This window comes from Pseudoalteromonas luteoviolacea DSM 6061 (genome assembly GCF_001625655.1).
In the GTDB taxonomy this organism is placed as follows: Bacteria; Pseudomonadota; Gammaproteobacteria; order Enterobacterales; family Alteromonadaceae; genus Pseudoalteromonas; species Pseudoalteromonas luteoviolacea.
In genome coordinates, this window is sequence record NZ_AUYB01000082.1 from 57,672 (window position 1) to 115,342 (window position 57,671).

Below are 57,671 nucleotides of genomic sequence, written 5' to 3' on the forward strand. Positions count from 1 at the left end.
GATATCAAAGGTCAAAAGACTGCACTACTTTCGTACGCACTTAAGTCACCTTGTGGTACTTTCTCAATTCCAATCAACGAAGGTAAAGACGACAACAACAACCAGATCGATGAGTACCTAGATGAGTACAATGGTCCGGGCGTACAGCACCTAGCATTTTTAACTAACGACCTTGTTGGTTCTCTAGATAAGCTAGACAAAACGAACATTGCGACACTAGATATCGTAGATCACTACTACGACACTATTTTTGACCGTGTTCCTTGGGTTGCTGAAGATAAGCAAAAGATCAAAGAGCATCAGATCCTAGTAGATAGCCAAAGCGAAAACTGTTACCTACTACAGATCTTCACTAAGAACCTATTCGGTCCAATCTTTATTGAAATGATCCAACGTGTTGACGATGGTGGCTTCGGTGAAGGTAACTTCCAAGCTCTATTCGAGTCAATTGAACGTGACCAAGAGCGTCGTGGTGTGATTTAATCACTTACCAGTAAAGACGAAATAAAAAGCAGCTTTCCTAAGCTGCTTTTGCTATTTAAACTTGGCAATATTCTGGCGAAAGCACAAATAAAAATGCATAGTCATATGCAGTTTGTATAAAAAAGGAAAGACCATGTCTTTTATCAATGAAACACACGATATAAATTTAAAAAGCTGGGTAGCAAGTGCAAACCAAGCTGGTACTGATTTCCCTATTCAAAACTTACCTTTCGCGTCTTTCCGCCGTAAAGGTAGCAACGAAGAGTTCCGTGGTGGTGTTGCAATTGGTGATCAAGTGCTAGACCTTGGCGCTGTTGCTGCAGCAAACATTTTTGACGGCGTTGCTCAAGAAGCTGCTGAAGCTGCAAATGCACAAGCACTTAATGAATTTATGGGCCTTGGTAAAGCACATTGGTCAGGTCTGCGCCTAGCTCTATCTCGTGCACTGCGCGAAGGTTCTGAGCACCAAGGTACGCTTGAAGGTGCACTAGTTGCGCAAGGCGATGTTGAATATGCATTACCATGTCACATCGGCGACTACACTGATTTCTATACATCAATCTATCACGCGACAGCAGTTGGTAGTTTGTTCCGTCCAGATAACCCACTTCTTCCTAACTACAAGTGGGTGCCAATCGGTTACCACGGTCGCGCTTCATCCATTGATGTCTCTGGTCAAACGTTCCCTCGTCCAAAAGGCCAAACTAAAGCACCAGACGCGGAAGCACCGTCATTTGGTCCTTGTAAGCGCCTTGACTATGAATTAGAGCTAGGTATCTATTTAGGTAAAGGTAATGAGTTGGGTGATGCAATTAGCATCGAAGATGCGGAAGATCACGTATTTGGTTTCTGTCTATTCAATGACTGGTCAGCGCGAGACCTACAAGCTTGGGAATACCAGCCTCTAGGCCCATTCCTTGCGAAGAACTTTGCATCAACAGTTTCACCTTGGATTGTTACAACAGAAGCGTTAGCACCATACCGTACTGCGTGGCACCGTGACGAAAACGACCCACAGCCTATGAGCTACCTTGAGTCTGCACAAAACCGTGAATCGGGTTCATTTGACATTCAAATGGATGTGCTTATCGAAACAGACAAGATGCGCAGCGAAAATGTAGCACCTAGCAAGGTGTCTGAGTCAAGCTTCAAGCACAGCTACTGGACAGTGGCGCAGATGGTCACGCACCACACGGTAAATGGTTGTAACTTCCTTCCAGGAGACATGTTAGGCTCTGGTACACAATCTGGTCCTGAACATGAAGAAGCAGGTTCATTGCTTGAGCTTTCTCGCGGCGGAAAAGAGTCTATCACTTTGAGTAATGGCGAAGAGCGCAAGTTCCTAGAAGATGGTGACAAAGTTATTATGCGCGGTTGGTGTGAAGCTGACGGCTTCAACCGTATTGGTTTTGGCTCTGTAGAAGGCACCGTGCTTCCTGCAAAATAACCAAATAATATAATTCTATTTAAATCAAAGGCGTGCATAAACACGCCTTTTTTTTGTATTTTTATACTGGATTTTTGTATAAAAATTGTTAGAGTTAGGCGTTATCTTAATTTTTGAGTGTTATGTTAAGCGTTATCAAAAACCTAATAGGTCAGCTATTTCAACCTAAACAGCTTATGTTGCGTCAAAACGGCAGAGTGTCATTGTTGACTGTGCCGACTTGGCTACAAATCACTTTGACAATCAGTGTTTTTGCAACTTTGGTTTGGCTCGGTTTTGCAACTGCTCAATATTTCAAACAAAAACATGGCATGTCACAATTAAACCAGTCAGTTGCCTTAAAAGAGCAAGCTTGGCAGACGCAAAAATTAGCCCTCGAAGCTAAACTTGAACAACAAAATACCCGTATTGCACAATTAGATGCTCAGCACTCTGTTTTAAATGAGCTTATGTCTTCGTTACCAAGCACAATAACGGAAAATGATGCTGAACAATCAGGTGTTCAGCCAGAACAGGTGGAGCATGAGCGCCACACTGGGTCTGAACATGCACATGAAGAAAACTTTCATCACCATGCCATCGAGCTCGATGATGCTCAAACTAAATTACTTGACCAGCTGCATGGGCTTATCTCAAAACGCAATCAAATACTAATTGCCAGTATGAATGAAGCTGGAATTCAGGCACAAACGTCAACACTAGCTCAGGGTGGTCCTTATCACCAAGTTCAAAGCCGTTTACTCCCTGACGCTTATTTACAAGCAATTGACAGCTCGGTAAAGCTAAATCAGCTAGAAAACTTGGTTCAAACATTGCCAAAGAGCATGCCTGTAAAAGAAGACAAATATTATATCTCTAGTGCCTTTGGATACAGAAAAGACCCAATCACAGGCAGGCGTGCCTATCACAAAGGTGTAGATTTAGCCGGTTGGCACAAAACTGAGATCATCGCACCAGCGGATGGCACTGTTACAAGAGCCGGAAAGAATGGCGGTTATGGGAAGTTTATTGAAATCCAACATGCCAATGGCGTTACCACACGATATGGACATTTACACACGATAAAAGTTAAAAAAGGGCAGCAAATTAAGCAGTCTGACGTTATCGCTTTAATGGGTAGCACAGGAAGAAGTACCAGTACACACTTGCACTATGAGGTATTACAGGATAAAAAGCATATTAACCCTGTTAAACTTGCAAGAGTACTGGAACGTGTTCAATAAACTTAAAAACAATAAATCCACTGCGCTTTACGTGGCAATGATCTCCCCTAACACTCAAGTCACTGGTGATATCAAATGTGACGGTGAAATCCAAGTCGATGGCATCATTACCGGCAACTTAGAAGTCGAACACTTAGTGATCGGTGAGCACGGCACCATAGAAGGCAACATTACCGCAACGCAAGTAGAAGTGAAAGGCACTGTGAATGGCTGTATTACCGCTCAGAAAGTACGTTTGGAGCCATCCGCCAAAGTCCATGGGGATATCATCCACGATACTCTGAGTATTGAAGCAGGAGCACATATTGAAGGTCAGCTCAAACATAAAACCGACCTGTCAAATGTCACCCCTTTAGAAAAGCAAGAACAGGCTTAACTTTTTTCAGTAATATACATGGTGATGTCGGCGTGAAACACTTTTACGCCGTCACTATTAAATACTTCGACAGGCACAATAAGGTCTTCTTTGTCTTTCCATTCTCGTGGCAATGGAATTTGAGCTTGTGCTTTTAAATCCGAATCGGCTTTCTTCAGATACTGAACTGTCATTCCTTTTGGGATCCATCTGTGTGTGTGGTTTGGCACCGTTGCATCCGTCACAACACCAGCGCATAGCTCAGCGAGATTACACTGTGCAATAGCATGTACTGTCCCGATATGATTGTGAACTGCACGTCGGTTTGGCATTTCAGCGCATATTCGACCACTGCTTAAGTGCGTCACCTTTGGCTTTATGGTGGCAAAATATGGGGCGCGTTTACATATTGCTTTGCTGAATAGCCAGTTGCCAAAAGGGAGCCATTTGAATTTCTTATATGTTTTTAATAGTGAGCTAGCCATACACTATCCTGAAGATTGTTTTAAGACAACCTAACACATCAGACCAGTTAAAACTAGTACGATAGTTTAGGTTTTGCTGTGCGCGTATTTTTATCCTCGCACTCACTGGCTGGAACTCCCATTTGAGCCATGCAGCTTCTCAGGTTTTCTTCTACTTGAATAATTTATTTTCTAATTTCGGCGTTTTGTCCTGTCTTTTTGATTGATGCGAAATACAATAGCGTCGAAAAGGAGAAACCATGCAACACCGTACCAGCAAATCTTTAATTTTTATTCTTGCCCTGCTCGTCATTTTTTGCCCGCTCGGCATTGATCTATATCTACCCGCTTTCGTTGATATGCAAAATGCACTGTCGGTCAGTGAAGCAAAAATCCAGCAAACAGTCAGTGTGTACATGCTAGCAGTTGGCATTGGGCAACTTATCGCAGGACCACTTGCAGATAAATATGGCCGAAAACCAATCGCTCTTGCTGGTATCTCTTTATTTGTGATTGGCGCATTAGTAGCAACGCTTGCACAAACTTGGGAGTGGGTCATGGCAGCTAGAGTTCTGCAAGGCCTGGGCGCCTGTGCCACATTCGTAAGTGCGTTTGCCATAGTCAGAGATAGCTTTGGACACAAAGGCAGCGGCCAAATGATCACTTATCTAAACGGTATAGTATGTTTTATTCCGGCATTGGCGCCAATTTTAGGCGCATGGTTGACCGTTGAATTTGGCTGGAGAAGTAACTTTGTATTTTTATGTGCATTTGCAGTGCTGGGATTGGTGGTTATTTTCTTAACGTTCAAAGAAACTAAACCTGACGACTCTATTTATCAAGGGCACATATTAGATTTTCGCCGTTTTACACCTATGTTAAGCAGCTCAAAATTTATGTTCAATGCATCCATTACAATGGTTTGCATGTCCGCAATGCTGGTTTTTGTTGTTGGTGCTCCAGGTTGGATCATGAGTCACCTAAATATGCCAATGTCCGATTTTACCCTGTGGTTTGCGATTAACGCATTTATTAGTATTGTATCAAGCTTTATTGCCCCACAATTTATCAAACGCAATAGCCGCAGAGCCCTGCAGTTTGGACTAGTGCTATTTTGTGGTGCAGGTGTTATTACGTTTATCTTGCCTCAAACAGATGTCCTAACTTACATGCTCCCAATGTACATAGCATCAATTGGTTTTGCATTTACCCTAGGAGCCGCAGCTGGTAATGCACTTGCAGAATTTCCAAAACAAGCGGGTACTGCTTCGGCCTTGATTGGTTTATTGCAAATGAGTGGCGCTGGTTTATTGGCATTTTCAACACAACCTCTAGGTCTAATAGCACCTTGGCAACTTGCGCTACACTTAGTCATGGCAATTCCGTTTTTAATGCTTTTGTTTTCAAGGTATCGCCACTCATTGCATAGTACGGCTTAATATAAATAACCCAAATAAGTCGTAAAAGTGTCATATATTGAAGGCATACTGCTCACCAATAGCTAGTTAGCTGTTGTCTAGAAGGCTTTTGACTTCTTTTAGCATTGTTTAGATCGATTGACTCAAGATCCCCCAACCTTGTTATGCGGGCTTAACATCCCGCATAGTTTTTATTAAATGCAATAAATCGTTTTCAAATTTTTCTTAACCCATTAAACTAACCCTGAAGTTAGAAAAAGAACAATTCCCTATGCTAAACCCTGAATACTTATTTTCTTTTGCTGTAGCAAGCTTTGTTATTGCTGTCGCGCCGGGCCCTTCAAATGCATTTTTAATGGCGCAAACGTTCACTAATGGTAAAAACGCTGGTATGCAAAGTGCCCTTGGCTTTGCATTGGGTGGCATTGTACATACTTTGTTTGCCGTAATTGGCCTATCTGCTATCTTAAAAGCTTCAGAAACAGCCTATACAACAGTTCAATATTTAGGCGCGGCTTACCTCGCTTATTTAGGAGTCGTAACCCTTAAAGATACGCTTAAAAACCAATCACAAGATGCTTCGCACAGCGAACAAATAGAAGCTGAAAAGCCACGCAAGAATGTCACTTTTCAAGCAATGATGACAGAAGTACTGAACCCTAAAGTCGCGCTGTTTTTTATCGCATTTATCCCTCAATTCGTTGATACCTCTTTAGACGCTTCCACCACATTACAACTCGCATTATTTGGCCTACTTTACCCAATATTGGCCTTCCCGATTGACTGCGCCTATGTATATGGAGGAGATAAAATCGCTGAGTATTTTCGAGCTCACCCACAAGCACCGATTTGGATAGACAGAATATCTGGTGGCATATTTATCGCTCTGGCAGTCAACCTCCTGTTATAAAGGACTTGCTCATGGAACAGAAACAATCAATCATTCCTGCAAAAAAACACATCGCATTGGTTGCACATGATGGTAAAAAACACACTTTAGTAAGTTGGTGTGCCAATCATGCAAACATACTGAAGAAACACAGTTTATCTGCAACAGGCACCACAGGTAATTTAATTGAAGCTAGTACAGAGCTTGAGGTCACAAAGCTACTCAGCGGACCTATGGGGGGCGATCAACAGCTTGGTGCTATGATTGCTCAACAACACATTGATATGTTGATTTTCTTTTGGGACCCTCTTTCATCTCAGCCCCATGATCCAGATGTTAAAGCTTTGCTTCGACTAGCTGCAGTCTGGAACATACCTGTCGCATGTAATGAAGCAACCGCTGATATGTTACTGACCTCAAGTTTTATGGAAAGCGAGCTGCCAAGGCAGCAGCCAGACTACGACGAATACTTAAAAAATCGACTCAATTAACGGTAAATACGCTCGGCCCACTTTGTAAGACCGGCTGTCACACTGCCAAAGTTATCGCCGTTCAACATCGGGATGTTACCTAACGCTTCGCGAAGGGCTTGTTTTAGTAACGGTGACTGTGCACTGCCTCCTGTCAGGTATATTGCATCTGGTTGGACGCCGGCGTCTGTAATGGCTTGTTGCGCAAGGTGGGTAATTTGCGACAAACTCGAATTTACCGACTCCTCTAGCTCCGTGATATTTATCTGCTGCATCAACTGCACTTCAACAAATGAAAGGTCGGCACTATATTCGCTTACTTCACTCAGTGCTATTTTGGCAAGTTCAGCCTGTCTAACAAATTGATGTGTCATTTTATTTTCATGGATAACTTGCAAACGAGCAAGTTTGTTGGCTTCCTTCACATCTCGCAACATCGTTACCAGCTCTCTGCCAAACGCACTACTATAGAAGTCACTTTGCATTTGAATATCATTGATTTTGCAGGCTTGCCAAAATATTTGGTGAGGGAGTGGTAGGCCCGATTTAAATTCACCACCCAGCCCACAAGTCGGCATCAACTTATGAAACGCTAACGCAATATCTAAATCGTTTCCGCCGATCCGTTTACCTGTATGCGCCATAAAATCGCCGCTACGGTCAGTATTATCTCTAAAGCTCGGCCCCATTTGGACTAAAGAACAATCACTTGTTCCCCCGCCAATATCAACGACCAGCACTTTTTGGTCATGTTGTAAATTAGACTCGAAATCAATACCTGCCGCCAACGGTTCAAACAAAAACTCAACCTCTTTAAAACCTGCTCGGCGCGCTGCTGTTGTCAAAATATCAATTGCCTGACGATTACTCTCTTCACCGCCAACAGCTTGAAAGTTCACCGGGCGGCCAATCACCGTATGAGTTAGGGTCCTACCTAAATGTTGCTCGGCACGACGCTTTAACTCAACAATCATTGCACTTGCTATGTCTTCAAAAAAGGCTATCTGCTCGGGCTTGAGGCCAATCGCACCAAAGAACGACTTAGGGGATTTTACAAAATACCCCTCTTCTGGCATCGATATATACTCTTCGATAGCTTGTTGCCCAACAAAAACTCCGCTTTCGGCGATTTCCAAATCTAAGTCATTGCGGGCGAACTGGGCACTTTTGAGTATGCCAGCTCTTGATGTACGATATGCCGTCTGATCATTTCCACTCAAGTTTTGAGCCACTAAGTCAGATATCAAAGAGTTGTGAAGTGCATACAGAGTTGATGGTAAATAGTGCTTACCTTGCTCCAATGGAACAAGACTCACCGTATTTTGCTGCAATATACCCATTGCGCAATTCGAACTACCATAATCAAAACCGACGACCATTACGACCTCACACCTAATTGAAAAAGGTCGCGAAATGTATCACAGCTGACACATAATTAAAAGTTCAACAAAAGAAGTAAGCAATTCGCTATAACTGATCTCTCATCCTTAAAAAGCTCGCAAATCTTGGCTTTCCATATTTGGTTTTTCCTTGATATTGAAAAGTGACCGTGCTGCCAATTGGAGGGGGAGATTTGCGTTGTGCGTCGCTAAACCCTGTGCCAATATTAAATTCGACTCCTGAGGACATTCGAACTTTAAGCGCGCCCATCATCCCTTTGTATTTACCTTTTCCAGGCAAGTGGGCAATGACAACCGCTTCTGCATCAAACTTCGGTTTGTATTTGAGCACATGGGCTGTTCGGCCAGACTGATGCTTAGCTGCTTTATCATGTAGTATTACGCCTTCCCCGCCACGAGCCAATACCTTTTGGTAAAACAAATCTAACTCTGACTTGCTCTCGAAATGATGCTGCTCAATTACTTTTATGTGCATACTAGGTAAACTCTCGATAAGCGTTTTATATGTTTGGTAACGCATTTCGAAAGGCTGAGATAGATCGGGTGCATCAAAAATTAAATATTCAACTTGTTGCCAATTTTCATGATTTGGTACTTTTCTGCGGATCAAACTACTAACAAAAGCAAAATTATTATACCCGGCCCACAGCTCACCATCTAACCAGCGATTGGGCAATGCAGCTGTAAACCAATGGGGAGCATGAATAATATTTCCTTTGCGCGTTTTGAGCTGCTTGCCGTCCCAAACAGCTCTCACACCGTCATACTTCTCACTGACTAAGTAATGATTAACCGGTTGTTGCTGCGCATAAACTTTAGCTAATTGGACATGAGGGGTTTGTTTGGCATTGAGAGGACTGGTTAAAATTATAAAGAAAATGGCGATAAGCCAAATGATATTATGTTTCATGCTACTTTCCTTTGCAGATAAAAAACGTATATCCAACCTAAAAATTAGCACTTTCAGCTCAATTGTACAGACTAACTACTTGTAATTACATCTTTATAAGCACTTTCCAGACTGTCGCAAATCCAAGTTGCCTTCGAAAAGTCTTGATCTTTTGAGTGTTGGTGCGGTATCACGATAGTCCGAATTCCAGCATCCACAGCAGATGTTAACCCAGTATGAGAGTCTTCAAGTGCTATCACTTGGTGTGCCGATACATTGAGTTGTTGCATGGCCTTTTGATATGGTTCAGGGTTAGGCTTTGGGTGTTCGACATCGTCTTTGCAAATAACACAATCGAATAACTCTAGTAAGCCATAATGTGATAACACAGGCATCGCCTCCGCGATTGTACTCCCCGTAACTAGTGCCAACTTAAACTTCTGAGCACACGCCGACAATACATCTCTTGCATGAGGCATCAAAACTGGTTTATGTGTTTTTGCTGTTTCTATGAACTGTAGGTTCTTTTCTTGGGCTAGCTTTGATCCAGCTTTAGAAAGAGCGTAACGCTGTTGTAAGATATGCCCAGTTTTAACCGTGGGCACACCAGAAAACTCAGTGCAAAAGGTGAGTTCATCAATAAATACTTGAAACGGCTTAAGCACTTCACACCAACTCAAGTAGTGAAGTGTCTCTGAGTCTACTAACGTGCCATCAAAATCAAACAATAACGCCTGTATACTCATAAACACTCCTTATTTATTAAATTATGTTAGCCTTTAAGTGCTGTTGGTGGCTCTGCATAGGCCTCTTCGCCTGTTTCGACTTCCACTAATTCGTAGCCTCGTTGCTTTCTAACTACTTTTAACACTGGTTTCTCGAATGCTGACTTAAGTCTATCTGAATCAGCTTGTAACTCTTCAATGGTATGTCCAAAAGGAGCTGCGCCAGTTTCTGACCAGTTTGTTACTTTTCCGTTGATGTTGTACTCAACTTCATGAATTTGGTATAGCGCTGACTCGTTGTCTTTACCTTCACAATAAATCACGCGGTAGTTCCAAAATCCAGACATATTTAACTCCTCTTACTTTATACTACGCTGCGACTGTACCAACTAATTCGGTCAGTTGCATTAAAGAAATAAAAAACCCGCGTTATTTTATCAATAACACGGGTTTATAAAGGTTTGCTTCACTTCAGTTAATTAGAAGAAGCGAACCTTAAATTCAGCACCGATAAAGCGTTCTTCATTCAACATACCTGTATTGTTGTTGAAATCTACGCCACCAATTACTACTTGTTCATCAAACAAGTTACGTACAAATACTGATGCTTCGTATTCATTGTCACCTGATGCCCAAGCATAACCTGCTCTTACACCCGTTTCGAATAATGCTTCACCTTCAAACTCAACTGATTCGTACAAGAAAAAGTTAATTTCACTACGATAAGACGTGTCAGCATATACAAAGAAGTCACCGCCTTCTAGTTCCTTCGTATAACGAAGCGTTGCATTTGCAATCCACTCTGGTGCATGCGGTAAGCTGTTACCATCTAATAAGTAACGTCCAGCAGAGTTTGTCCCATCTTTTACTGTACACTGTGCACAGCCTTCGACCGCAAGTGCAGAGTCATCGATTTCAGTATTATTGTAGCTTAGATTGAATGTTGCATTTAACTCGTCAGTCAACACCCACTCAGTATCTAATTCAAAACCGTAACCATTTGTTTTATCAGCATTGATTAAACGGTTGAAGTTTGCACCACCACCTACGGCGGTCAGCTGCTGGTCATCCATTTGATAATAGAAAACTGTAGCATTTACACGACCTTGACCATCAAGCACATCAGATTTAACACCAAACTCAATTGAGTTGATAGTCTCTGACTCAGCAACCGTTATATCATCACCAAATACGATACGACCCTGAATACTTGGAGCTCGGAAACTGTTAGCGATACGACCAAATAAGTTCACATCGTCGGTTAACTTATAAGTAGCGCTTAAATCCCAGCTTACATGGCTGTCACTGGTATTAGTGGCCTTAGACAGGTTTACTGGACGCTTCTCATCAAACGTTTGTGTTCTATTAGCGGTGAAGTCTTTTTCATCGTCTGAGTAACGCAAACCTAATGTTACATCAAGCTTATCAGAAACCGCATAGTCGAATGAGCCAAATACGGCCCAAGCTGAGGTGTCTTGATTCTGGATTGCATAACCAGTTTGCAAGCCATAATTTCCCGCAGCGGCATCGTATTGCGTCGTGTCGTAGCTGAAACTTTCAATTGCTAACTCTTCATCAAAGTAAAAAACACCTACTTGATAATTAAAGTCGCCAGAGTAGTTGCTTGATAAGCGTAGCTCTTGGGTAATTTGATCATGGTCAGGAATACCATCTGCTGTTTCCGCAGGGAAGAAAATTACTCCTGGACCTTGCGCAGGCAAGAATGAAGCACCATAACCACCGTCAACGTCGGCTCTAGAGAAGATCTCTGCACTTTCCCAAGCTGAAATTGATGTTACCGTGTGCTCAGCAAGATCCCACTCTAGTTTTAAACTAAGACCTTGAGTCTCTACTTGCTGCGTCGCACGAGATGAAGCATCATGGAAAACAACATCATTATCATAAATTGGGTTGATGTTGTTTGAACCTTTTTCAATCAGATTCGCACGGAATGGAATTGGACGGCCGTCTAAGTCACGAACGTGATAATTTAACAAACCCGTAAAATCATCACCTTCATATAGGAATTGAATACGAGCAGCCTTTTCGCTGTAACCACCTAAAGAGTCCTCTTTTGCGAATTCATTGGTGACACCTTCTGGTGAACGCACATCAATGTAATCTGGCTGTTCTTGCCATAACACAGATACACGCGTAGAGATTCTGTCAGTTAGACCTGTGCCAACAGCACCTTCAAAGTCAACAGACTCACGGCTGCCGTATGAAACAGATGCATAACCATCAAACTCTTGGCTTGGCTTTACAGAATCAAATTTAACTAGACCGGCTGGCGTATTACGGCCAAATAAAGTTCCCTGAGGACCACGAAGTACTTCGATACGCTCGATATCAAAAACAGGGAAGCCTTTTAGAATAGGGTTTTCTTGAACAACTTCATCGACAACCAAAGAAACTGGTTGAGAAGCATTTAGATCGAAGTCGGTGTTACCAAGACCGCGAACATAAAAGCGCGGGAATGTACGTCCAAACGAAGATTCAACCGATAAACTCGGGATCTTAGCGTTCATAAAGCGGATATCCATACCAGCTGAACTGTAGGCGTCTAAATTGTCGCCTTGTAATGCAGACACTGAAACTGGCACTTCTTGTGCGTTTTCAACACGTTTACGTGCTGTGATTTGGATCACTTCCAGTTGATTACTTTTAGCTTGCTCTTCTTCTGCAAGCGTTGTGAATGAAGTACCTGCCACAGCAGAGAACAACGTTGCATTGATTAAAGTTGCTAACGTAGATCTTTTCATTGCTTTCATGTTGGTTTTTGACCTTATTTATGCACTCTTTGAGTTCAACGGTAAATTGGGCGCCGTTTCACAATGGCTATGGCGTTCAATTTTGCGCGTCAATGACAAACAACGCGGACCTCGTTATCGAGAGTGCAAAGCGAAAAAACGAGGCTGAACGCAACGGGCGTAATTATAGCAGCAAATTTTTAAAATGCTCCAAATAAACACATAAATTACACACATTTTTACAACGTTCGACGACGTTAGGTCAAACTTTACAACTTTTAGCAACAAAAAGCGGACATTTGTCCTTATAAAATAATAAATATTGTGGTCAAGAAATCGTTTTTTACCTATTAACTAAACAAAACATCAATATTCTATTGATGTTTAAAAAATTAACTGAGATATGTACAAAAGGTACATCCTCGCCAAATTTATAGTCATACCGATTACAATCGCCCAAAATGGTAACCGGTGTCATGAAAGCCTGCGCATTCTATCTAAGCCTTTTCAACTAAGGGAGGACATTAGACCGCATATGAGAAACATAGCCAAAGCACTATTAAATAGAGTGCAAGACTAAAAAGAAGTTCAAAAGAAAAGTGGATTTTATTAGGGCAATTGACAAGTAGCTGATGAAACTTTGCCAGAGCAACATATTTTATAGCTAGAGATACAAGCACCCGCCTTGATTTCGCAAGTGCTGATCAAATAGATTTAAAGCTGAGGAGAATGCATGCCTGTATATGATGCTTTGTGAGTTTCAGGATCATACTGTATTACAGCTACACTTGCCGTAGAGAAAATGGGCATCTCGCCAGGAACCAGCTGATCAACCATATAGCTGACTATCGGCATATGCGCCACAATCAACCATGACTCAATATCGTCGTTCATACTGATTAAAGTTTCAATATAATCCACAGCAAAAGAGGCACTGCCACTTGGCACAATATCTGAGCACGTTTCTTCAAATACAAACTGATTATTACGCTTTACTTCAAGCGCAGTCTGTTGTGCACGTTGATAGGGGCTTACCAATAACGCTTGAGGTTGGTGGTGTTCCAAAAGCCATTGGCCCATTTCGAAAGCTTGTGCTTGCCCCCGTTTCGTTAACAAACGAGCCGCATCATCTGCTTGCATTGGTCCTGCTTCACCGTGTCGCATAATCAATAAGGTTTTCATAGCTCTCCGAAAAGTATCGAAATTTTTATCTTTATCAGTAGTAAACCTAGTTATTTTTCCGCTATATTAAAACAAAAGATTCATAACTGTTAGTAATTTACGTAATCGACAGAGTATCTCACTTATTTATATATCGGCGGCGCACACTTGAAATTAAGTAACAATGATAATAAACAATATAAGCACCTGACACTGGACAATGGTCTTAGGGTACTACTTGTTAACGATCCGAGCAGTGAGAAGTCTGCATCTTCTTTGGCAATAAACATAGGCCATTTTGACGACCCTATAGATCGGCAAGGCATGGCTCATTTTATTGAGCATATGCTGTTTTTAGGTACGGAGCAATACCCAAATAGGGGCGAGTTTGCTCAGACCATAAGTCAATTTGGTGGAAACTCCAACGCTTGGACAGGCACCGAACATACTTGCTACTTTTTTGACGTTCGCGCGGATAAGTTTGCCGACGTATTACCTCGTTTTGCTGATTTCTTCATCTCTCCTCTTTTTGAAGAGTCGGCCCTTTTTGACGAGCGCAATGCCATCGACTCCGAATTTAATCTAAAAGTTAAAGACGACAACAGACGTATAATTCAAGTTCATAAAGAAACCGTAAACCCAGCTCATCCATTCACTAAGTTTTCTGTTGGTAATCACGATACGCTCGGCGATCACAGCGGCAGTATACGTAAAGAAGTAATAGATTTTTACAATACACACTACCAAGCCCAGTGGATGACTCTCGTTTTAGCAGGACCGCAATCTTTACAAGAATTAACGCAGCTTGCTCAATCAAGCTTTAGCAAAGTATCTGGTTCAGCCAAAAGTAAGCCGCCTATTGCGGTTCCTATGTATAGAGAACAAGATTTAGGATTACTGCTTCATATAAAGCCAAGAAAGCACCTTCAGAAGCTTATCGTGAGTTTCGCAATGCCCGATATTGCAGACCTTTACCGCTACAAAAGCTTGAGCTTTTTAGCTCACTTATTGGGCTATGAAGGGGATGGCTCGTTATATGCCATATTAAAAAAGAATGGCTGGATTAATGCCCTTTCCGCTGGCGGGGGTGTAAATGGGAGCAACTTCAAAGACTTTAACATTAGCTTTGCCCTGACGGATACTGGCATCGAATACTACGAAGATATTGTAGAAATGCTGTTCGAATATATCTGCCTAATTAAAGACAAGAAGTCATCTCTCCCCTCTTTATACCAAGATAAAAAACGCCTATTGGAGCTCGCATTTGATAACCAAGAAGTCAATAAATTGATTGATTGGGTAAGTAGTGTAAGCGTCAACATGCACCATTATGATGACGACAACGTCCTATATGGTGACTATTGCATGGAAGGTTTTAACGATGACCTGCATGAACAACTGTTAGGGTATTTATCACCACACAATATGCGCCTCATTATGATCCACCCAAGCGCGACCCATGAATCTGAAACCATAAATAAAATTGCACAGTGGTACAATACGCCTTATCAGGTTGAGCGTATTAGTCCTGACTGGTTACGAGCGTTATCGAACATACAAGCTGCGCTACCTGAAATGTTACTTCCCAATGTCAATCCCTATTTGGCACATGACAATAAACTGTATGAAATTGAATCAACAGCACAGGTGCCTACACAACTTAAAGACAAACCAGGATTTGAGTTTTGGTTCAAGCAAGATGCAACGTTTAGAGTAACCAAAGGGCATTTTTATTTAGAACTGGATTCAGAGATCTCTATTACCGATCACAAGGCAATGGCACTCACTCGGCTGTTTGCCGACCTGTTTATGGACAGTGTTGCCGAGCAGTTTTACTCAGCAGAGCTCGCTGGCCTTAGTTACCATTTAACATCCCATCAAGGTGGTCTAACACTTCATACTGCAGGTCTATCTTCATGCCAACTAAAATTGGCATCACAGCTGGTTGAGGCGTTGCAGAAGCAACCCATCAGCGCAACTAGGTTTGCAGAATATAAAAAACAGCTCATTAGGCATTGGAAAAATCATAATAAGAACAAGCCAGTAAGTGAATTATTTAGTATTCTAGGTGCAAAGCTAATGCCATGGAACCCCACGCCAGAAGCACTTGCTAAAGCCTTAAAGAACGTGTGTTTCAATGAGTTTAATACTTTCCGTTCTACATTTTTTAATTCAATTCATGCAAAAGCATTTTTACATGGCAATTGGCAAAATAAGCATGCCAAAGCCGTCCAACAACAACTCTTATGCAACTTCGCATCAAGTGAAATACTTGAAGACTTAAAAAAACCATTGAGCACTATTAAAGAACCAAGCGTGGAGTTCTATACAAAAGAAAATAGTGAACATGCTTTTGTCCAATACATTCAAGCCCCATCTCACAATGTGGATGACAAAATAAAAATCATGGCGTTTAACCAACTAATAAGCCAACATTATTTTGAGCAGTTGCGAACCCAGAGGCAACTTGGGTATTTGGTTGGAGCTGGTTACGCACCTTTTAATACTCGTGCAGGAATCGCGTTTTACATACAATCGCCCAAGTTTACAAGTGCTGAGCTATTGGAACATCACAACAATTTTATTGCAGAATTTGTGGAGCATATAGACCAGCTAGAACAAACCCAATGGGAAGACGTAAAATCTGGACTGAAATCACAAATCGCTGAGAAAGACAAAAACCTACGACTGCGTTCACAACGTTTTTGGGTGGCTATAGGCAATGACGACCATGCATTCTCTATGCAAGAGCAGCTGCTGTTCAGCCTGCAGTCTCTAACTTTTCAACAATTAAAAGAGTTTATAATTGATGTAACAGCACCTGATTTTCCGAGTATCACATTGCAGATGAATTGATCTCTTGATAGAAAGCTCAATTTAGCGACATAACAATCTTTCATTTTTATGTCGCGATAACTTCATTTTAATTACATTCATGAATGTTAGTGCTCAAATTGACGAACATTTTGACATCTAACTCACTCTTTTCACGTTTCTTCAATTATGCTTTGACTCGGGCAGGCTGTTTAGATTAGATTAAGGATGAATACAGCTAACTCTTGCACTATGGTACATAAAAAAAATATAAGCATATTATCGGCTCTTATCGCCCTTTTTATTCTGAGTACCTCAGTTCATGCGCACCCATATGTAGAGCCCATATTTAGTAACCCAACGCCTTTTATTGCAGTTGCCTTAGTGGCATTTGCGCCTTTTGTCGTGTTACTTATATTAAATCGAAGAGCATCGCGTTCGTTGTCTAACTTACGCATGTCTGAAAAGTGGCTTAAAAGTACAGTAGAAGGCAGTGGTGATACTTTATGGGATTGGAATATCCAATCTGGTGAAATCATACGAATAAATGACAAATATGCACTCAATGAAGCCAAGTGTGAACACTTCATACCTAATGCTAGCAGGATCCATCCACAAGACATTCCTCTTGTAGAAAAACAACTTAAATTGCATTTCGCTGAAAAGACGGCCTTTTTCGAAGCCTCTTACCGACTGAAAGATAACTTAAATCAATACCACTGGGTGTTAGACAAGGGTAAAGTGATAAGCAAGGATGATAATCTAAATCCACTTAGAATGACCGGTACAGTTCGTGATATCAATCACTTAAAAAGTACCGAAGAAAGACTAAACCTTTTCGCAAAATGTGTAGAATCTCTCACAGATGCAATAGCCATCTATGATCACAACTTCAAGTTAGTCGATCTCAACCCAAGCTACTTGAGAATATTTGGTGGAAAACGCACTCAGTATCTTAATTCAGAGTTTCAACTACCCGGCTATGATAGTCGCTTTATTAGACAAATAAAATCAGCACTAAAAGAGACAGAGCATTGGCAAGAAGAGCTAAAAATTTATAATCAGCAAGGCCTAATGCTGCCTATAGAAGTCACTATTGACGAGATTAAAAATAGTCATGGCCATATTACAAATTATGTTGTGGTTTTCTCAGATTTAACGGAAAGAAAAAAAGCGGAATCTCAACTACACAATCTTTCTAATAGAGATCGCATTACTGGCTTACCTAATAGAAACCTATTCTTTACTAATCTCAAAAAGCTTTCTCAACAGGGTACCCACCATGCTTTGTTGGTTTTTGACTTAGATAACTTCAAAAAAATCAACGACTCTTTAGGCCACCAGCTCGGTGACAGCTTATTATCCAAATTAGCTATGAGGTTAAATAAACTTTGTAGGCAGCAGGACACTTTTTACCGTTTAGGCGGCGACGAGTTTGCATTAGTAATGTCAGGCACAAACGACATACATACGATAACAAAAGTGGCCAAACAGTTCCTAGCGGCCATTGCAACACCTTTTAAAATGGCCAATCATGAATTAGTCATTACTTCATCAGTTGGCATAGTGCTCTTCCCTGAAGATGGTAAAACCCCAGAAATACTGCTGAAAAATGCAGACACTGCGATGTACCACGCTAAGCAAAAAGGCAACCACTACTTGTTCTTTAATGATTCGATGAATGAACAAGCAGTGAAACGCTTGCAAATAGAGAACCTAATGAGATTTGGTTTAAAAGAAGACCATTTCGTTGTGTATTATCAGCCTAAAATGGATATCCGCACAGGTAAGCTAGTTGGTATGGAAGCTCTGGTTCGCTTTAGTACACCTAAGAAAGGGATTATCAGCCCCGGTGTATTTATTCCCATCGCAGAGGAAACAGGCCAAATTATTGAGATTGGTGAAGTTGTACTAGATAAAGCTTGTAAAGACGTTAAGCGCTGGGTCGATAAAGGCCTGTTTAACGGCCGTGTAGCGGTTAACCTGTCTGCTAAGCAATTCAGTCTGCCAGACCTAACTGCTCGTATCGACATCATCTTGCAAAAAAATCAACTACCGTCCTACTTTTTGGAATTAGAAATTACAGAGGGGACCGTAATGGATGATCCTCAAGAAGCAATTTCAATTATGCGCTCACTCAGCTCTAGAGGAATACACTTAGCAATGGATGATTTTGGCACCGGCTACTCCTCTTTGGCTTATCTTAAACAATTCCCACTCAATACCCTAAAAGTAGACAAAGCCTTTATTGATGATATGGGCAGTGAAAGAGGACGCAATATGGTGGACTCTATCGTCACAATTGCACACAACCTAGACTTACATGTGGTGGCCGAAGGCGTTGAGGAAGAGGAGCAATTGGCATTGCTTAAACAATTAGACTGCCAAACTCTACAGGGATACTACTACTCTAAGCCGCTCTCTAGCGAGGAGTTTGAACGCTTTTTAGAATCCGAAACAGAACATAAACCAAACCTGCAATTAGTGAACTAAAACACCATAAAAGCCCACTATTTTTCAAAGAAACCTTTTAAAAATGGTACACACAACACAAAACCCCAGAACAACTCTTCAGACAAACAGACCCTAATCAATTCGTACGATAATCATACAAAAACCGATAATTTAGCGTGGAAATCATTCAAAATGACATAAATTGTTGCAAATTTTTGTATTATTTAATTTAATACCAGCCTTGAAGATACAAGTATTTGCGGGCATTTAGTACTTAAAATAGGTATTTCGACATAGAATTTCCGAAAACTCTATAAGAAACAACTTTTTAGATATTTAACAATGCATAATCTGTTGTCGTTGATTGTCAATAACAGCTTTTATCATGACGGGCGCTTTTACCACTTGGACAGTTTGTTTGTGGTAATTATGTTTGGTAAATCTGTTTAGCACCAAAAACAACGTAAAACCTATCTTTGCAAAACTAAATAGTGAATTTGCTTATACTAAGCTAAAGTTAGTAGTAAGTAGTCAACGCAGTACTTGTTAGATCATTTGGTCATGGTGTAGTTTGCAGCTGAACCGCTTTGTGTAGTGTGTTTTTTACGCACTTGAGATGATTTAATGTATATAAAGGCGAACTGAATAAAGTCTTTAATATTCACTTGATTAAACAAAGGTTTTTTAAAGGATTATGAAAATAACTGATTTGAAAAAACCGGGTAAGTGAATTTTTAAACACTTATTGAGCTTGTACATAGCACCAGTAATGTGCAATGAACCTTACATATTACAGAAATCTCTCAATAGCTGCTAAAATTAGCCCCATGTTGTATTAATTAATATAGTTTTTTCAAGGACACGGGCTATGGATCAGAAGAGTGTACATACATATTTACAGGCAAAGCCTGGAACCTTTATTACAAAACCGTTTGCTCAAGAGGTAGACGTTTATAAAGTGCAACATAAAATGTTTGCGACCCTTTATGAAGGTAAAGAAGGTCAAACAAATGCAAACGGAGAACCCGTTTGGTGGTTGAACTTAAAATGCGATCCCGATGAAGCTTTGTTACTGCGTGACAAATATTCGTCTATCGTTCCTGGCTATCACATGAACAAGCGACTTTGGAACACCATTGTGCTTGACGGTAGCATACCTGAAGATGAGCTTAAGAAGTTAATTGATGACTCTTACAACATTGTTGTAGACAATCTTCCTACTGCTCAACGTGAAGAGTTAGCGCGTATCACCTCTGGTGATAATTAATTGGCCTCCCTCGCACCTTGTGCGAGGGCCATTTAACCACACAAAAATCCGACCATGCTACGCAATAGTTAGCAATTACCGAATAGTTCACTAAACTTCCCTCACTGTCATGCTCTCGTAAAACCTCTGTGATTCACTCCTCCAAGATAATTTTTGCTTTTAGGAGAAATCTAATAATGAACAAACTAATAATACCCTTAGCGCTTTCTACTTTACTTATTGGCTGTGCACTTGAGGGAGATGATGGCTCAAATGGCAAAGATGGCGCAGTAGGTGAACAGGGACAAGTTGGGCAAACGGGACCTACAGGAGAAAAAGGGAATACTGGCGATACAGGCGCGCAAGGACAAGCTGGAGACCCTGGTAAATCAGCAACAATACAATTGGTACCAACACTTGTAGGGCGAGCAGTTTTAAATGCACAAAGCCCAGAAGGTGCCGCAGAAATAGTTGCTTACCACACACAAAGTCAGCGTATTTTCGCCCTCAATAGCTCCGCATCACCCGCCACTATTGAAGTCGTAAGCATCGCACAACTAGACGCAGAAGCACTGACTAAAAATGCAGAAGGTGTCGTTACAAACACAAACCTTGAGAGTAGCAAAACCATTCAACTCAATGAACTCGAAACGGGTGATGCGAATAGCTTGGCCATTCACGATAACCTATTAGCTGTAGCCGTAGCAAAAGAGACTGGCCAAGCAGGTAAAATTCTATTTTTTGATATCGCTCAAGATAACCCGCAATTCCTCAAGTCAGTAACTGTCGGCGACTTACCGGATATGGTGACTTTTACTCCTGATGGTAAAAAAGTTATTGTTGCCAATGAAGGGGAACCAAAAGGTGACTACAGCATTGACCCTGAAGGCAGCATTGCAATCATCGACATTGTAAATGGCCAAATCGCTGACAATGCCACTCTTCTTAATTTCAACGCATACGACACTCAACAAGCAACACTTGAAGCACAAGGCGTCGTCTTCGCTAACCCGACAGGTAGAACAATCAAAGGGAATGCAATCACTACGAGTGTGTCTATGGATCTTGAGCCTGAGTACGTATCCATGAGCAAAGATGGACGCTATGCCTACGTCTCATTGCAGGAGAACAATGCGCTAGCTATCGTCGATCTAGAGACAAATGCACTCACAGTTAAAGGTCTTGGGTTTAAAGATTGGAGCAATTGGACACTCGATGCTTCGGACAAAGACGACAAAATTAATTTTGCGTCTTACCCTGGACTGTATGGCATGTACCAGCCTGATTCTATCGCAACTTACCAATGGCAAGGTGCTAATTTTATTGTTTCTGCAAACGAAGGAGATGGCCGTGAATATTTCTTTGACTCTCAAGATGAGATCACATGCCTAGCAGAAGGTGGCCTGAAGTTTGACGAAGATGATGGCTGTCTAGCTTATACTGATGAATCGCGTGCAGAAGACCTAGCTCTGGGAGGAAACTTTTCTTACCTCAATAACGATGATCTAGATATTGGCCGCTTAAAGGTTTCTACAGAGCTTGGAGATGCGAACAATGATAGTCAATACGAAGAACTCTATACGTATGGCGCACGTTCTTTCTCCATTTGGGATCACAATGGTCACAGAGTATACGATTCAGGCGACGATGTTGGCAAAATCACCGCCGCTATCCATGGGGATGCATTCAACAACGATGAAGATGAAAACTCAGGAGACACACGTTCAGATGCAAAGGGCGCAGAGCCTGAAGCGCTCGCTATCGGCAATATTGGTGATCGTACTTATGCATTTATTGGCTTAGAGCGCATGGGAGGTATTTTAGTCTATGACATCTCTAACCCATTTAATGTAAAAATGAACACCTACATGATAAATCGAGGCCTACAAAAAGACGCAGAAATTAGCGGTGACTTAGCGCCAGAAGGCATGGCGTTTATCGACGCGGAAAATAGCCCAACAGGTACTGCGTTATTGGTGGTAGGTAACGAGATTTCTGGTAGCATTTCAGTTTGGTCAATTGCAGAGCAATAGCTCCTAAAGCATTGACATTTAAGCATCGCTGTCTAGGATAGAGTCTAACAGCAAGCTGTAGACATAGCGGAAGTTTGTCATGGAAAGTCTCGCAATAATTACCAGCGGCGGCGATGCGCCAGGCATGAATGCAGCCATTCGTGCCATCGTTCTTTCTTGCCATGCAAAAGGTATTAAATGTATTGGCTTTTATCATGGTTACAATGGCCTCATAGAAGATGAGTGTCTAACGCTCACACCCGAAATGGTAAGGCCAATACTGCAGTACGGTGGAACCATCTTGAAAAGCGCCCGCTGCCCACAAATGCACACCGATGATGGTGTTAAAAACGTCGCCAAGACATTAAAACGCCATAAGGTTGACTCCCTCGTCGTGATCGGTGGAGATGGGTCATTTCGCGGTATGATGGCTTTGCAATCATATTGGTCCGGGCGACTAATTGGCGTACCTGCCACCATCGATAATGATCTTGCTTGCACAGACAGTACTATCGGCTTTTCCACAGCAGTAAGTACGGCGACACACGCTATTGATAAGATCCGAGACACAGCAAATGCATTTGAACGGGTATTTATAGTTGAAGTGATGGGCAGGCACAGTGGACATATTGCTTTCAATGTCGGCCTAGCAACCGCTGCTGAAAGCATTTTGTCATTTGAGAATTGCCCTTCTAGCAGTTTAGAGCAAGTGAAGCTCTCTCTTATTGAGCAAATCCAAACTCAGCAAAAAAATAACCACACGAGTTTTGTTATTGTACTTGCTGAAAACCTTTGGCCTGGGGGCGCTCAAGGTTTAAAACAAACACTCAACGACACCGCGAATATTGAAAGTGCAGTATGCGTATTGGGATACATTCAAAGAGGCGGAAGCCCTTGTCCTGAAGATAGAATATTAGCCACCGAGCTGGGCATAGAGGCCGTAGAAGCAGCATACTCTGAATCAGGGGTTATGATTGGAAAAGAGCAAGGCAAATTAATAAGGCGCTGTATTATCGCTGCTACTGAGCAAAAAAAACCAGTAGACCAAGCAATACACTCGGTCTACCAGACCTTAACCTAGCAATACTTTTACTGATTACCCATAAATCGTAAATAACTCAGCATTTAGCCATAAATGCACAAAAATACTCGCGGCATAACCTAGTGCAATGACTGGCGTCCATTTTAAGTGACCAAAAAAAGTGTAGTACCCTCTTGCTTGACCCATCAGCGCTACACCTGCTGCTGACCCAATAGAGAGCAAACTACCGCCCACACCAGCTGTTAAAGTAATTAATAACCATTGGCCATGAGACATATCCGGCTGCATTGACAACACCGCAAACATTACAGGAATGTTATCGATAACCGCTGAAATTACCCCTAAAAATACATTAGCGCCTGTTGTGGACCAACCGCCATATAAAACATGAGACATGAGGTTTAAATAGCCCAGAAATCCAAGCCCACCTACACACATCACAATACCATAGAAGAATAGCAACGTATCCCACTCCGCACGCGAGACTTTGCTAAACACATCAAATGGTACAACGCTACCCAGTTTTTTGAGACGCTCTTTATCCCCTTCCCGTTCAGCCATTGCCATTTTACGCGCCAACGAGCCTGGCAATGTTACGCGTAAGAAATAACCAAAAAATTGCAAGTATCCAAGTCCCATCATCATGCCCAATACGGGTGGTAGATGAAGTAAGCTATGACACATTACCGCCGTTGCTACGGTTAATAAAAACAGAGTTAAGATACGCAGCGCGCCACGCTTGAGCTCGACAACCTCACAACTGGAATTAGGCTTTTTATCTGCCACAAAGAAACTCATAATGGCAGCAGGGACAACATAATTAGCCACCGCAGGGATAAGTAAGACAAAAAACTCGTTAAACTTTACCATGCCCGCTTGCCAGACCATTAAGGTAGTAATATCACCAAACGGACTAAATGCTCCACCAGCATTGGCTGCAACTACAATATTAATGCAACTTAAATTGATGAACTTTTTATCCCCTTCGGCGACTTTCATCACCACGGCGCACATCAATAAAGCTGTGGTTAAGTTGTCAGCAATCGGTGAAATGAAAAAAGATAAAAAGCCAGTTAACCAAAAGAGTGTTTTGTAGCTAAACTCCTTTCGTACCATCCAAGTGCGCAGAGCATCAAATAAACGGCGCTCTTCCAGCGCGTTGATATAGGTCATTGCTACCAACAAAAACAGCATTAATTCAGCGAATTCGAGCAAGTTATGTCTAAATGCATGCTCGGTCGCTTCTGGCATGCCTTGTTCAACATAATAAGCGCCAATCAATATCCAAATGAGACCAGCTGCGACTAAAACAGGCTTTGATTTACGCATGTGGAGCTTTTCTTCCAACATCACAAGGGTGTATGCCACCACAAAAATTGCAATGCATATAAACCCAAGCGTATTGGCTGTTAGATCAAGTTGAGAGGTAGAAGCAAACGCTGAAAAACTCAGTCCCAGCAAGCAGAAAAATAGCAGGCAACTTATCCCTACATGTTTCATTTCAAGGCTTTTCCTAAATAAGTGAGCACATCTTCGCCAGAAGGTAACACACTTTTTACACTCTTGGCATTGTACACAAGTCTACATTTACAGTTATTTTACGATATGGCATGTAAAAGGCTGATATCTAGTGATACAACAAACGTCTATATTCACGATAACGACAATTTATGATGAATGAATTAATGTGGAATATGAAAAAGCAGAACCAATGAATTTGAGGCAATATAAACGATGAAGTACAAGAACCGGTTAAGCCATAAGCTGCTTTGCTTGTGACTTAACCATTACAGCACAGCTTTAGTCTTGTTGACTTATGCGATCTAGGGTTAGGATTAATATCAGTCCAGCTACAGCTAAGCCGATACACACAAAAAGCTGAGCATCTTGACCTGTTATCTGAGTAAACTCCATCGGTGAAATATTCTTTTGCATCAGAGGCTTTTCTATACCGCTAGAATTAACATAAGTAGATACAACCTTCTTCCAAGGCCAAAGCATATTTAAAGAGCCAATGAGAAATCCTGACAATAAAGCAAACGTCACTTGTTCAAATTTGCTTAGCAACCAAGACAAAAACCTCGAAAACATCATTAACCCACAAATACAGCCCAGTAAAAACAAACCGACCAACATAATTTCTTTATTATTAATGGCGGCGAGTACGTGTCCATACATACCAAGTAAAAGTAAGATAAAGCTACCAGAGATACCAGGTAAAATCATAGCGCATACTGCAATACTGCCAGCAACAAAATACAACCAAGTATGAGCCTGTGCCTCTGCGGGGCTAAGAGATGTAATTACATAAGCAATCACAGCACCTAAAACGCAGCTCACAATATGTTTTGCTTCCCATCGTTCTACTTTTTTTGCGATGTAAACGAAAGAGGCGATGATTAAGCCGAAGAAAAATGACCAAACCATTTGTTGATGATGCTCAAGTAAGTAAGTTATCAACTTTGCTAAAGATAACGCACTGGTAAATAAGCCCCCAAACACAGCGACTAAAAAGCTGCCATCAATATGAGCCCAAGCATCCTTAAACTGCCCTTTCAACACCATCTTTAGAGCACTCAAATCAACGCTTTTTATGGCCGCCAATAAGCGTGTATAAATGCCTGTAATAAATGCGATGGTCCCACCAGACACGCCCGGTACGACATCAGCGGCCCCCATTCCTGCCCCTTTAAAAAACAACCATATGTAATCACGTTTACTGTCTGTCGTATTTGACACCGATATACCTCCAATCCTATCAACCGTACAAGTGTATCAAATTACATCACCAAATTACTAAAGTTCATTGACTTGCAGTCGATACTTTACAATATACCGGGCAACATAAAGCGATTTACTATGAAAGGTCAGCCATTATTACTCTCTTCCCTATTGGTCTACCTAGTGCTCACCCTCGTTAGCACACAAACCTTTGCTGTTGAACATGTTGCACCGATCGCTAAATCCGAAGTGATCCAATCAGACCTTGATTACTGGTTTGCCAGCGACTCATTTATCACTATCAAAGATGACGAAAGAGAAATACCAGTGCTCTTCTCAGAGTACATGAGTGGCAGCAAGCGTGGAATCATCGTCATGCTGCCAGGTATAGGGCAAAGCTCAGTTCAAGGAAATGGGTTAAGTTACTTGCGAGAAGCACTTAACGACGATGGCTACGATACATATGTTATTCCTTCACCCAGTTTCAACCATGGTCCCGATTTAATGAAAGATGCTATCGGCGGTACTGATGACGAAATGAAGGATAAAAATAGGTCTGCCAGTGTGCCGATGATTAGTGAAACGGCTTTGAATGACTATAAAACCGAATTGGTTGCCCGATTTTCGGCGCTCTATAAAACCTTGGCGCTTCGCGACAATGAGCATATTGCCATTCTTGCATTTGGAAACAGCGCTGGGTTAATCACCGAATATTTAGCTACGTTACCAAATATTCGTGTCGACGCGCTAATTACTGTGAGCGCACAACTGGCTAACCCGAATAGAAATAAACACTTGCCTGCGAGTTTGTCTTTGGTGAGCCCAGCCCTTTTAGACGTTTACTACTCTTATGATAATCCAGCGGTGCTTCATACCATTAAAGACAGACGTAGATGGGCCAAACGTAACAGCAAATATGACTACCGCCAGAGACAGTTATTTGGTCAACATACTCAAGCGCGTCAACACCAAAGGCTCAGAAAAGAGTTGTCAGGATTTTTACGTCAACTTTAAGGCTACTTCTTTTTCAGCACCTCATAGGCTGCTTGTATACTTTGCGACTTGCCCTTGGCAATTTCCATCATATGTTCTGGTAAACCCTGAGAAACTAATTTATCAGGGTGATGCTGTGCCATTAGCTTTCTATAAGCGCGCTTTATGTCTTTGTCGCTAGCTCCTTGCTCTAGTCCCAATACAGCAAGTGCTTGTGCTTCAGATACCTCTGAAGGAGGCTGTGGGGTATGTGTACGATGTTGATATTGCCTTTCATTACCACTAGAGCGAGATTGTTGCTGCGATTGCCAGTGAGCGCGTTGCTGTCTGAATTTAAACTCTGCTTGATATCGCTTAAGAATAAATCGAAAGTGCTTTTCACCAATACCTAAGTGTTTGCTCACTAACTTCAATAACTCAAGCTCTTTGGCTGCTAAATGGCCATCAGAAAATGCCATTTGGATTTGAATTTCAAGGAATAACTGCAACAGGTCATATCGTCTCGCAAAAGCTTCTTTAAAGTCACTTACAGACTCTTTGATAGAAAACTCAGCGCTTTTCCCCGCATTGAAGGCACTTTGTGCTTCTTTTCTCTCGTCGCCATGCAAACGCATTTCGTCCATAAATGCAGAAGCTGCTTGAATATGGATCTCACTTACTCGGCCATTGGATTTGGCAATATGGCCCATGACTGAAAAACAACTGGAAAAAAACAGCGCTTGGCGTTCATTTAGGTCATCGCCATTGAAAAACCCTTGAAACCCGCCCGCTTTATCGAAGTCTTGCTTGAGACTTTTATCGAACAAATGGCCCAAATAAAAGCCCAAGATCGCGCCGAGCCACTTCCCAAACAAAAATCCAAAGCCCGCGCCTAACAGCTTACCCCACATTTTTGGCCTCCATTTCTTGGTTTATCTGATTTAACCGCTCAGGTGTACCAATGTCATGCCAAAGGCCAAGGTATAACTCACTGGATACAGTGTTATTTTCGATCGCGCTACGCAACATTGGACCGAGAGGCACTTTACCTGATGCCACGTTTACAAAAAATGTTTTGTGGTAATGACCTATTCCTGAAAAAGTGTATTTTTGCGCATTGTTTGGCTGGTGAGTAAGCAAAAAATCCCCTTCTGGATTATGTGCTGGATTCTCAACAAGAACAATGTGGGCTTCACCATCAAACAGTTGCAATTGACTTAACGCATGTACGTCGTAGTCAGTAAAAATATCTCCATTGATAATTATAAATGTGTCGTTTTGGCTACATAAAAGAGGTAGAGCCTTGGCGATCCCACCAGCAGTTTCTAAACCACCTTCAGGCTCATAGCTATACTCAATATGCATGCCTAGGTGCTGACCATTACCAAAGGCTTCTTCAATCTTATCTCCGCGCCAAGCTAGATTAATAACCACTTCATTAATACCTGCCTCTTTTAGCCGTTCAAGGTGGTAGGCAATCAATGGTTTCCCCGCTACTAATAGCAAGGGTTTCGGAGTATCAGCAGTAAGCGGCATCATACGCTGGCCGCGCCCAGCCGCTAAAATCATGGCTTTCATTGTCAACTCTGCAGTTTGATTTTTATCGAAGGTATTATCTCGGATTGCAACCAAGTTGCAAGCCATTGAAACTCTTTGTAACTGTTTGCCGCTTCAACCACGTAGAGGAGCGTCGGTACAATGTTTTGCAAATATCCCGGTTTACCATCTCTGAGATTTAATCGTGCAAATATACCTGCAGCTTTGAGGTGCCTTTGCACACCAGTCAGGTCAAAATAATAAATATATTGCGGATAGGTCATGCCACCGAGTACCCCAGCAGCATCAAGCCGTTGAAAACTCTCTTCGCGTAGCGATAAAAAATCCTCTTTCGGCAATTTGATATAGCAGTCTTTAAGGAGAGAAACGGCATCATAACAAACAGGGCCCACCACCGCATCTTGATAGTCAATAAGCCGCCCTTTTTCACCACTGTACATAATGTTTCGGCTATGAAAATCACGATGCATAACGGTTTGTGGTTGTGACAACATTTGCTCGGTTAGTCGCTCTGTCAAACTTTGCCACTGCACCTCAAATTCTTTGGGAAATTGCATGCCTAACCAAGATTCAACCAACCACTGTCGAAAAATATTGATTTCTAGGTGAATGAAATCTGCATCATAAGGCTTCATCCAGTTTGACTCATTCATACTGGCTATTCTTGGTAGCCACTGTAACAAATCACTGTATTTTTGTTTGTCAAAACCAACTTCAATAATATCCGCCAGATGAGTAGAACCCAAATCCTCCAACAACACAAAGCCCAATTGAACGTCGAAAGCATGTATTGTAGGAACGGCTAATCCACTGTTTTGGAAATCTTTATTAAGTTCTATAAAGGGCATTATACTGCCTTTGTCTGGCGTCACGTCCATCAAAATCAGGTCCTGTGAAGTAAGCTGCACTCTAAAGTACAAACGAAAACTCGCATCCCCGGTAATCGCTTCTATAGAGCGTAAATCCTGACAGCCAGCTCCTTCCCCTAGATACTGCTCAATAAATTGCAATCTATCCTTCTGTCTTTGTGCTATCGCTTGTGAGTTTGGCCTCGTCATATTTATCACCAATTACTGATCTTAATTACTGTATTTAACACGGTTTTCATTTATCATGTCTGGCTTGAATAGTGGTGCTAGGTAGACAAGGTTGATAAATGAGTAAAAATTGGGGCATTTTAGTCCTACCCCTAATTAGTACAACGGCTATAGCCAATTCGAACACTGTTGGCGGACTCTGTAAAGAGTATATTCAGCCTAAAGGGTGGCAACCAATTCCCGATTTGGTGCCTAACACTATCGACATTCAAGCAAATAAAGTTGAACTACAAGGCACTGAAAGTGCTGAGTTCTCTGGCAATGTTGCAGTCAATACCGATGCGATGTCCATGACAGCACAAAGTGCACTGATAGACAAACGTCAGGGGCTATTGAACGCATCTGGACCACTTCTGTTTCAAGATAGCTATACCTTAGTCAACAGTTCAGGTATGTATGCAGACCTCGGTAATGGCGAATTTAGCCTGCTAGGTGCTGAATACCGCCTGACTCAACAGCAAGGTCGAGGTAAAGCAGAAAAACTTCATGCATCACAACACCAAGTCGGACTATTCAACGCCAGTTTTACCACCTGTCCCGGAAGCTCACCATTTTGGGCTATCGAGGCAAGTACCATTATTCTAGATAAAGAAAATGGCTGGGGAGAAACGTACAATACCGTCCTAAAAATTTTAGACACCCCGATTATTTATGTGCCGTATTTTACATTTCCTATTGATGACAAAAGAAAATCGGGGTTATTAACGCCCACTATATCTAGCTCAAATAGGTATGGATTAGAAGTTGTCACGCCATATTATTTCAATCTAGCTGAAAATTACGACGCCTTGTTGACGCCCCGTTACATGTCAAATAAAGGCTTACAACTGCAAGGTGAATTTCGGTATTTAACAGATCAACACTATGGCGTGATTGCAACGGAATATTTGAGTAATGATAAATCTGAAGCGAATCTCGACGAGCGGTATTTAGTTCACTGGCAACAGCAAAGCTATTTCGATGACTTTTGGCGTGCAAGTATCGATGTCACCAACGTGAGTGATGACAACTACCTCACAGACTTAGGTTCAAGTTATGCAAATCAAACGGACACACAACTAACAAGAAAAGGTCAGCTTAGCTATCTTGGCGAGGATTGGCTGATTGACTTGCAAGTGCAAGATTTTGAGGTCTTGGGTAATCACACCGAGTCTTACTCTACACTACCAGAAGTAACGATTAAAAATCGTACCGCTGAACAATATCTTGGTTTAGATTGGAGATTTACAGGTCAACTTAGCCATTTTAGAAACAGCAACGCCTCGATAACGGATGCAACTCGACTTCACCTAGAGCCGAGTGTAACTTACAACTTAAGTGAACATGCATGGTCTTTTGATTCTCGTTTTGCCCTGTTGCACACGCACTACGAACAAAATGGCAATTTCACTGACAAAGAATTTAAAGAATCCGTTTCAAGAACCTTGCCTCAAGTTAGGCTCCACGGTCAATTAAATTTAGAGCGCAGTATGCACAGCATACTTGATGGTGGAACGCAGACATTAGAACCACAGATTCAGTATCTTTACACCCCTAAAAAGGACCAAAGCAAAATTGGTTTATACGATACGGTGAAAATGCAGGATGATTTTTTTGGTCTATTTCGAGAAAGGCGTTTTTCAAGCATTGATTACATTTCAGAGGCGAATCAGTTTACATTAGGTGCCACCACTCGCCTACTAGATAGCAAAAATGTTGAAAGATTTAGCTTTAGCGTTGGCCAGATAATTTACTTAAGTGATTCTGCAAAACCTACAGAAGCAACGTTCAACGATCAGTTCCGAGATAACAACTACAACTCACTATTTGCAGCTGAAACCAAAATACACTGGCACCCGCGCTGGTACTTTTCAGGTGGTTTGCAGTATGATGCCGACGAAAAGGACTTGATCCGCTCGCATATGACTTTAGATTATCGTGGTAATAATAAAAAGCTGGTACAGTTGAACCATCACTATGCCAACGATGTCTCAGGTAACGAGATAGATCAAGTTGGTATTTTTACCAGCTTGCCCATTGATGAAAACTGGCAAATGGTCGCAAGCTACCACCGAGATCTGACTGCCAAACGAAGCGTAGAAGTTTTTGCAGGGGTTCAATATGAATCATGCTGCTGGGCAATTCAGATCACAGGCAATAGAACCATAGAAACTGACTTGAATAAAACAACGCAATTCCAAGACCCAGTTTTTGACTCGAGCATAAACATCAATTTTGTGTTAAAAGGGTTAGGAAGCAAGTCAAGGTATGATGCAAGTCAATTGCTGAAACAAGGTATCTTTGGTTACCGTAGACCATATTTTTTAAATAATTAACAACAAAGACTCTTATGAATTTCAAAAAGCTGTTACTAATTCCAATATTGAGTGCTGCACTATGTCAGCAAGCACTTGCTGAGCGTGTACAAATAGATAAAGTTGTTGCTACCGTCAACGAAGGTGTGGTTTTACAAAGCGAAGTAGACCAAATTGTCAACCGAGTAAAAGAACAAGCCAAGCAACAAGGCACTGAGTTACCTTCCGACAAAGTTCTTAGCATTCAAGCTACTGACAGACTTGTCGATCAAGTGCTCATTTTACAGCTGGCAAACAGAATGGGCCTTGAAATATCTGACGCCCACTTAGATCAAACGCTAGCCAATATTGCCAAAGAGCAAGGTGGTACAATCGCTGATTTACGTCGCTCAATTGAAGCTTCAGGAGAGAGCTACCAAGCTTACCGAGAAGAGCTGAGAAAAGAAATCACCATGAACCAAGTAAAACGTGGTGCAGTAGACAGAAGAGTCTACATTAGCCCTCAAGAAGTGGATAACCTTAATAAAATTTTAGCTGAGCAGTCAGGTCAAAGTGAAGAATACGACATCGGTCACATTCTCATCAAAGTAGACAGCAAAGCAAACCCTGAGGAAATTGCAGAAGCAAGGGAACGCGCCGAAAAAGTTATCGAGTTCCTTAACGAAGGCAGAGAGTTTAAACGCATCGCGATTGCTTCATCAGGTGGTGCAAATGCGTTAGATGGTGGACAGCTCGGTTGGATGGGTATTAATGAAATGCCAACCCTATTTGCAGAAGCTATTAAGGGTAAGAAAAAGGACGAAATTGTAGGTCCGTTACGCTCTGGTGCTGGTTTCCATATTGTCAAAGTACAAGACGTCAGAGGGCGTGAAGTCGTTGAGACTGTAGAAGTTCGTTCAAGACACATCCTATTAAAGCCTTCTATCATCCTAAGTGAAGAAAAAGCCAGAGACATGTTGGCAGGTTTTGTAAAAGATCTTCGTGAAGGAAAAGCTGATTTTGCTGAATTGGCAAAAGAGCACTCGGAAGACCCTGGCTCTGCTTTGAAAGGCGGTGAATACGACTGGACAGACCCATCAACATACGTGCCTGCTTTTAGAGATACGCTTATGGGTCTTGAGAAAGATCAAATCAGTGAGCCATTTCGTAGTACATTTGGATGGCACATTGTTCAGTTGCTAGATAAGCGAGTTGCTGATAAAACTGAACAAGCAAAACTTAATCGTGCTCATCAGCTTTTATTCAGAAGAAAATTCAAAGAAGAAAGCTTCAAGTGGATGAGAGAAATGCGTGAGCAAGCTCACATTCAAGTAATCGAAAGCCAATAAGAAGACTTCATATGTGCTTGAGAATAGCAATTACACCAGGGGAGCCCGCGGGGATCGGGCCAGACCTAGTTCTAAAGTTAGCGCAGCAACAGTGGCCTGCGCAACTCGTGGCTGTTGTTGATAAAACCATTTTAGAACAACGAGCTAAAGAGCTAGGATTAGAGGTAGAGCTACTAGCATTTGACCCAGAACAACCAGTGACGCCAGCAGCGGCAAAGCAAATCTATTATTTGCAAGTGGATAAGGGCTGTGATGTCGAACCAGGCCAGCTAGATGAGCGCAATGGGCAGTATGTGCTAGATACGCTTCGTATTGCCTCCGAAAAAAATATGGATGGCACATTTGCCGCAGTAGTAACTGGGCCAGTGCATAAAGGTATCATTAACCGAGCAGGAATATCTTTTAGCGGACATACCGAGTATTTTGCGCACCAGTCTAATACGCCTGATGTTGTTATGATGCTTGCGACTAAAGGATTAAGAGTCGCACTCGCCACAACGCACATTCCTCTTGCATATGTATCTAAAGCGATTACCAAAGAACGCCTTACAAAAGTTGCCAACATTCTGTATCACGACTTACAAACCAAGTTTGGCGTTGCACAACCGCGAATTTTAGTTTGCGGCTTAAATCCTCATGCAGGCGAAGGTGGACACCTTGGCAACGAAGAAATAGATACAATTACACCGGTGCTCGAAATGCTTAACCAAGAAGGCAAAAACTTCATTGGTCCATTGCCTGCAGATACGCTATTTCAAGCAAAATATTTAGATAATGCAGATGCCGTGCTCGCGATGTATCACGATCAAGGCTTACCTGTGTTAAAATACAAAGGATTCGGAAACTCGGTCAACATTACACTGGGTTTACCTTTTATTCGAACTTCAGTTGACCATGGTACGGCACTTGATTTAGCCGCATCTGGTGATATAGAAGTTGGTAGCTTTGAATTAGCAATACACGAAGCAATTAAGCTTGCAAGCAAGAAATTACAGAATTCATGACAGATAAAGTACATTTAGGGCATCGCGCCCGCAAAAGATTTGGTCAAAACTTCCTTAATGATGAAAGCATTATTGATAAAATAGTGACTGCTATTGACCCGAAACCTGGCGATAACCTTGTTGAGATCGGACCTGGTTTGGGCGCAATCACAGAGCCGGTTGTAGAGCTCAGTGGTAAGTTAACCGTTGTTGAGTTAGATAGGGATTTGGCCGAGCGCTTAATTGAGCATCCTTTCATGGGCAGTAAACTTACTGTTCATCAGGGTGATGCCATGAAGTTTGACTTCTCTACCTTAGTAGATGAACAATCAAAGCTAAAGATTTTTGGTAATTTACCGTATAACGTATCAACACCATTACTGTTCCACCTATTTGAATTTGCAGATCAGGTAGAACACATGCACTTTATGCTTCAAAAAGAGGTGGTGAATCGCATGGTCGCGGGTCCTGGTTCAAAAGCCTACGGCCGACTAAGCGTGATGACACAATACTACTGCCATGCAATACCGGTGATCGAAGTACCACCTACATGCTTTAAGCCTGCGCCAAAAGTAGATTCTGCTGTGGTTAGGTTAATGCCTAAGGATGCCGCTAGTCGCAATGCGAAAAGTACAAAAATCCTTAATACTGTATGCTTGGAAGCTTTTAACCAAAGGCGTAAAACATTAAGAAACAGCCTTTCAAACCTGTTGACCGTAGAAGAAATAAAGCAACTGGGTATTGACCCGTCACTGCGTGCGGAAAATATCTCTCTTACTCAATTTATTGAAATTGCAAACTGGATTTATGACAACAAACAGTGAGATCGGTTCGCCGATAAAAGTCTCGGTAGAAACATTTTATGTAGAAGCTCAGTCACAACCTGAGAAAGACAAGTACGTATTTGCCTATACCATTACTATCAAGAATCATAGTTTGTGTAGCGCTAAACTGGAGAGCCGTTATTGGCTCATCACAGATGCCAATGGCAAAGAAACCGAGGTTGAAGGTGATGGCGTTGTTGGTGAACAGCCCACCATTCGCCCAGGAGAGAGCTACCAGTACACAAGCGGTGCAGTGCTTGATACGCCAGTTGGCACTATGGAAGGTTATTATCTAATGCGCAATGAGTTTGGCTCTGAGTTCAAAGCACCGATTAAAGTGTTTCGACTAAATCGACCGGATATATTGCATTAGGCTATGGCTACTTACGCAATTGGTGACTTGCAAGGCTGCTATGCGCCGTTTAAAAACTTGCTTGATCAAGTTGATTTTAACCCTAGTCAAGATCACCTCTATCTTGTGGGAGATTTGGTCGCCCGAGGACCTGACTCCCTCTCTTGTATTGACCTAGTTTACACACTACAAGACTCTGTAACCGTCACGCTTGGTAATCACGACTTGCACTTACTTGCTACGGTATTAACAGATAAACAAGCTAACCCGAAAGATAAACTTGAGCCACTATTAGCCAGTGATAAGTTACCTGCATACGTAGCATACCTGCAATCTCAACCCTTGTGTGTCTACAATACGCAGTATGATAGCTTTATTTCCCACGCAGGGATCTACCCTCTGTGGACGATAGAAACAGCACTGCAATTATCCAGTTGGGCAAAAGACTGTTATCAAGGTCCAGATGCTGCTCGCTATCTCAGTGCGATGTACGGCAAGCAATCAGATGTCATCATTGATACAAAAGATACACAGATTAAGTTTAATTCGATCGTCAACGTATTTTCGCGTATGCGCTTTTTAACTCAAGATCTCAGTTTAGATTTTGATAATAAATCTGGGATAGAATTAAATAATGGATTGACCCCTTGGTTTAACCACTCTAGGTTTAAAACATCCAGCACACAGTTTATATTTGGACACTGGGCGGCCTTAGAAGGTAGGACCACTACGACCAAGACCATTGCGTTGGATACAGGATATGTGTGGGGAGGACCAATGACGCTATTAAACTTGTCTACAAATGAACAAATAACAAGCAAATAATCGAAAACTGTCCATTTTTACTGAATTTTCTATTCACATCTGCTATAAAATACTTAACTAATGCGCAATAAATCCGATAAGTAGTTGTACTGCTTTAACTTGATGGTATACCTGTATGAATTTAACCGTTAGCCAACGTATTTGGGGTGGCTTTATAATCATTACCCTACTCTTATTATCCATCGGAGGGAACTCACTGCTCAGGATCGCAAATATAGATAGTTCTACTCAGCTCGTTAATACGCTATCTTTACCTGCGCTCGACCGCAGCGCTGCACTACAGATTGAATTTACTCAGATGAGTAAATTAGCTCAAGCGAGTTTTTACACTCAATCTACAGGTGATTTAAATAGTCTTAAAACGGCTTTTAACGAGCGCCAACAGGCTTTTGAGCGCAGTTATTCTGATCTAGACAACACGGTTAGTGATGAACCTACACTTTCTAGCAGCAGCAAAGAAGTTCGTGCTAGTTTTCAAACCTTCTCAGGCTCTGTAGAGTCACTATTTCAAGACAAGGCGCTAGAGTTAAGCTTGAATAAACAACTTAAGACGCAGCTTGAAGAAGCAGAAATTGCAGCGGATGATGCTGCGACCGTTGTTGTTGACATCTTAGACTTAGAAGGCTTTGAAAGTATTAACCAAAGAGCTTATCAAGCAGCAAATAAACTGGAGAACTCTTTTAGCTCACTGGCGACAAGTAGTGCTGACATGCTAACGATTGATGAGAGAAGTACCTTAGATATCGTGAAAAAAGAGCAGAGCTATGTGTTTGAAGACATCGACAGAAATATCGAGTTGATGCGTGCAACCGTTGCCGAGTTAGATGAGGACTTACTCAATGATTTGGATACCTACTATCAAACATTGTCTGATCAGCTTCAGGGAAGCAATAGTATCCCTAACAACAGGGAGCGTCTTATCAATGCAAGAGAGAACACAAAAAATGAGTTGAACGTTGCTGAGCAAGCCACGGCTAAAGCGTTAAAGCAACTGGGTAACCTTGTTTCACAGTCTAAACAACTTGCATTTGAAATTCAAAACGAAGTAAATCAAGATGTCTCTTCTGCAAACATCGCAACTTGGACTGGCATGATTGCAGCAGCATTGCTTGCTATCGGCATTGCATACGTAACAGTTAGTCGCATCACCAAGCCATTGGCAGAAGTAAACCGTGTTCTGGATATTGTTGCCAAAGGCGATATGACACATTCACTTGACGCTTCAGCAAAAGATGAATTTGGCGAGTTAGCACAAAGCTGTAATACATTAATCGAGAGCTTGAAGGACCTTATTGCTGGTATCGTTTCTCGCTCTACGCAGTTAGCAGCTGCGTCTGAACAAACGTCAGCAATTACCTCTGAGTCCAGTCATGCAATTAAAAGCCAGCAATCTCAGGTTGAGCAAGCTGCAACTGCTACAACTGAGATGAGCTCAACTGCACATGGCGTTAGCAATAGTGCCCATCAAGCACTGGAAGAAATCAAGAATGCCGATCAAGAGGCTGAACGAGTCAAAGGCATTTCTCACGACAACAAACGCACCATAGAGCAATTGGCACATGAAGTCGAAGAAGTTTCTTCTGTTATCAATAAGCTTCACCAAGATAGCTCGGCAATCGGTGGTATTTTGGATGTAATCCGTGGTATCGCTGAACAAACTAACCTACTTGCATTAAATGCTGCTATCGAAGCCGCTCGTGCAGGTGAACAAGGTCGCGGCTTTGCCGTTGTAGCAGATGAAGTACGTTCATTGGCAAGTAAAACTCAAGAGTCAACACAAGAGATACAATCGATGATTGAATCGCTGCAATCTGGCGCTGAAGAAGCCGTAAGTGCAATGTCTAAAGGCCAGCAGCAAGCTGAATCTTGTGTAGCACAAAGTGATATTGCAAATGAAGCGCTCAACAGCATCACAGATGCTGTATCACGAGCTCATGATGTCAGTGAAGAAATTGCCACAGCGGCAAACGAGCAGCAACAGGTATCTCAAGAGATCAGCGAACGACTTGAGTCTATCGTCACAATAGCGGAGCAGACAGCTGAGGGAGCAAACCAAACGTCAATCTCCAGCTCTGAAGTCGCTAAACTCGCTGAAGAGTTACGACAATCCGTATCTCAATTTAGAGTTTAAAATCCAATAGGCCATAATTCGTTATGGCCTTTTTCTTTTCTATACAACCACCACTCGTCAATACTCAACTAATATTTCAATAATCCACAATCACGCACAAGCAAAAGCTGTGGCGCTTCCCCTCAGAGTTTTGTACACACATAAAAAAACCGCCTGCAATTAAATGAGGCGGTTTTTAATGCTAGTCATGGGTCTTTTAAAAAGACTCACTCCTTTAAGTGACTTAAAAAAGTGCTTTTGCTTTTTGTACGATATTTTCTACAGTAAAGCCGAAGTGCTTGAATAGCTCACCAGCAGGTGCTGACTCACCGAAAGTACTCATGCCCACAATCGCGCCATTTAAACCAACATACTTGTACCAGAAGTCCTCAATACCCGCTTCAACTGCAACTCGACTCGTTACCGCAGCCGGTAGTACTGATTCTTTGTACTCAGCAGATTGAGCATCAAATACGTCTGTGGAAGGCATAGACACAACTCTCACCTTCTTACCAGCCTCGCGAAGCTGCTGTGCAGCTTCTACAGCTAACTGTACTTCAGAACCTGTTGCAATCAGAATTACATCAGGGTTTGAATCACAGCTCAGCACGTAACCGCCACGTTTGATCGCAGCAACTTGCTCTTCTGTACGATTTTGCTGCTCTAAGCCCTGACGTGTAAATACAAGAGAAGTTGGGCCATCTTTTCGCTCAATCGCTTGCTGCCATGAAACTGCTGATTCAACTTGGTCACATGGACGCCAGCTAACTAGGTTTGGTGTCATACGCATATTTGCCAGTTGCTCTACCGGCTGGTGCGTTGGACCATCTTCGCCAAGACCAATTGAGTCATGTGTATATACAAAAATGCTTGGCTGCTTCATTAGGGCTGCCATACGAACTGCATTTCTCGCGTATTCCATGAACATTAAGAATGTAGCGCCGTAAGGTACGAAACCTTTGTGAAGTGCAATACCATTCATGATCGCCGACATCCCAAACTCACGTACACCATAGTAGATGTAGTTACCTGATGCGTCTTCAGCTGTAAGACCTTTTGAACCTTCCCAAATTGTTAGGTTAGAACCTGCTAGGTCAGCAGAGCCACCCATAAACTCAGGTAGCATTGGGCCAAATGCGTTTAATGCATTTTGTGAAGCTTTACGCGTCGCTGGATTTGCTGGGTTTGCTTGCAATTGCGCAATATACGCTTCAGATTGAGCTGCCCAATCTGCCGGTAATTCGCCTTTAGTACGACGTTCAAATTCTGCTGCTAACTCTGGGTAGTTAATTTGATATTCTGTGAATTTAACTAACCACTCACTTTGAATTTGTTGACCGTGCGCTGCAGCATCCCACTTAGCATAAACACCTTCTGGGATTTCAAAAGCACCGTGCTCCCAACCTAAGAACTCACGAGCTGCTTTAATTTCGTCATCGCCCAGTGGTGCACCATGACAGTCATGGCTGCCAGATTTGTTTGGTGAACCGTAACCGATTACGGTCTTACAACAAATTAGCGTTGGTTTACCTGTTTCAGCGCGCGCTGCTTCAATTGCTGCTTTAATCGCTTCGCTGTCATGGCCGTCAACAGCTGGAATTACATGCCAACCATAAGACTCAAAACGCTTTGGAGTGTCATCGCTAAACCAGCCTTCTACTTCACCGTCGATAGAGATGCCGTTGTCATCCCAAAACGCAATCAATTTACCTAAGCCAAGTGTGCCCGCTAAAGAACATGCTTCATGAGAAATACCTTCCATCAAGCAGCCATCACCTAAGAACGTATAAGTGTAGTGGTTTACAATATCGTATTCGTCACGGTTAAATTGCGCAGCCAATGCTTTTTCAGCGATTGCCATACCAACAGCGTTAGTAATACCCTGGCCTAGTGGACCTGTTGTTGTTTCAATGCCTGGTGCATAACCATACTCAGGGTGACCTGGTGTCTTTGAATGCATTTGACGGAAATTCTTCAAATCATCAATCGAAAGGTCATAGCCGCTTAAGTGCAACAATGAATAAATTAACATTGAACCGTGGCCATTTGATAATACAAATCTATCACGATCAACCCACTCTGGGTTATTTGGGTTGTGCTTTAAATAGTCACGCCAAAGTACCTCTGCGATGTCAGCCATTCCCATTGGTGCTCCTGGGTGGCCTGATTTAGCCTTTTGTACAGCGTCCATGGATAGAACGCGAATTGCGTTTGCAAGTTCTTTGCGAGATGGCATGGATTCTCCTACCTTTAAATGTTTGCACGGTTGTTTTAAAGGCCCATTCTTACCTAATAAAATTACCACTGCAATTAAAATCAGCAGAAAACTAATAAATTCACATTGTTTTTAATGCATTAAAAGAAGCGATGTAAAAATAGACGTCTAGGCGTAAAAAAACTATGCATAGTTTAATGTTTTAGTTAGAATATCTTCCTTAAATTTTTCAAGCGCTGTGTTACGCATGTTCGCGAAGCGCCCTATTGTGAGTATAAAATAATGGCGAAACACTTATTTACTTCAGAATCAGTATCTGAAGGCCACCCGGATAAAATTGCTGACCAAATTTCCGATGCAGTATTAGATGCAATTCTTGAGCAAGACCCTAAGGCACGTGTAGCGTGTGAAACCTATGTAAAAACAGGTATGGTCATGGTTGGTGGTGAAGTAACCACAAGTGCTTGGGTAGACATTGAAGAGCTAACTCGTAAAACAGTACGTGAAATTGGCTACACTCACTCTGATATGGGCTTTGATGCAGACTCTTGTGCAATTTTGAACACAATTGGTAAGCAATCACCAGATATCAACCAAGGTGTTGACCGCTCTCGTCCTGAAGAACAGGGTGCTGGTGATCAGGGCTTGATGTTCGGTTATGCATGTAACGAAACTGACGTTTTAATGCCTGCACCAATCACGTATTCACACCGTTTAGTTCAACGCCAAGCTGCTGTACGTAAAGATGGCACTCTTCCTTGGTTGCGCCCAGATGCGAAATCACAGGTAACTTTTGCATACGAAAATGGCAAGCCAGTGGGTATTGATGCGGTTGTACTTTCTACTCAGCACTGTGATTCAATCTCACAAGATGACCTAGTAGAGGCTGTGATGGAAACAATCATCAAGCCAACTTTACCTAAAGAACTCATTACAGAAGCAACAAAATTCTTCATTAACCCTACTGGCCGTTTCGTTATTGGTGGACCAATGGGTGACTGTGGTTTAACTGGTCGTAAGATCATCGTTGATACATACGGCGGTATGGCTCGTCACGGTGGTGGTGCTTTCTCTGGTAAAGATCCATCGAAAGTTGACCGTTCTGCTGCTTACGCTGGTCGTTATGTTGCAAAGAACATTGTAGCTGCAGGCCTTGCTGATAAGTGTGAGATTCAAGTTTCTTACGCTATTGGTGTCGCAGAGCCGACTTCAATTAGCATTGATACGTTCGGTACTGGTAAATTAGAAGAAGCGCGTTTAATCGAATTAGTACGTGAACACTTCGATCTTCGCCCTTACGGCTTGATCACCATGCTTGATTTAGAGCGTCCTATCTACCAGCCAACTGCGGCGTATGGTCACTTTGGTCGTGAAGAATTCCCTTGGGAAAAAACAGACAAAGCTGACGCATTAAAAGCAGCGGCCAACTTATAATCGTAGCGATACGAAACAGTTGCAAAAAAGGCGCTTCACTTTAGCGCCTTTTTTAATGCTCAATATTCGTGCTAATTTCGGCTCTCAACCAATTAGAAATTCTTCCACATCTTCTTTTATATCTGTGTAATCGTCGTCACTCAGGTCCAAGCAGAGCATTACGTCATCTTTAAAGGCATACCAATCTGCGCAGCTCCTAAAGTGTTTAATTTCAAAAGTAAAGTTTTCGGCTAGCTTCAAAATCGCCATTGTTTGCTTTTCAATATCAGTTTCACAATCTTGAAAAAACATAGCATCATGATGACGGAGAATTATCTGACAGACCCGCTTAGGTAAGTGCCAGGAACTGGCTAAGTAATAACCCACAACCGTATGATTTGTAGGGTATTGCTGCTCTTCATATTGTAACAAGGTTTGCTCCGGACGCTGTGAAGCTCGAGACAAAACATCCGCGTAATCTTTAAACCTCATTGCCATCGCAGGAATACCTGCATCATGAAAAAGCCCTAACAACTGCAAGTCCTCAATAGGCGTTTGAGCTCGCACTTTTTTCCCGATTAGCATGGCCACTTGAGAAATTTCAGACGCACTATCCCAAAATCTCTGCAAAGAAATACAGCTATCATCCTGATCAAACGCACTTTTAAGTAAATGCCCAGTCACAACTTGTGTAATACAGTTCATACCCAAAAACATCACCGCTTGCTTGATGTCTGTAATTGTTCTCGACATGCCATATGCCGGTGAGTTTATGACCTTCAATACTGCGGCAGCAGTCGCCACATCTACAGAAATTATTTCTGCAACTCGGCTTAATTCAGGTTCATCTTGATTAAGTTCATTCTGTAAGCTCTGCAATATCTCTGGCTTCGCAGGTAGACTGAACCCAGATCTCAAATCAGCTAAAACCTTGTCATCAATATCTATCATAGGTCAACTATCAAGTGGCTTTGATTTTAGTGTAGTAGATGAATTTTGCCCTGTCGCGACTATTTCAAAATCCGTCACAATCTCCGGGAGGGAGTGTCCATTCGGTTGTTATTGCCTGTTGATTGGCGAGCAGAGCTCGTAAAGAGCGGAGCATTTTTTGCGTATTTTTAAGCGAAGCTTTGTTCGCTAACCATTGAGGAACAGATCCATTTAGCCTTGCTTGCGCAGTATAAGTGATATCCAAATCAGAGGTACTTTCTTGAAACTCCCAATCAATCACAATCTCCGTTATGCGAATAAGTGTTCCAGTGCTTGCGGCTTCTGGCACGGAGCGAATTTGCAATAAATATTTGCCATCATCCATTTTGCTAAAGCACGACAGCGTAAGCATGTCTCTATCGGACACAGGCCATGGGAGGTTTAGTTTTGTGTGGACAAGCGATTGATTACTCTCAGGCTGCGCCAAAAGAGTAACAGATTGAATGTTGTCCACCCAAACAGGTATAGCATCGGTATTGATAAGTGCGCGAATAACAGATTTGGTCGTTGCGTTTTTAAGCTTTGCTTGGCCTTTAACCTGTAACAGCCCATTAGGCTGTTTGCGATAGTGGATCTCAAGCCAACTAGTAGATGTGTACAATTGCCAATGCTCTGAGCCGTGAGCACTACTCACTGTCAGAGCACTTAGCAGAGTGATAACTTTTCTAATTCTACCAATATGGTTCGCAATTAAGCGACGCATGCCGACTTTGCTCCATAGCACTGACAAGAAAGTCTGCTTTTTGTTGCAACCAAGATAATATATCGGTAAATGATTGCTCTTTTTGACCTTCGCATAACTGCTTTAAATAGTGCAGAGTTTCTAGTTCATGAATGCCAAACACAATGTCCATCCATGGCGCTCTAAAGTCATGACGCTGAGAGGCCTCAAATAAGCTGCCAAAACAATTTCCACTGAGCAGCATATTTTCTAGGATTTCTCTAGTATTTAAATATTCACTCACCAACATCGTTTTGTTTTCTGAGAACGTTTGTCTCAGATTTTTCCAATCTGAATCAAATGATTTTTTTGCTTGGGACTTAGCACTACTTTGTGCTGCTTTGATCGCATTTTGATCCCAGTTTTGTCGCCAGCTTTTTTCTAGCAACCAACGTGTTAAAGCCAAAATGAGACGGTTATATCTAGCGCAATGGAATAAATCTTCTAAATCAGTCGGTGTTGGCTGCACATCTTTCAGATCCCCAATAACATGTGCCAGCTCTGGCGCGTTATGAATGCGCTTGTAATAGGCGTGTCGCTTGGAGGTATAAGTTTTCAAATAGCTCGCGCTTTCAACCCATTGCAACTCCCCTAGCAACCACTTTAATTCTTTCTTGAGCGCCTCAGTGGACTCTTTGGCCACAAAGTCGCTAAACAGCCAAAATGCATGCCTAATCAAACGTACGCCATCAATGATACGCTTTAGCGCTTTTAAGCTTGGTTCGTTGACGTAGCATTGTTCGTGTTTTTGAACAAACTCAATGGCATAGTTTACCGTCGCCATCAATGCCTGCTCTTGAGTACAATCATCGGATAAGGGTACAAATCCAATTGCTTTATCAACAATCAGTGGTAAATCATCGGCCAGTCTATAGCCTCTCGCAGCTTTCGAGTAAAAGCCTAAGCGCAAACCAATGTGCGACAAAAGCTGTTCGGCAAGGTCGAATAGATCTGCTCTGTCGCCTTCCACTAACTCTATTTCAAGTTCGCAGATAGGGTCAACTTTACCCCGCGCTGCAATTTCTCCCTTATCGAGTACAACTTCTATTTTGCCGCCATTGTCTGTTTCTATGAGCCAAGTTCGGCGAATGAAATTGGTGCTGAAGATAGGATAAAGGTTTTCGGCAATGGACTCCAAACGCATTCCCATTGGCCAAATGGAGCTATCAAATGCAAAGATATCTGGCTTATTGCCTGAAAGAGGTAAGTTATACTCTGGACGCTGATGAAGCCCGCCAACTACTTCACCAGAAAGCTTGATTGTTTGCTCGCAATTGTCATCTAAGCATCTCGTTCGTAAACCGATATCAAGCGCCCTTAATTCTCTACTTGGCGAGTCATAGTAAGCATTTTGGAGGTTTTTTGCTGGCTTATTATTTACCCGCTTTGCAAACTGGGTGATTAAAGCTGGGATCAAGGGAACTTCATTATCTGAAACCAAAAACTTCAGTTCTATTTCAGTGTCCATTAGGGCGTGGTTTACCTATAAAATTTAAGAACCCCCAAAATATACAAAGGCACCAACATTTGCAATCTTTTTACCACTCCAGCGAACTAAACACACTAAATTATACAAATTGTTATCATCTTGTACATATTCGTGATTCTCATCATTATTTCATATGCCAGCTTTCTCAATAACCCCACCAATCCAGCTAGTTCACTACAGTTTATAAAGATACCCCGTGACTTGGGGTAAGCTTCAGTTACATATAGGTTAAAACCGTCTGTTTATGCTTTAAGCGCTTGCCAAGCGCCACTTAAATCCATACTATTTTGATAATTGTCTATAGAACTTAAAAATAAAGGCTCGCGAATGTTCAAAAAGCTCGCACTGCCACTTTTGTTTGTTTTTGCTCCTCTTACATTGCATGCACAAGATTTAGATGAGACAAATCCACAGGAACAAACGGCACAACAAAATACGCCTAATGGCTATATCGTTGATAACCTCTACTTGTTTATGCACTCAGGTCCGGGTACAAACTATCGCATTCTGGGCTCTATTGAAGCAGGCTCGCCTATCACAATAACGAATGAGCAAAGTAATGATTATGTACGTATAATCGATAATAAAGAGCGCAGTGGCTGGGTAGAGTCAAAGTTTGTAACAGCAGAGCCTGGCTTAAAGCAGCAGCTCAATGAGCTCTCGCAAGCATTGGACGTATCTCAAAATCAGTTAGCTGCATTACAAACTTCAATGCCACAGCTGCAAGGCGACTATGACTCTCTTGAATCACAAAATAGCGAGTTACAAAAAACCATCAAAGACTTAAACGCACAACTTGAGTTACAGGCCAAGAGTAACCAAAACAAGGTTGAACGCGAGCAGCATTTACTTTTAACTTATGGAGGAGGCATTGCACTAGGTGGTGTTCTTCTCGGCGTGATACTCACAATGTTGCTATCGCGAAGAAAGCGGTATGACGGCTGGAGCTAATTAAGAAAAAACCCACTTTAGCAGTAAAGTGGGTTTTTTCTTTACAACACAAGTATCAAAAGAGATAAAAAAAAGAACGCCCCGATGGAGAAGAAAATACTACCTGCATCAGCAAAGTATTTATCCAACAGTAACTCTTTTAACCTTGCATCTTCTAGGCTATTAAGCTTGTTTGAGAAAGAGGGTTTTGACAAGTTGCAAGCAAACGCTGCGGATTTTCCAATATCAAACCGATCTACCGATAGTTCACAATAAAAGCTCGGGTATGAAGAAGACAAATAGCGTTTAATTACCATTAATTTGTTATTACTTGCTCTTCGACAATATATGCCCCCTAAAAAACTACATAAAATTAAAAACAGATACCCCAAGTACCACCTCCTTGCCATTGACGATACCTGTTCCTATTTAAATAACAAAAAATGTAAAAAATCAAGCCTTAGTTTACAAAAATGACAGTTGTCTTAATCAAGACTCGACTCGCTTTTACTGGATAGACAACAACTCTACTTCAAAAACTAGCAAAGATCCGGCACCTATCTTTCCTGCAGCACGGTCACCGTATGCAAGATCAGGGTGAATAAATAATCTGAACTTATCGCCTTCAACCATAAGCTGCAGCGCTTCAGTCCAACCTGCAATGACTTGCTTAGGGCTAAAAGTGAGTGCCTCACCTCTTTCAACAGAGCTGTCAAATACAACACCACTTAATAAAGTGCCATGGTAATGTACGGTTACGGAGTCATTTAGCGTAGGAAAAGTTGTCCCATCCCCTTTGTGAATGATTTCATATTGCAGCCCACTTTGCGTTGTAACCACACCTTCTTTTGACCCATTTTTGGATAAAAATTCTTGAGCATCAATGCGGTTAATTTGCGCAACTTGCTTCTGTTTTTGATTGCCATTATAGATAAACCACGCCAACCCTAATGCTAAAACCGTTACAATAATACTTGTTATAGACATGCTACTTCCTATTCACTCTCTTCAACTGACTCTTTATCTTCACCGCTCACAACCTGGGCGATTTGCTCCAACCTAACCAGTGCTCTTTGGTTTATCGTTCCTTGAGGGTAAGTACCATTTTCCGCCTCACCTACTGGTACCTTCATGAGGAGTTCAAGCGCTTCATCAACACTTTTCACCGCGAAAATTTGAAATTTATTACTTCTAATTGCTTCTATTACTTCATCTTCAAGTACAAGGTTTATTAAATTTGAATGAGGAATAATGACCCCCTGTTTCGCAGTTAAACCTCGCATCTTACAAAGTTTGAAATACCCTTCTACTTTTTCATTTACCCCACCAACGGCTTGTACTTCCCCATGTTGATTGATGGAGCCTGTCAACGCCAATGATTGATCAATTGGGATCTGCGTAATTGCTGAAATAAGTCCGCACAACTCGGCAAGTGAAGCACTGTCTCCATCGATGTACCCATAGCTTTGTTCTATCGCAATGTTAGCACTTAGAGTTAAACTGAAATTTTGAGCATATTTATTGCCCAAGTATCCGGTTAACAACATTACGCCTTTTGAATGGATCGATTTACCGAGCTCCGCTTCACGTTCAACGTCAATCACGCCATCAGAGCCTGCATAAACGGTAGCTGTAATTCTGGCTGGATTACCAAATGAAGTATCACCAATGTGTAAAACCGTTAAACCATTTACCTTGCCTACCGCCTCTCCTTCTGTTGCGATGAGAGTATGACCTTCCTCAATATCGCTGAGCATGTTTTCGCTCAATTGCCCTGTACGGTATTGTTTGCCGAGCAATGCTTCGTTGATATGGTGCGCATCAATCTCATCAACCTGATCTTGTTTTGCATAATAACTTGCTTCAGCAACCAACTCTAAAACATCTGCAAATCGTGCTGATAATTTATTCTGATGCTCAGCCTGACGATAGCTAAACTTCAATAGGCGGGCTAATGCTTCAGCAGTTAAATTACATGAGAGCGTTTGCTCACAATAGTCTTGGACCTTTGACACGAACTGGTATTGGAGTCTGTCACTTGATGGCAGATAATAATCAAAGTCAGACAGCACCCTGAATAGTTCGCCAAATTCCTCATCATACTCACTGATGGTGTAATACAAATCTCTAGACCCAAGTAAGATGATTTTTACATCCATTGGGATCAGTTGCGGTTTGAGCGTAAAACTACTCCCAACGGAGCTGTCTTGATAGGGTAAATCATTCTTTATTTGGTGAGTTTTTAATGACAGTTTCAGTCCATCCCACACCTGTGGCGACGAAATTACTTTGTCGGCATCCATAATTAAATAGCCACCATTCGCTCTGTGCAACGCACCGGCTTGAATAGAACGATAGCTAGTGATTAGAGATCCTTGTGCACTCTCATACTCAATTTTACCAAAAATATTACCAAAAGTTGGATTCGGCTCGTACACAACTGGTGCTGGTGCGCCCTCTTTGTACTCAATTAATATGTTTGGTGCAAAAAAGTCTGTTAGCATGCCTTTGGCATCGAAATCATCTTTTTGTTCATCTGACGCGCTCGACTCATCATCGAGCCAATCTAATACGGCTTCGACGATTTCGACTCTCAGGTCTTTTAAGTATCGAATAACACCAATATGACTTGCATATTTGTGTTCTAACGCTTTAAGCAATGGTTTTGTAGCAAGCTCTATCGTGGTTTTTTTGAGTTTACGAAACTTCTCTGATGACTCTCTCTTCCAACGAGGTAATTCAATTAAAGCTTCGATCAGCCCATCCTCTAATGCGTCAATTGCATCATAAAAATGGGCTTGTGCCTTCTCTTCAAGCGCGGCAAATTCGGTGTCATCTAATTGCTTGCCATCAACGACGGGTGCAAAACTGACCACCCCATTTTCTTCCATCATGACAACGCTTTTTTCCATTGCCAATTGTTCAACAGCGGTCAAAGCCGCGTTATATTTATTGTCAAAATCCCTATCTATCGACTTTTTCTTACGCTGGTAACCCGGGTTATCAAATGCGGCAGGGAATGTATCAACAACCTCGTCTAAGAACGCATCTATATCATCTGCCAATTTGCGACTTTCACCTGGCTGCATAAACATAGTAATTGGTTCGCGGTGATCTTCGTAATTGTTGACGTAAAGCCATTCTTTTGGTGTTGGCTTTGATTTACTGTGGGCCTCGAGCTTTTCCTTGACCATAGTGAAGCGGCCCGTGGCTGCCTCACCCATCACAAATACATTGTACCCTGGCAAATCCATACCAAGCGCAAAATCAAGCGCACTCTGAGCACGTTGCTGGCCTATAAAAGGTAAAGACTCTGGATACGGGTTTTGCATACATGAGCGAATGTGTTGCAAAGAAACACTCGGTGCAAGTTGCTCCGAGAGAAGCGGCTTTATTGTCTTAGTCATTCCTGAATTCTTTATTGTTAATACCCGATTGAATCGAGTTATTAGGGGGTCAGCGCCTTACGAATAAAGCTATCGTGTCCACATTCACTACAAGCGGAGATTTCAAAGGCGTGATATATATCAACTTTATTGCCGCAATTCTTACATACTAATTGACCCAAAGCTATCCATTCGCCTTGTTTATAAACTCCATCGTGTTCAAAATCAGACATTAACGCCTGCCACTCAAGCTGAGTACGGTCCTCAAGGTAAGCCAACTCATATAAAACCGTTGCTTTGAACTCTTCCCACGCAACCCCTTCATAATGGTCTTGGTGCTCGGTGATATGCTCAAGGTCTCGTTTGAAGTAATGTCTGTAATCGTTGAGCTTATTTTGACCAAATTCTCGCCATTTCCCTTCCTCTTGAATAAAATTCTCCACCAGCTTTTTTAACTCGTGTTCTTTAATATCTTTCATCCATTTAGAAAAATCGCTAAGCCATTGTTTGTAATCAGCCATTGCGCCTCCTTATCAGCCGTATAAGTATTTTACTTATACAACTTGATGGGGTTGAATTTGGCGCTCTCTCAATGCCAAACATCTGCGTAAATCTACTCACCACCAAAGACAGGTTCATCAATAGTTTACGTTTGATACATTTATCGAGAACTTCACACTATACAAAGTATAGTTCAGTCACTCAAAAGAGCCATAATACCTACAGTGTGGCAATGCCAGTCACATGTATCATCAGTAAAACTGAGTTTCTGTTAAAAATCTCTCAATTACGCGTAAAATGACCATCATAAACTGTGATCAAAGCAAGTTTTCGGGTATGCTATTGGCCAATTTTTATTATTAGTTTGCAAGAAGTCTGGAAACGTCAATGCAAGAGCAATACAACCCACAAGAAATCGAACCCAAGGTTCAGTCCTATTGGGAAGAAAACAAAACATTTAAAGTAGTCGAAGACGAAAGCAAAGAAAAATACTACTGCTTATCTATGTTCCCATACCCAAGTGGTCGACTCCATATGGGTCACGTTCGTAACTATACAATCGGTGACGTAGTATCACGCTTCCAACGTTTGCAGGGTAAAAATGTGATGCAGCCTATGGGCTGGGATGCATTTGGTCTACCTGCTGAAAATGCAGCTATTAAAAACAATACTGCACCAGCAAAGTGGACTTACGAAAATATCGATTACATGCGTAACCAACTCAAGCAGCTCGGCTTTGGTTATGATTGGGATCGTGAAATTGCAACCTGCCACCCAGAATACTACAAATGGGAGCAATGGTTTTTCACTAAGCTTTATGAAAAGGGCTTAGTTTATAAGAAAATGTCTACTGTAAACTGGGATCCAGTTGACCAAACCGTACTGGCAAACGAACAGGTTATTGATGGCCGAGGCTGGCGTTCAGGTGCATTGGTAGAACAAAAAGAAATTCCACAGTGGTTCATTAAAATTACTGACTATGCGCAAGAGCTACTTGATGATCTTGATAAGTTAGATTACTGGCCTGAACAGGTTAAAACCATGCAGCGCAACTGGATTGGCCGCTCAGAAGGTTTAGAGATTGACTTCAAACGTGCCGACAATGGCGAAAGCTTTACGGTTTATACAACTCGCCCAGATACCTTTATGGGTGTTACCTATGTCGCTGTAGCCGCGGGTCACCCAATTGCGCTAGAAGCCGCACAAAACAACCCAGCGGCAGCTGAATTCGTTGAAGAGTGTAAAAACACAAAAGTTGCTGAAGCTGATCTTGCTACTATGGACAAGAAAGGAGTTGCAACGGGCTTTACTGCTATCCATCCATTAACAGGTCAAGAAGTTCCAATCTGGATCGCTAACTTTGTACTTATGGATTATGGTTCAGGCGCGGTAATGGCAGTCCCTGGACACGATCAACGCGACTACGAGTTTGCTTCAGCTTATGGCCTTGAGATTAAACAGGTAATCGCGCCTGTTGAGGGCACAGAAGAAGTTGCCGATCTAGAAAACGCTGCATTTACCGAAAAAGGTATTCTAATCAATTCTGGCGAGTTTGACGGCCTGGAATTCAAAGCAGCTTTCGATGCGATTGCAGATAAACTAGAGGGCATCGGCGCTGGTAAACGCACAGTTAACTTCCGCCTTCGCGATTGGGGTGTAAGTCGTCAGCGTTATTGGGGCTCCCCTATTCCAATGCTGAATAAAGAAGATGGTTCTGAGCTTGCGGCCACAGAAGAAATGCTTCCAGTTCGTTTACCTGAAGATGTTGTAATGGATGGTGTTACTTCACCAATCAAAGCAGATCCTGAGTGGGCAAAAGCAACAGTGAATGGTGAAACTGTATTCCATGAGACTGATACCTTTGACACCTTTATGGAATCATCTTGGTATTACGCTCGCTACTGCAGCCCACGTTATGACGAAGGGATGCTTGAACCGGGTGCCGCAAATTACTGGCTACCAGTTAACCAATACATCGGTGGTATCGAGCACGCGATCTTGCACTTACTATACGCACGTTTCTTCCACAAACTATTGCGTGACTTTGGATTAGTTAACTCTGACGAGCCATTTGAGCGATTACTGTGTCAAGGTATGGTGTTAGCTGATACTTATTATCGTAAAGATGAAAAAGGCGGCGATATTTGGATTTCACCGCTAGATGTAGAAACAGAAAAAGACGACAAAGGCCGAATTACCAAAGCTTGGCACAAAGACGATGGCGAACCAGTATTCTCTGCTGGTATGAGTAAGATGTCCAAGTCGAAGAATAATGGTATCGACCCTCAAACTGTAATTAAGCAGTATGGTGCTGATACCGTTCGCTTGTTTATGATGTTTACGGCACCACCAGAGCAAACACTTGAATGGTCTGATTCAGGTGTAGAAGGCGCGCAAAGATTCTTGCGTCGTATCTGGAAATATGCAGTAGATGTGAAAAACGCTGGTACAGCAGAACTAGACCTAGCAGCGTTGAATAGCAACCAAAAAGCGCTTCGTCGCGAAGTGCATAAAGCAATCGCGAAAGTGACTGATGACGTTGAGCGTCGTCAAACGTTTAACACAGCAATTGCTGCGGTTATGGAGCTTTCAAATAAACTGTCAAAAGCACCGCTTGAGAATGCTCAAGATATTGCACTGGCTAATGAAGCACTCAATGCTATCGTCATTATGCTTGCGCCAATCACGCCGCACATGTGTCATGAATTGTGGACTCAGCTTGGTCATGAAGGTGATGTGCTTGATGCATCTTGGCCAGTCGTTGACAAAAACGCCCTTGTTGAAGATGAAAAGCTCATTGTTGTGCAGGTTAATGGCAAATTGCGTGCGAAATTAACCGTTGCCGCTGACGCGACAAAAGAGCAAGTAGAAGCTCTGGCATTTGGCGAAGAAAACGTAACTAAATTCACGGATGGTAAAACAATCCGTAAAGTTATTTACGTACCAGGTAAACTACTTAACGTGGTTGCCAACTAATGGTCGCCTCTACTCCGCGAGGAATATTAGCAGCAAGCCTTCGCGGCTTGTCTGCTATTCGTATGCTGGGTAATCTGCGTAATGGACTAGCAATGTTGCTAGTCTGTTTCTTTATCACCGGGTGCGGTTTCCACCTCAAGCAGGCTTCATATCTGCCTGAGGATCTAAGAGCGCTCCAATTAACAGGTGATGATCAAAAGTCCGCGTTGTTTGAACAATTAAAATACGAGTTACAGCGCTCACAGGTTAAAGTCAATGAGGCTGACGGTCTTGCCCACTCTGGTGCTGCGCCGGAACTGCATTTATACAAAGATTCACTTAGCCGACAAACTCTAAGCTTATTTTCAAATGGACAGGTTGCTCAATACGAGTTGGCATATGTTGTGTCATATCGACTAACTAGGCCTAACCAAGAGCCATATGAGCAAAGCTTTGAGCTATATCGTAACTACCAAGACGACCCAAACAACTCGCTTGCAAAGTCAAAAGAACTCGAGATTATTTTGACTGAAATGCGCAAGCTTGCTACCAAACGAATCATTCGAGAATTGTCACAACTCTAATGCGCTGTTATGCAAATCAATTGGCAGGCCAACTCAAACAAGGCCTGCAACCATTCTATCTCATTTTAGGTGAAGAGCCTTTTCAAGAAGGAAACTGCGCTTTAAGCGTGCGACAAGCTGCAAAAAAGCAAGGTTTTGAAGAGGTGATCAAGTTCGCGATACTTCCTGGTTTTGACTGGCAAGAGCTCATTGCTCAATACAACAGCATGTCACTTTTCAGCGCCAAGACTCTAATCGAGCTGGATTTAAACCAGCAAAAGCCGCCTACTCAAGGCGTGGCAATTCTCAAAGAGATTGCCAATCACATCAATCCTGACGTCATTCTCGTTGTCAAAGGCAATAAAGCGAGTCAAGACATACAACGTACAGCCTGGTTTAAAGGGTTAGAAAAAAATGGATTGTTTGTCCCCTGTTACCCGCTAACCGGATACCACTTAGAGAAGTGGCTTGATGAAGAGTGTAAACGACTCAAAGTAAATTTAAAGCACGATGCGAAACGCAGTCTTTTGGCTGCCACAGAGGGGAATTTACTCGCTGCATCTCAAGAGCTTGAAAAGTTGTCATTACTCTATAAAGACAGCCTGATTGACCAGCAACAATTAATGAGCGGATTACTTAACCAAGCCAAGTTTGATATTTTCGATTTGAACGACGGCCTGTTAAAAGGGAATCCTGGGTACATTATTAAAATACTCAACAAACTTGCGACCGACAATGTGGAGCCGACAAGCGTAGCTTGGACACTACACAATCAAGCAAATACTTTGCTCAACATTAAGCGTGATCTCGTTTCTGGCCAACCCATTGGTTCCTTGTTCAAGAAACATAATATATGGAAAAACCAGCAGCAAGTTACACAACAAGCATTGGACCGCATTACGATTGCTCAATTAGAGAAGATAGTTACCCTGCTTGCTCAGTATGACTCTGCGTACAAACGCAATATGCTGGTTGCCCCTTATCAAAGCCTTGCTCATATCGCCCTAAATTTTTGTCAGTCGGTTCCTTTTCCTATGCCATACGAAGGCGCTTTTGAGGATCACCTGAACGGAGTAACTAGGTAATGATCGCAATATTTGGCGGCACTTTTGACCCTGTTCACCAAGGCCATTTAAATATGGCTAATCGTTGTGTAGAAGAGTTATCTCTCGACACCTTGCGATTTTTACCCAATGCAACACCGGTTCACAAGCAAGGCCCTAATATCAGTACCGCTCACCGCCTCGAAATGCTGCGTATTGCCATCGAATGTCATCCAAAGTTTGCTTTAGATGACAGAGAAATAAGGCGCACAGAACCCTCTTATTCGGTGCTCACGTTACAAGAATTACGAGAAGAATTTCCGTCTCAACCCATCGTATTCTTGATGGGGATGGATTCATTTAACAGCTTAGATAAATGGTACAAATGGCAAGAAATCACTCAACTTTGCCATATCGTAGTATATCGCCGTCCAGGAGATGCTTACAAAGCAACGCCTGCATTGGCAACCTTTTTGAAGGGCGCTAAAGTCCATTGTAGCTCCGAACTTAAGGCGCACATGTATGGAAAGTGCTACTTCCTAAAAGGAGAGCCATTCTCAGCGGCATCCAGCGAAATTAGACAGGCAGTAAAAGCTGGTCAAAATGTTGAACCTTGGCTGAACATCAGTGTCCTAAACTACATAAATAAAAACAAATTGTACGCAAAGTAGTCGCTAAATCGCCTTGGGAAATATAGAGAAAAGCGTGTTAGAATTACGCCCTTATTTATAAGTAAATGTAGCAAAGAGATTCTGATTTGAATTCAAAACAACTTTTAGACTTCGCCATTGATAAAGTCGATGATATGAAAGCCCGCGATATCGTTAAATTAGATGTACGTGAAACCTCTTCAATAACAGACTATTTAGTAATTTGTTCTGGTAATTCAAAGCGCCACGTTCAATCAATTGCAGAGCATGTTGCAAAAGAGGCTCGTCACGCAGGTGAAACGCCACTTGGCCACGAAGGACAAGACGCTGGTGAGTGGGTATTGGTCGATTTGGGTGATGTTGTTGTCCATGTTATGCAAGACCAAACACGTGATTTTTACGATCTAGAAAAACTTTGGGGCTAATGTGAAAATCCAGTTGATTGCTGTTGGCACCAAAATGCCTGCATGGGTAGAAACAGGCTTTAAAGAATATCAACGCCGCTTCCCAAAGGATATGCCCTTAGAGCTGATTGAGATAACAGCAGGAAAGCGCGGCAAAAATGCAGATATCAAACGTATTTTGCAACAAGAAGGCGAAAAAACCTTAGCGGCAATCCCCAAAGGAAATCGTATAGTTACGTTAGAAGTCACAGGTAAGCCATGGGATACACATCAACTGGCAAGTAACATGGAAAAATGGCAATTAGATGGGCGCGACGTCAGTTTACTGATAGGCGGACCTGAGGGCCTTGCACCAGAATGTATTGCAGCGGCTGAGCAAAAGTGGTCTTTGTCCAACCTAACTTTGCCGCACCCTTTGGTTAGAATTGTTGTAGCTGAAAGCCTTTACAGGGGCTGGAGCTTAAATAACAACCATCCATATCACAGAGAATAATAAAAATATGCTTAAAACGAGGCCAACGATCCGCGATCATAGCGCTGAGGCAAACCTTTTTGCGCGTCGAGCTTTTGTTGGCTTTGTTTTTGTTGTGATCCTCATCGGGATATTATTAAACAACATTTATAGCTTACAGGTCGAAAAACACGATACTTATCAAACTCGCTCCAATGACAACCGCATTAAGGTCATTCCAATAGCTCCGAATCGTGGGTTAATTTACGATAGAAATGGCGTTTTGCTTGCGGAAAATAGACCCGTTTATAACCTAGAAGTCATTCCTGAACAAGTTGATGATATTGAAGCATCGCTCGATCTTATTGGTAACATCATTGACGTGACTGACGCACAAAAAGCCGCTGTCATCAAAAGTAATCGTCGATCTAGGCGATTCAAAAGTCAGGTTTTAAAAGCGCGTTTAAATGAGGAAGAAGTCGCAATTTTTGCAGTTAACCAACACCGCTTTCCCGGTTTCAGTGTTGAAGCAAGACTTGCTCGTCACTACCCGTATGGTGATGCACTAACCCATGCACTGGGCTATGTTTCTCGTTTAAATAAAAAAGAACTCACAGAGCTAGAGTCACAAGGGCGCGACAAAAACTACCGTGCAACACATGACTATGGCAAGTTAGGTATAGAAAAGTTTTATGAGCAACGGCTGCATGGTCAAGTTGGCTCGCAGCGTGTTGAAGTAAACAACCGAGGGCGAATTATCCGCTCATTGAGTGTCGAGCAACCCAAGCCTGGACAAGATCTCGTACTTACATTAGATATTGGACTTCAAAAGATTGCCCAAGAGGTATTGCAAGGCGTACGTGGCGCCATCGTTGCAATGGACCCAAAAGACGGCGGTATACTCGCCCTCTACTCCAACCCAAGTTACGACCCGAACTTATTTGTCCATGGTATTAGCAGTAAAGATTACCGCGCCCTATTAAATCCTGATAGGCCATTAATAAATCGTGCCACGCAAGGCCGATACGCACCGGCTTCAACGGTTAAGCCACACCTCGCAATCTTAGCTTTAGAAGAAGACATTGTCACCGAGCAGACAAAAATTTGGGATCCGGGCTTTTTCCAGATCCCTAATGTCGATCACCGCTGGCGTGATTGGCTACGCTGGGGGCATGGGCATGTTGATGTCTACAAAGCCATAGAAGAATCATGTGATACCTTTTTTTACGAAACTGCATATCGCTTGGGTATCACCAAGATCAGTAATTTTATGAGCCAATTCGGGTTTGGGGATTTGTCAGGCATAGATATTCACGAAGAAACCCCTGCAATCATGCCCACCACAGAATGGAAACGACAGCGTTTTAATGAGTCTTGGTGGCCTGGAGATACGATATCTGTAGGTATAGGCCAAGGATATTGGACTGCAACGCCAATGCAAATCACGAATGCAGTTTCAATACTCGTCAATAAAGGCGTTCACAGACCACCACATCTTGTACAAGTTGCCAAACAAAACAGCGATGTGGAACAAATGTATACCGAAGAAAAGCCTCCTGTTGTGTTAAAAGACCCGCACAACTGGCAAATTGCGCTAGATGCCATGCACAATACGGTAAAAAAGACCACAGGTACCGCAAACAAAGCATTTAAAG

At 42.2% G+C, this 57,671-nt stretch carries 49 protein-coding genes (2 of these 49 cut by a window edge); 30 read left to right on the plus strand and 19 right to left on the minus strand.

Annotated elements, in window-relative coordinates; translation table 11 throughout:
* The 4 genes from hppD to N475_RS04815 all read left to right on the plus strand — a co-directional run.
* Window positions 1-483, plus strand: partial view of a 4-hydroxyphenylpyruvate dioxygenase gene (hppD, locus tag N475_RS04800; protein WP_063355411.1) — the end only. It extends 564 nt beyond the left edge of the window; only the last 483 of its 1,047 coding nucleotides appear in the window; the start codon falls outside the window, past its left edge; its stop codon occupies window positions 481-483.
* A 133-nt stretch (window positions 484-616) separates the two neighbouring features.
* A complete protein-coding gene (gene fahA / locus N475_RS04805; RefSeq protein WP_063355410.1) occupies window positions 617-1,930 on the plus strand; it encodes a fumarylacetoacetase in 1,314 nt (437 codons plus the stop codon).
* 122 nt (window positions 1,931-2,052) lie between these two features.
* A complete protein-coding gene (locus N475_RS04810) occupies window positions 2,053-3,153 on the plus strand; it encodes a M23 family metallopeptidase (RefSeq protein WP_063355409.1) in 1,101 nt (366 codons plus the stop codon).
* Entirely contained in the window at window positions 3,143-3,529 is a 387-nt protein-coding gene (locus N475_RS04815) for a bactofilin family protein (protein ID WP_063355408.1), read from the plus strand. Before N475_RS04810 ends, N475_RS04815 begins: the two co-directional genes overlap by 11 nt.
* Here the strand turns inward: N475_RS04815 and N475_RS04820 are convergent.
* Complete coding sequence (locus tag N475_RS04820) at window positions 3,526-3,993, minus strand: hotdog fold domain-containing protein (RefSeq protein ID WP_063355407.1); 468 nt, start codon at window positions 3,991-3,993, stop codon at window positions 3,526-3,528. The genes N475_RS04815 and N475_RS04820 overlap by 4 nt on opposite strands.
* Before the next feature lie 239 nt (window positions 3,994-4,232).
* Here N475_RS04820 and N475_RS04825 point away from each other — a divergent pair, with 239 nt between their 5' ends.
* From N475_RS04825 to N475_RS04835, 3 genes are all read left to right on the plus strand, one after another.
* Window positions 4,233-5,411, plus strand: coding sequence for a multidrug effflux MFS transporter (locus N475_RS04825; protein WP_063364761.1), 1,179 nt, complete (start codon window positions 4,233-4,235; stop codon window positions 5,409-5,411).
* 250 nt (window positions 5,412-5,661) lie between these two features.
* Window positions 5,662-6,300: a LysE family translocator gene (locus tag N475_RS04830; protein WP_063355405.1), complete on the plus strand. Its 639-nt coding sequence runs from the start codon at window positions 5,662-5,664 to the stop codon at window positions 6,298-6,300.
* A gap of 11 nt (window positions 6,301-6,311) precedes the next feature.
* Window positions 6,312-6,770 carry a methylglyoxal synthase gene (locus N475_RS04835; protein ID WP_063355404.1) on the plus strand — a complete coding sequence of 153 codons (459 nt, stop codon included), beginning with the start codon at window positions 6,312-6,314 and terminating at the stop codon, window positions 6,768-6,770.
* Here the strand turns inward: N475_RS04835 and yegD are convergent.
* The 6 genes from yegD to sixA form a co-directional block, all read right to left on the minus strand.
* Window positions 6,767-8,128 carry a molecular chaperone gene (yegD, locus tag N475_RS04840; RefSeq protein ID WP_063364762.1) on the minus strand — a complete coding sequence of 454 codons (1,362 nt, stop codon included), beginning with the start codon at window positions 8,126-8,128 and terminating at the stop codon, window positions 6,767-6,769. The two genes, N475_RS04835 and yegD, sit on opposite strands and share 4 nt — an antisense overlap.
* Before the next feature lie 88 nt (window positions 8,129-8,216).
* Window positions 8,217-9,059, minus strand: a complete 843-nt coding sequence (locus tag N475_RS04845) for a DNA ligase (protein ID WP_063364763.1) — start codon at window positions 9,057-9,059, stop codon at window positions 8,217-8,219.
* A gap of 71 nt (window positions 9,060-9,130) precedes the next feature.
* A complete protein-coding gene (locus tag N475_RS04850) occupies window positions 9,131-9,784 on the minus strand; it encodes an HAD family hydrolase (protein ID WP_063364764.1) in 654 nt (217 codons plus the stop codon).
* Between the two features lie 26 nt (window positions 9,785-9,810).
* Window positions 9,811-10,110: a hypothetical protein gene (locus N475_RS04855; RefSeq protein WP_063355400.1), complete on the minus strand. Its 300-nt coding sequence runs from the start codon at window positions 10,108-10,110 to the stop codon at window positions 9,811-9,813.
* Between the two features lie 132 nt (window positions 10,111-10,242).
* Complete coding sequence (locus N475_RS04860; protein WP_063355399.1) at window positions 10,243-12,534, minus strand: TonB-dependent receptor; 2,292 nt, start codon at window positions 12,532-12,534, stop codon at window positions 10,243-10,245.
* A 693-nt stretch (window positions 12,535-13,227) separates the two neighbouring features.
* On the minus strand, window positions 13,228-13,695 hold the full coding sequence (sixA, locus tag N475_RS04865) for a phosphohistidine phosphatase SixA (RefSeq protein WP_063355398.1): 468 nt from the start codon (window positions 13,693-13,695) through the stop codon (window positions 13,228-13,230).
* A gap of 147 nt (window positions 13,696-13,842) precedes the next feature.
* On the opposite strand from sixA, the gene N475_RS04870 reads away from it, so the two are divergent.
* From N475_RS04870 to N475_RS04890, 5 genes are all read left to right on the plus strand, one after another.
* A complete protein-coding gene (locus tag N475_RS04870; protein ID WP_063364765.1) occupies window positions 13,843-16,530 on the plus strand; it encodes an insulinase family protein in 2,688 nt (895 codons plus the stop codon).
* Between the two features lie 186 nt (window positions 16,531-16,716).
* On the plus strand, window positions 16,717-18,981 hold the full coding sequence (locus N475_RS04875) for a bifunctional diguanylate cyclase/phosphodiesterase (RefSeq protein WP_227008388.1): 2,265 nt from the start codon (window positions 16,717-16,719) through the stop codon (window positions 18,979-18,981).
* Window positions 18,982-19,810: 829 nt separating this feature from the next.
* On the plus strand, window positions 19,811-20,209 hold the full coding sequence (locus N475_RS04880) for an MmcQ/YjbR family DNA-binding protein (RefSeq protein WP_063355396.1): 399 nt from the start codon (window positions 19,811-19,813) through the stop codon (window positions 20,207-20,209).
* Between the two features lie 173 nt (window positions 20,210-20,382).
* Window positions 20,383-22,221 (plus strand): choice-of-anchor I family protein, encoded by a 1,839-nt coding sequence (locus tag N475_RS04885; protein ID WP_193343301.1) that lies wholly within the window; start codon window positions 20,383-20,385, stop codon window positions 22,219-22,221.
* 79 nt (window positions 22,222-22,300) lie between these two features.
* Window positions 22,301-23,281, plus strand: coding sequence for a 6-phosphofructokinase (locus tag N475_RS04890; protein WP_063364767.1), 981 nt, complete (start codon window positions 22,301-22,303; stop codon window positions 23,279-23,281).
* A 15-nt stretch (window positions 23,282-23,296) separates the two neighbouring features.
* Here N475_RS04890 and nhaD read toward each other — a convergent pair whose 3' ends face one another.
* Window positions 23,297-24,742: a sodium:proton antiporter NhaD gene (gene nhaD, locus N475_RS04895; RefSeq protein WP_063355393.1), complete on the minus strand. Its 1,446-nt coding sequence runs from the start codon at window positions 24,740-24,742 to the stop codon at window positions 23,297-23,299.
* Between the two features lie 300 nt (window positions 24,743-25,042).
* Window positions 25,043-25,981 carry a polyprenyl-phosphate transporter gene (locus tag N475_RS04900; protein ID WP_227008387.1) on the minus strand — a complete coding sequence of 313 codons (939 nt, stop codon included), beginning with the start codon at window positions 25,979-25,981 and terminating at the stop codon, window positions 25,043-25,045.
* A gap of 120 nt (window positions 25,982-26,101) precedes the next feature.
* Between N475_RS04900 and N475_RS04905 the strand changes: the two genes are divergently transcribed.
* On the plus strand, window positions 26,102-26,977 hold the full coding sequence (locus N475_RS04905) for a DUF3530 family protein (protein WP_063355392.1): 876 nt from the start codon (window positions 26,102-26,104) through the stop codon (window positions 26,975-26,977).
* Window positions 26,978-26,979: 2 nt separating this feature from the next.
* Here N475_RS04905 and djlA read toward each other — a convergent pair whose 3' ends face one another.
* Genes djlA through N475_RS04920 form a run of 3 tightly spaced genes read right to left on the minus strand, consistent with a single transcriptional unit; the run spans window position 26,980 to window position 29,550 of the window.
* Window positions 26,980-27,846: a co-chaperone DjlA gene (djlA, locus tag N475_RS04910; protein ID WP_063355391.1), complete on the minus strand. Its 867-nt coding sequence runs from the start codon at window positions 27,844-27,846 to the stop codon at window positions 26,980-26,982.
* Window positions 27,836-28,513 (minus strand): N-acetylmuramate alpha-1-phosphate uridylyltransferase MurU, encoded by a 678-nt coding sequence (gene murU / locus N475_RS04915; RefSeq protein ID WP_063355390.1) that lies wholly within the window; start codon window positions 28,511-28,513, stop codon window positions 27,836-27,838. Before murU ends, djlA begins: the two co-directional genes overlap by 11 nt.
* 2 nt (window positions 28,514-28,515) lie before the next feature.
* The gene (locus N475_RS04920; RefSeq protein WP_063355389.1) at window positions 28,516-29,550 is read right to left on the minus strand and encodes an aminoglycoside phosphotransferase family protein; all 1,035 of its coding nucleotides are present in this window, start codon (window positions 29,548-29,550) and stop codon (window positions 28,516-28,518) included.
* 98 nt (window positions 29,551-29,648) lie between these two features.
* Between N475_RS04920 and lptD the strand changes: the two genes are divergently transcribed.
* The 7 genes from lptD (at window position 29,649) to N475_RS04955 (ending at window position 38,326) form a co-directional block, all read left to right on the plus strand.
* The gene (gene lptD, locus N475_RS04925; protein WP_063355388.1) at window positions 29,649-31,904 is read left to right on the plus strand and encodes an LPS assembly protein LptD; all 2,256 of its coding nucleotides are present in this window, start codon (window positions 29,649-29,651) and stop codon (window positions 31,902-31,904) included.
* Between the two features lie 14 nt (window positions 31,905-31,918).
* On the plus strand, window positions 31,919-33,211 hold the full coding sequence (gene surA, locus N475_RS04930; RefSeq protein WP_063355387.1) for a peptidylprolyl isomerase SurA: 1,293 nt from the start codon (window positions 31,919-31,921) through the stop codon (window positions 33,209-33,211).
* An 11-nt stretch (window positions 33,212-33,222) separates the two neighbouring features.
* On the plus strand, window positions 33,223-34,215 hold the full coding sequence (gene pdxA, locus N475_RS04935) for a 4-hydroxythreonine-4-phosphate dehydrogenase PdxA (RefSeq protein WP_063355386.1): 993 nt from the start codon (window positions 33,223-33,225) through the stop codon (window positions 34,213-34,215).
* Window positions 34,212-35,018, plus strand: coding sequence for a 16S rRNA (adenine(1518)-N(6)/adenine(1519)-N(6))-dimethyltransferase RsmA (rsmA, locus tag N475_RS04940; protein WP_063355385.1), 807 nt, complete (start codon window positions 34,212-34,214; stop codon window positions 35,016-35,018). Before pdxA ends, rsmA begins: the two co-directional genes overlap by 4 nt.
* Window positions 35,002-35,391 carry a Co2+/Mg2+ efflux protein ApaG gene (gene apaG / locus N475_RS04945; protein WP_063355384.1) on the plus strand — a complete coding sequence of 130 codons (390 nt, stop codon included), beginning with the start codon at window positions 35,002-35,004 and terminating at the stop codon, window positions 35,389-35,391. The genes rsmA and apaG overlap by 17 nt, the downstream gene beginning before the upstream one ends.
* Window positions 35,392-35,394: 3 nt before the next feature.
* Window positions 35,395-36,195: a symmetrical bis(5'-nucleosyl)-tetraphosphatase gene (locus N475_RS04950; RefSeq protein ID WP_063355383.1), complete on the plus strand. Its 801-nt coding sequence runs from the start codon at window positions 35,395-35,397 to the stop codon at window positions 36,193-36,195.
* Window positions 36,196-36,310: 115 nt separating this feature from the next.
* Window positions 36,311-38,326, plus strand: coding sequence for a methyl-accepting chemotaxis protein (locus N475_RS04955; protein WP_063364768.1), 2,016 nt, complete (start codon window positions 36,311-36,313; stop codon window positions 38,324-38,326).
* 223 nt (window positions 38,327-38,549) lie between these two features.
* Here the strand turns inward: N475_RS04955 and tkt are convergent, their stop codons facing one another.
* Window positions 38,550-40,541 (minus strand): transketolase, encoded by a 1,992-nt coding sequence (gene tkt / locus N475_RS04960; protein ID WP_063364769.1) that lies wholly within the window; start codon window positions 40,539-40,541, stop codon window positions 38,550-38,552.
* A 261-nt stretch (window positions 40,542-40,802) separates the two neighbouring features.
* Between tkt and metK the strand changes: the two genes are divergently transcribed.
* Window positions 40,803-41,954, plus strand: coding sequence for a methionine adenosyltransferase (gene metK / locus N475_RS04965; RefSeq protein WP_063355380.1), 1,152 nt, complete (start codon window positions 40,803-40,805; stop codon window positions 41,952-41,954).
* Between the two features lie 84 nt (window positions 41,955-42,038).
* On the opposite strand, the gene N475_RS04970 is transcribed toward metK, so the two are convergent.
* From N475_RS04970 to N475_RS04980, 3 genes are all read right to left on the minus strand, one after another.
* Window positions 42,039-42,884 (minus strand): HDOD domain-containing protein, encoded by an 846-nt coding sequence (locus N475_RS04970; protein ID WP_063364770.1) that lies wholly within the window; start codon window positions 42,882-42,884, stop codon window positions 42,039-42,041.
* A gap of 64 nt (window positions 42,885-42,948) precedes the next feature.
* Window positions 42,949-43,626 (minus strand): START domain-containing protein, encoded by a 678-nt coding sequence (locus tag N475_RS04975; protein WP_063364771.1) that lies wholly within the window; start codon window positions 43,624-43,626, stop codon window positions 42,949-42,951.
* Entirely contained in the window at window positions 43,595-45,112 is a 1,518-nt protein-coding gene (locus tag N475_RS04980) for a CYTH and CHAD domain-containing protein (protein ID WP_063364772.1), read from the minus strand. Before N475_RS04980 ends, N475_RS04975 begins: the two co-directional genes overlap by 32 nt.
* Before the next feature lie 348 nt (window positions 45,113-45,460).
* Between N475_RS04980 and N475_RS04985 the strand changes: the two genes are divergently transcribed.
* Both N475_RS04985 and N475_RS25350 read left to right on the plus strand, forming a co-directional pair.
* The gene (locus tag N475_RS04985) at window positions 45,461-46,084 is read left to right on the plus strand and encodes a TIGR04211 family SH3 domain-containing protein (protein WP_063364773.1); all 624 of its coding nucleotides are present in this window, start codon (window positions 45,461-45,463) and stop codon (window positions 46,082-46,084) included.
* Between the two features lie 84 nt (window positions 46,085-46,168).
* Complete coding sequence (locus N475_RS25350; protein ID WP_155730815.1) at window positions 46,169-46,339, plus strand: hypothetical protein; 171 nt, start codon at window positions 46,169-46,171, stop codon at window positions 46,337-46,339.
* A gap of 231 nt (window positions 46,340-46,570) precedes the next feature.
* Here N475_RS25350 and N475_RS04990 read toward each other — a convergent pair whose 3' ends face one another.
* Genes N475_RS04990 through N475_RS05000 form a run of 3 tightly spaced genes read right to left on the minus strand, consistent with a single transcriptional unit; the run spans window position 46,571 to window position 49,970 of the window.
* Window positions 46,571-47,050, minus strand: a complete 480-nt coding sequence (locus tag N475_RS04990; RefSeq protein ID WP_063355375.1) for an FKBP-type peptidyl-prolyl cis-trans isomerase — start codon at window positions 47,048-47,050, stop codon at window positions 46,571-46,573.
* An 8-nt stretch (window positions 47,051-47,058) separates the two neighbouring features.
* Complete coding sequence (locus N475_RS04995) at window positions 47,059-49,470, minus strand: Lon protease family protein (protein ID WP_063355374.1); 2,412 nt, start codon at window positions 49,468-49,470, stop codon at window positions 47,059-47,061.
* Between the two features lie 41 nt (window positions 49,471-49,511).
* Window positions 49,512-49,970 carry a zinc ribbon-containing protein gene (locus N475_RS05000; protein ID WP_063355373.1) on the minus strand — a complete coding sequence of 153 codons (459 nt, stop codon included), beginning with the start codon at window positions 49,968-49,970 and terminating at the stop codon, window positions 49,512-49,514.
* Window positions 49,971-50,337: 367 nt separating this feature from the next.
* Between N475_RS05000 and leuS the strand changes: the two genes are divergently transcribed.
* The 7 genes from leuS to mrdA all read left to right on the plus strand — a co-directional run.
* The gene (leuS, locus tag N475_RS05005; RefSeq protein WP_063364774.1) at window positions 50,338-52,926 is read left to right on the plus strand and encodes a leucine--tRNA ligase; all 2,589 of its coding nucleotides are present in this window, start codon (window positions 50,338-50,340) and stop codon (window positions 52,924-52,926) included.
* Window positions 52,927-52,988: 62 nt separating this feature from the next.
* On the plus strand, window positions 52,989-53,489 hold the full coding sequence (locus N475_RS05010; protein WP_063355453.1) for an LPS-assembly lipoprotein LptE: 501 nt from the start codon (window positions 52,989-52,991) through the stop codon (window positions 53,487-53,489).
* Window positions 53,489-54,553, plus strand: a complete 1,065-nt coding sequence (holA, locus tag N475_RS05015) for a DNA polymerase III subunit delta (protein WP_063364775.1) — start codon at window positions 53,489-53,491, stop codon at window positions 54,551-54,553. The genes N475_RS05010 and holA overlap by 1 nt, the downstream gene beginning before the upstream one ends.
* Complete coding sequence (gene nadD / locus N475_RS05020; protein ID WP_063364776.1) at window positions 54,553-55,182, plus strand: nicotinate-nucleotide adenylyltransferase; 630 nt, start codon at window positions 54,553-54,555, stop codon at window positions 55,180-55,182. Before holA ends, nadD begins: the two co-directional genes overlap by 1 nt.
* 86 nt (window positions 55,183-55,268) lie before the next feature.
* Window positions 55,269-55,586, plus strand: a complete 318-nt coding sequence (gene rsfS, locus N475_RS05025; protein ID WP_063355369.1) for a ribosome silencing factor — start codon at window positions 55,269-55,271, stop codon at window positions 55,584-55,586.
* Between the two features lies 1 nt (window position 55,587).
* Window positions 55,588-56,058 carry a 23S rRNA (pseudouridine(1915)-N(3))-methyltransferase RlmH gene (gene rlmH, locus N475_RS05030; RefSeq protein ID WP_063355368.1) on the plus strand — a complete coding sequence of 157 codons (471 nt, stop codon included), beginning with the start codon at window positions 55,588-55,590 and terminating at the stop codon, window positions 56,056-56,058.
* Window positions 56,059-56,065: 7 nt separating this feature from the next.
* On the plus strand, window positions 56,066-57,671 hold the 5' portion of the coding sequence (gene mrdA, locus N475_RS05035) for a penicillin-binding protein 2 (protein ID WP_063355367.1). Its footprint extends 266 nt past the window's final position; 1,606 of the gene's 1,872 nt are visible here — the first part of the coding sequence; its start codon is at window positions 56,066-56,068; its stop codon lies beyond the right edge, outside the window.

What these genes read in the sequence shown, in the direction of transcription:
- fahA (WP_063355410.1), top strand. Translation starts at nt 617, where the DNA reads ATGTCTTTTATCAATGAAACACACGATATAAATTTAAAAAGCTGGGTA.
- N475_RS04810 (WP_063355409.1), top strand. Translation starts at nt 2,053, where the DNA reads ATGTTAAGCGTTATCAAAAACCTAATAGGTCAGCTATTTCAACCTAAA.
- N475_RS04820 (WP_063355407.1), bottom strand. Translation starts at nt 3,993, where the DNA reads ATGGCTAGCTCACTATTAAAAACATATAAGAAATTCAAATGGCTCCCT.
- N475_RS04825 (WP_063364761.1), top strand. Translation starts at nt 4,233, where the DNA reads ATGCAACACCGTACCAGCAAATCTTTAATTTTTATTCTTGCCCTGCTC.
- N475_RS04830 (WP_063355405.1), top strand. Translation starts at nt 5,662, where the DNA reads ATGCTAAACCCTGAATACTTATTTTCTTTTGCTGTAGCAAGCTTTGTT.
- N475_RS04835 (WP_063355404.1), top strand. Translation starts at nt 6,312, where the DNA reads ATGGAACAGAAACAATCAATCATTCCTGCAAAAAAACACATCGCATTG.
- yegD (WP_063364762.1), bottom strand. Translation starts at nt 8,128, where the DNA reads ATGGTCGTCGGTTTTGATTATGGTAGTTCGAATTGCGCAATGGGTATA.
- N475_RS04845 (WP_063364763.1), bottom strand. Translation starts at nt 9,059, where the DNA reads ATGAAACATAATATCATTTGGCTTATCGCCATTTTCTTTATAATTTTA.
- N475_RS04850 (WP_063364764.1), bottom strand. Translation starts at nt 9,784, where the DNA reads ATGAGTATACAGGCGTTATTGTTTGATTTTGATGGCACGTTAGTAGAC.
- N475_RS04855 (WP_063355400.1), bottom strand. Translation starts at nt 10,110, where the DNA reads ATGTCTGGATTTTGGAACTACCGCGTGATTTATTGTGAAGGTAAAGAC.
- N475_RS04860 (WP_063355399.1), bottom strand. Translation starts at nt 12,534, where the DNA reads ATGAAAGCAATGAAAAGATCTACGTTAGCAACTTTAATCAATGCAACG.
- sixA (WP_063355398.1), bottom strand. Translation starts at nt 13,695, where the DNA reads ATGAAAACCTTATTGATTATGCGACACGGTGAAGCAGGACCAATGCAA.
- N475_RS04875 (WP_227008388.1), top strand. Translation starts at nt 16,717, where the DNA reads ATGAATACAGCTAACTCTTGCACTATGGTACATAAAAAAAATATAAGC.
- N475_RS04880 (WP_063355396.1), top strand. Translation starts at nt 19,811, where the DNA reads ATGGATCAGAAGAGTGTACATACATATTTACAGGCAAAGCCTGGAACC.
- N475_RS04890 (WP_063364767.1), top strand. Translation starts at nt 22,301, where the DNA reads ATGGAAAGTCTCGCAATAATTACCAGCGGCGGCGATGCGCCAGGCATG.
- nhaD (WP_063355393.1), bottom strand. Translation starts at nt 24,742, where the DNA reads ATGAAACATGTAGGGATAAGTTGCCTGCTATTTTTCTGCTTGCTGGGA.
- N475_RS04905 (WP_063355392.1), top strand. Translation starts at nt 26,102, where the DNA reads ATGAAAGGTCAGCCATTATTACTCTCTTCCCTATTGGTCTACCTAGTG.
- djlA (WP_063355391.1), bottom strand. Translation starts at nt 27,846, where the DNA reads ATGTGGGGTAAGCTGTTAGGCGCGGGCTTTGGATTTTTGTTTGGGAAG.
- murU (WP_063355390.1), bottom strand. Translation starts at nt 28,513, where the DNA reads ATGAAAGCCATGATTTTAGCGGCTGGGCGCGGCCAGCGTATGATGCCG.
- N475_RS04920 (WP_063355389.1), bottom strand. Translation starts at nt 29,550, where the DNA reads ATGACGAGGCCAAACTCACAAGCGATAGCACAAAGACAGAAGGATAGA.
- lptD (WP_063355388.1), top strand. Translation starts at nt 29,649, where the DNA reads ATGAGTAAAAATTGGGGCATTTTAGTCCTACCCCTAATTAGTACAACG.
- surA (WP_063355387.1), top strand. Translation starts at nt 31,919, where the DNA reads ATGAATTTCAAAAAGCTGTTACTAATTCCAATATTGAGTGCTGCACTA.
- pdxA (WP_063355386.1), top strand. Translation starts at nt 33,223, where the DNA reads ATGTGCTTGAGAATAGCAATTACACCAGGGGAGCCCGCGGGGATCGGG.
- rsmA (WP_063355385.1), top strand. Translation starts at nt 34,212, where the DNA reads ATGACAGATAAAGTACATTTAGGGCATCGCGCCCGCAAAAGATTTGGT.
- apaG (WP_063355384.1), top strand. Translation starts at nt 35,002, where the DNA reads ATGACAACAAACAGTGAGATCGGTTCGCCGATAAAAGTCTCGGTAGAA.
- N475_RS04950 (WP_063355383.1), top strand. Translation starts at nt 35,395, where the DNA reads ATGGCTACTTACGCAATTGGTGACTTGCAAGGCTGCTATGCGCCGTTT.
- N475_RS04955 (WP_063364768.1), top strand. Translation starts at nt 36,311, where the DNA reads ATGAATTTAACCGTTAGCCAACGTATTTGGGGTGGCTTTATAATCATT.
- tkt (WP_063364769.1), bottom strand. Translation starts at nt 40,541, where the DNA reads ATGCCATCTCGCAAAGAACTTGCAAACGCAATTCGCGTTCTATCCATG.
- metK (WP_063355380.1), top strand. Translation starts at nt 40,803, where the DNA reads ATGGCGAAACACTTATTTACTTCAGAATCAGTATCTGAAGGCCACCCG.
- N475_RS04970 (WP_063364770.1), bottom strand. Translation starts at nt 42,884, where the DNA reads ATGATAGATATTGATGACAAGGTTTTAGCTGATTTGAGATCTGGGTTC.
- N475_RS04975 (WP_063364771.1), bottom strand. Translation starts at nt 43,626, where the DNA reads ATGCGTCGCTTAATTGCGAACCATATTGGTAGAATTAGAAAAGTTATC.
- N475_RS04980 (WP_063364772.1), bottom strand. Translation starts at nt 45,112, where the DNA reads ATGGACACTGAAATAGAACTGAAGTTTTTGGTTTCAGATAATGAAGTT.
- N475_RS04985 (WP_063364773.1), top strand. Translation starts at nt 45,461, where the DNA reads ATGTTCAAAAAGCTCGCACTGCCACTTTTGTTTGTTTTTGCTCCTCTT.
- N475_RS25350 (WP_155730815.1), top strand. Translation starts at nt 46,169, where the DNA reads ATGGAGAAGAAAATACTACCTGCATCAGCAAAGTATTTATCCAACAGT.
- N475_RS04990 (WP_063355375.1), bottom strand. Translation starts at nt 47,050, where the DNA reads ATGTCTATAACAAGTATTATTGTAACGGTTTTAGCATTAGGGTTGGCG.
- N475_RS04995 (WP_063355374.1), bottom strand. Translation starts at nt 49,470, where the DNA reads ATGACTAAGACAATAAAGCCGCTTCTCTCGGAGCAACTTGCACCGAGT.
- N475_RS05000 (WP_063355373.1), bottom strand. Translation starts at nt 49,970, where the DNA reads ATGGCTGATTACAAACAATGGCTTAGCGATTTTTCTAAATGGATGAAA.
- leuS (WP_063364774.1), top strand. Translation starts at nt 50,338, where the DNA reads ATGCAAGAGCAATACAACCCACAAGAAATCGAACCCAAGGTTCAGTCC.
- N475_RS05010 (WP_063355453.1), top strand. Translation starts at nt 52,989, where the DNA reads ATGCTGGGTAATCTGCGTAATGGACTAGCAATGTTGCTAGTCTGTTTC.
- holA (WP_063364775.1), top strand. Translation starts at nt 53,489, where the DNA reads ATGCGCTGTTATGCAAATCAATTGGCAGGCCAACTCAAACAAGGCCTG.
- nadD (WP_063364776.1), top strand. Translation starts at nt 54,553, where the DNA reads ATGATCGCAATATTTGGCGGCACTTTTGACCCTGTTCACCAAGGCCAT.